The organism is Paenibacillus sp. V4I9, assembly GCF_030817295.1.
GTDB lineage: Bacteria > Bacillota > Bacilli > Paenibacillales > NBRC-103111 > Paenibacillus_E.
Genome location: NZ_JAUSZE010000001.1, coordinates 5,072,893 through 5,130,563, shown reverse-complemented (window position 1 = coordinate 5,130,563; position 57,671 = coordinate 5,072,893). Strand labels below are relative to the sequence as shown.

Here is a 57,671-nt window from a genome sequence, read left to right as displayed (position 1 = left end):
AACTAGGCGCCGACTGATTCGTCTGTTAGCAGAGGCAGAGGAGATACCGCTTCATGAGTTAACGGCACAGTTTGAAATGGGCCGCACAGCGGTATCCAAGCATTTGACAATCCTTAAAGATGCCGGACTGGTACTTGACCGAAAAGTCGGCAGAGAAACGCGATTTAGGCTAAACGCCTCTCCACTCAGAGAAATTCAAGATTGGGTGGCTTTCTACAGCAAGTTCTGGAGTATGAATTTATTGCGCTTGAACCAACTATTAGAGGAGGAAGAAGAATGAGTTTAACATTATCCTTGGATTTTCAGTACACGACATCGATCGAGAAGCTTTGGTCCGCCTTAACCGATTCAAGCAAGCTTGCCAAGTGGGTGGCCAACATCCACACAGGTGAGGCGATGGATAATGATTTTAAGCCCGTCGTAGGACACCGTTTTCAGTTTCGCACTCAGCCGTCCGAATATTGGGATGGCATTATTGACGGAGAAGTGCTTATCGTGGACGCACCAAACCGGGTGTCCTATACTTGGGCCAGCGGAGGGGAGAAGCACACGGTCAACTGGACGCTGCAGGATTTAGGGGACGGAAAGGTTAACCTTCATCTCGAACAAACCGGATTCGCCAATGCTCAAGGTCTCGAAGGTGCTAGGTATGGCTGGGGTAAATGGTGCGGCGAGCTTGAAAAGGTATTGGCCTAGTTGTAAAAGGAAGGAGAGCCTGATGAATATCATTTTTGTTATTTTACAAAGTTTTCTGCTCGTCTCCATGGCCTTTGGCGGCGGAAGCAAGCTGGCTGGTGCGAAAAATTTTGTTGAAATGTTCGAGTCGATTAAACTGCCGCAATGGTTTCGAGTTGTTACTGGACTCGTTCAACTAGCCGGGGCAGCCGGACTTGTTATCGGATACTGGCATCCGGCAGCAGCCGTATGGGCAGGCATTTGGATTGGCATTACGATGCTGGTGGCATGCCTTTCACATTTCAGAGTCAAGCATCCTGTTGGAAGTGCGATACCGGCCTTTGTGATTACTTTGATTGCAGCGACTCTGGTTGTCGTGCACCAGGTAGCATGAAGAAGAGCGGGTCAATGAAACTCGAGTCGCCATCAGAGCTGATAGACGCGAAAATCGAGGAGCTAGGCGACTGGAGGGGCGAGATGCTCTCCCGGCTACGCGCACTGATCAAGCAGGCGGACCCCGAAGTTGCCGAGGAGTGGAAGTGGAGAGGGACACCAGTCTGGTCGCACGACGGGGGAATCTGCACCGGTGAAACGTACAAGAACGTCGTGAAGATGACCTTCTACAAGGGTGCCTCGCTGAAGGATCCTTCAGGGCTCTTCAACTCAAGTCTCGAAGGCAACACCAGGCGGGCCATCGACTTCCACAAAGGCGACCAGATTGACGAGGAGGCTCTAATGGCTCTCGTCCGCGCCGCCGTTGCACTGAACACGTCAAAACCCTCCAAACGCAAATATGACCATGAGTGACTGGAAAGTATTCACATTCCTTTCCCGAGAGCCTATTTTCCACCAAAGGTGAGTATGCATATCGATTATAGCAAAATGTAGGAGAGTCCACTATGCAGGGCTCTTTTTCATTTAACATGGCGAGTGCAATGCAAAACCAGTTCTTTCGATGAAATGAACACGACCTGCTGCAATGCTGTTCAGGACAAAATTTGGGTGACCGATCCAGAGGAGGACCTGTGGGAGGTGTTTTATACCCATAGAGACAGTTGTGGAATTTTTTACTTCGTTCGTTCAATTGACGGAGAACTATAGTTGAATAACAAAAGGTCAGTTTGCTCTAGCAAACTGACCTTTTGTTGATTGTTATCTTATGAATGGTAGCTAAATTAAAAAGACCGATTTATCTTCTTCTAAGAAATTTACAATTTGCCTTAACGTATCGTTCTCCAATCGTGCTTAATACAAATTCGTCATCATGAAATTGAATTAGTACATTCTCGCCTAAAAGTTCACCTCGAAAATAGACTGAGATGGCTGCTGAGATACACTCATCCTTTCAAACTCGGAAGCCTCTATTAGTTGACGTTCTTTTGGCATGGTTATCTCCATTTTATGTAATAACTTTTCTTAATAATAAACGTCAAAAAGGTTGGAATCGCAACCTTAAAAAGGATTAATGGCATGATTGATGCTAACGGCTTTGAAGGTTTGGCTGGTCATTGAAGTGTAGGGGGGTTGCACGCTCCGTTTCTTTTAGGAGATCTGCACCGAATGGATGATCCACAATATATTGCCAACTTTCATCAAGCTGCTTTCTTACAATTTCTGAGGTATGGCCTTGGATTTGTAACGGGCTTCCATCTTCACCAACGGTTTCGAGGATAAAGTGTGCTCGAAGCAAAGCGATGTTTTCAAATGGTATGCAGTAAATATTTTTGGACACCATTTTGCCTTTAAATCGTAATAGTTCCTCAAGGGTTTTACGAATCGGTTCAAGTCCTTCATCCTTATTACCGATCAGATTAATCAGAATGCCACCTGGTTCATATAAAGCAAGTAGGTTGTCTATGTCGCCGGAATTGTAAGCTTGAGCAAATGCAGCATTCATATCTTCCGGATTCATGACTGAGTTTCTTGAAATGGGGGATTTCATAAGATCACTTCTTTCTGTATGATGAATACAGTTGTTAGCATATCTGAATTCTCACAATAATTTAAGTACGCAGAAAATAGTTACATAGTCATAAAAACTTAACCAATGGAGGTAAATATGCCCTATCAAGATGAATCATTTGGTTGCCCTGTAGAGGTGGGGCTTCAAATAATTAGCGGAAAATGGAAGCCGAAAATCATGTATGAATTGCTTCAACAAACCAGGAGATTTGGTGAACTCTTGCGACTAATTCCTGGTGTATCAAGACATGTTATGACGATACAGCTTCGTTTGCTAGAAGAGGATGGTATCGTTAAACGCACCGCATACTTAATGATACCACCGAAAGTTGAATACGAATTGACCGAATTTGGTAGAAGCTTGGAACCCATTCTGATTCAATTGGTAAAGGTAGGAGAGCATTCCATCTCACTCCGTAAAAATGAACGCAATGAGAGTTGAAGTTTATCGTTAATTGACGCAATATAGAATGAAAAATTATGCATTAATAATCACAAAGGGTGCTAATAATGCTATTTATGTAACCATAGGTAGAAGAGCATTCAGATATGCGTCACTCCGATATTGGGTAGATTGCGTGATGATTCAAGGTAGTAAAGAATTCAACTAACGGAAAAGATAGTTGAACAAATGTTGGAGCGAGGCTGCAGGCGTGAATCGGCAGCTTCGTTACGAACGGGTAGGATAACGGGGGAGGGGATTATCATATGCATTTCACCAAAAAATCAGTAACCGTCTATCTTATCTCTGGTCCACTTGGTGTAGGGAAATCAACCGTCTCCAAGACTCTGGCCAACGCGATGAACCAATGTGCGTTGATTGAAGGTGATCTCCTTCTCCATGTCTACCGAGGGGAGACCGAGCCGCCCTGGGAGGAACGACTCCGACTGGCTTGGCTTAATATTGCTGCGGTGACGCGGAATTTTCTCCTGGACGGGCTAGACGTCGTTATCGATTTCGTCGTCGAAGATGAACTGCAATGGTTCTTTGACCAACTATCGGACTTCGAGGCGACGCTACACTATGTTGTGCTGCACGCGGAACCGAACACTCTTACCGCTCGACTCCATCAGCGAGGAGATGCACAATACATCCACCGTTCGCTCTTCCTTCGGAACAAGTTGATGACGTCGCCAACCAATGAGACATTCCTGCTGGATACCGATCGTAGGCAGCCGGATGAACTTGCTGAGGAAATCATTAATAATTCCAGATTTCGGATACACTTGAAGTGAGAAAATTATTTTGTGACAATTGAGGTAACGGATTACGGTTGCTCATTACTGATGAACGACATAATTTTTATTGTAGGAGGGAACAACATTGAAGTTTTTGCAGAATATTTAGCTCATATTGATAACCCGCAACATCGGGCCCGAACCGAAGAAGTTTTGACTTGGGTAACTAAGAAATTCCCGGATTTAATGCCAAAAATTGCGTGGAATCAGCCTATGTTTACCGATCACGGCACATTTATTATTGGCTTTAGCGTAGCCAAACATCATTTGGCTGTTGCCCCTGAAAGGGCAGGGATTAATCATTTTTCTGATGACATTGTGCAGGCTAACTATGATCACAGCAAGGAGTTGGTACGTATCCAGTGGGATAGTCCGGTTGATTTCTCATTACTTGAGAAAATGATCGAGTTTAATATTTTGGATAAGGCAGATTGTTCAACTTTTTGGCGGAAATAAAATAAATAGGATAGTTCTTAGAGGCTCATATTTGCGTTTTAAGGCCTTTTGATGCTCGGACGATCGGTTGCCGTTGTCGTTTCTGTTGAAGTAAGAGGCAGTTTAGTTCAATAGTGCGCCTAGCAAAGCTAGGCACAACTAGTTGGTGAAAGTCCAACCGAGGTAGGGACCAAGCCGCCTCGTAGCTAGCAGGCATCTGGTGGTGAGAACCTAAGGATGAAGCCCTGTGAAAAACCCCAACTGGGGTGAAGCAAAATTGCAGGCTGTAACATGAAGTGAATCCTGCCGCATCGTCATAAACAACCCGAAAGGGACAAGAGGGAGCCGAACCCCGTGTTGTACGGTGAAGGCCATGGAACGCGCGAAGAACTTGGATAAGCAACGCGGAAGAATCCTCCGGTGTATGGGGAACAGCATGTAATAACAGTTGTGTCTGGAACTAGGGAGACCCTACCTCGCACGACAGGTTCGTAAAGCGCAAACCTATAAGCCTGGAGGGTGAAGTGGCAAGCGGCGAGAAGGGAGTCGGAGAGGGTGGTAGTACCTGAGAACGTAGGACAACATAACCTGCGGGAGGAAAGCACCCTTACTTTGTTTACGGGTAGCGATGGAGGTAAGAGCGAGTGAATGCAGTGAAATCTGCTAACTACACCAAAGTAAAAGTTCAAGAACTCCAAAGGACCCTCTACCTTGCGGCTAAGGCAAATAACAAGCGCAGGTTTCACGCTCTGTACGACAAAGTATACAGCACAGATGTCATGTGGGAAGCATGGAAACGGGTCAAAGCAAATGGAGGTAGCGCCGGTATCGACGGCGTGACAATTACGCACATTGTTCAGGAGTATGGAGAAGAGCAATTCGTGAAGGACACGCAACGGCAGTTGGTGGAAAACGCCTACCGCCCCAAGCCCGTTCGGAGGAAGGATATACCGAAGGGTGATGGCAAAACACGCCCGCTCGGCATACCCGTAATCCAGGACAGATTGGTGCAAATGGCAGCGAAAATCGTTCTTGAGGCAATATACGAGGCGGATTTCAAAGATTGCTCATTTGGGTTCCGACCTAAGCGAAGCGCGAAACAGGCAATAGAGCGGATACACAAGACGGTGAATTACGGGAGAGTGTATTGGGTGGTGGATGTAGACATCGCCGGATACTTTAACAACATCCCGCATGACAAATTGCTCAAACTCGTGGAACAACGGGTGAGTGATCGAAGAGTGTTGAAACTTATTCGACTGTGGCTGAAAGCCGATGTCATGGAAGATGGAAAGGTTCATAATACCGTGATCGGGAGTCCCCAGGGTGGAGTCATCTCACCGCTCCTTGCAAACATCTACCTGAACTATCTCGATACCCTATGGGAAAAGCAATTTTCCCATATTGGCACATTGGTGCGATATGCTGATGACCTGGTTATTTTATGTGAAAATAAACCCCACGCTATGGAAGCCATTCAGGTGCTTAAGGCAGTTTTCAGGAAATTGGAATTGACAATGAACACGGACAAGTCTAAGCTTGTGAACCTGTGGTTGGATAAAGAGGGATTCGACTTTCTCGGATTCCATCACCGCCGCATGCCGAAATTGTTTAAGTCGGGGAAATTTTATGACTTGCGAAGTATTCCATCCAAAAAGGCGATGAAAAAGATGCGTGCCAAGGTAAAGGAAGTAACAGCGCCTCGCGCGCGACTTTACTGGTCACCAAAGCAAATGGTGGACAAGCTCAATCCCATCATACAGGGATGGAAGAACTATTATGGGAGCGTAGACCCCGGCATGTCGAACAAATTTCTGTCAAAAGTGGACTGGCATATTATTCGAAGACTGACACTGTACTGGAACAAGAAGCACAAGCGAAACCAACTGGACCCGAGGAGGGTCGCGGAGGTATTCGGTCGTATGGGACTGAAACGAGTCAGTGCTTGGGGCAGCTATACTGCGCTAGGTGAAGAACATCGGAAAGCCGTATGCGGGAAAACCGCTCGTACGGTTTGATGAGGGAGGACTGGGAAACCAGTCCCCTACTCTACAACCAACCAAAAGACGTTTAGTTCATTCCGCCATTAAGCTCTAACGGTGAACTATAGCGTGAGAGCTGTCATGACTCGGCCTCCGATTTCTTCCGCTGAAACCGCGGCTTTTTGTCTTTATGGGATCAGTTTTGGCACCGTGAAATGGAACATTTGTCATCACTTATTTTCGCTTGACCCTAACACAGACGTCAGGGTTTATAATGAGATTATCTCGAGCATAAGGAGAGGATGCAACTGAATATTTAGGGAATTAGTGGAGCTGATCGGGAGCAGCAGTCCAGTGTCCCGAGATAACTTACTCCGAGCATGCAAATGCTGGGATAACAGGATTTCCATTCGTGGTACGTGATAATGGCCTAAGAGTGTGAAGTTTAATGTGTATAATCTAACTGGAAAGGAAGAGAATGCTTTATGGATATTACACCACAAGAAGAATCAATGATTAAGGCTTTCCGTGAGACTGACTTACCACCTTTATTTGTGCTCATACGGGTCAGAAATGATATTGCAAATGACATTGGAAATGTCAAAGAGAGCCAAAGAGATGTTATTGTTAAAACATTAGAAAAATACATCAGCCTATTATGGGAAGACTATCATGATGGGAAAAAATAACAAGTTAAAGAAAGCCCCTAACGAATTAATCTTAACAATGCGGTGCCTGCAAACCTTGGTTGTGTTCGGATTTACCTTGAGGCGGCCGCTTAGAATTCTAAATGAATAAGTTCGTTAAACATAAAACATCGTCAGGTTTTTAGGCGATGTTTTATGTTTAATATTGCTGCATCGCTGAGGGCTACAGGAATGGAATTTGACAAGAACATTATCTCATTCCCGACGGAGTTATTCTGTATGTAAATCCTTAGTCCCTAGTCCTCAATACGTTACTCATAATACGAACGGGCAGGATACTTCCAATATGTGTTAATAAAGAAATGGTAGACTTCTGCGAAGAAAGAGGTAGGCTCGGTTGAAATATATCGAATTAGGTGTAGGAAATACCTGGATACTCCGAACGGAATCAGAATTTGATGATGGGTCTGAGATTGAGCATAAGGGTATTATTAAGCCGATTATATTTCACTCCATCTATTTAAGAATATGGATTGGGAAGATAGAGGTGGCCAGATTCTGCTTGTTACCGGGGGAAAAGGATATTATCAGGAAAAAGGCAAAACGGTACAGGAGCTGCATGAAGGGGATGTAGTAAAGATCCGTCCAGATGTGAAACATTGGCATGGTGCTACACCGGATAGTTGGTTTACACATATCGCGATAAGTACTAATGTCCAAAAGGGAGACACCGAATGGTTGGAACCCGTAACGGATGAAGAATATAACAATTTAAATAACAAGTAGGATTCCAAAACGGTTTAATCGGTAATACCCGCAAGTTAAAGATATCTGTTTTATCCTTTGGAGTGATAGTAATAGAACATATTTTAATTTACAGCTCGGAAGCGTCGCTCTATGAGGGTATTCTAATCGAAACAGACGCCGCCGCAGTAAAAAATTGTTTTTAAAAGGTTCCACTTTTGGCAATCCTATACCAAAAGGTGGTGTTTTATATTGTGGATTATAAAAACAGAACATAAAAGAGATGAAGATGGTGGGACGGTAGCTCTAGAATTGGAAACCGAAGATAAGCGTCTTGATGTTAATGTTAGATGGGATGGTTGTACAGAAATTCACGTATATTCAGTTACAGAAGAAAATCGTGAACTTAAAGATACTTTTCATACGTGTGATTTAAAAGGATTTATTGATACGTTGAAGACCCTTGATAACGTTTGTCAGGATTACTTTGGTGAGGGAAGTTATTGGGAACGAAAAAAAGATGAAGAGGAATAGCGTACGCGAAGCAATACAATGAATATTCCGATAATGACCCGCATAATGCGGGTTTTCGTTTTTTATTCGGATAAGTAAGGTGTTCAACTACAGGGCAGTAATGTTCAACTAAAGCTGGACTCTTACCTAGATTGACAAAAGCAGATGTCATTGAAAAATGTGAAATGGATCATCATCCCTTTTACTTATGTCGCGCATTAAATTTTGCCTTTATTCAAGCGGTTTTGGTTCCTCTAGGTAGTGAAGTGAAAGATGAGAGCGTATTAAAATGGGGGTTTTGGGGGAGGCATATATATGGGTATGATTCTTCTTATATTTTAGTAGAAAGACGTATACCCGGTAAGTAAATAAATGACGAAGGTACCGATAAATAATAACCCTTTTCAATAAGGAGGTCTTTAAAGCCAAAATACTACTATTGTTGAATTTTGAGCAGTTTGACTGCGGTTCCGGAAGCCCGCGATGAATCATCGTTGTGAAAAGAATCAGGTCAGCCTGAGGAAGAGCTAAAAAATGCGCCCCACCCGTTGCAGCAAGCGCATTTCTATATGTTCATATGTATTGGACTATGCTTTTGCTAGTTTCTCTCTGTCAGCTGCTTGTGGCGGCTGTTCCAACCAACCATTTTGTATCAAAATATCTGTTCCATCTTTTGCAAAATTCAGTAAGTCGAATGTAAATTTCTCCTAAATCAGTCCTAGGACTTTGACCAAGACTTCTACCATAATGTGCAATTCCAGCCGAATTTAATGTGGCAGCATGGAATAACATTAGTTTATCTGAAAACGGGGCAACAGTTGATTCTGTTGGTAATGTATCCCATGCACTGGCAGAAGGAAGATATTCTTTACTTAGTAATGATCCGAATATTTCAACATGTTTATCCGCAATGTTCCTGCCCCTTATGAAATAATCGCGAACTTTCTCATTCTTTGCAACTTGACTATATCCAATTAGTAGTGATCGACCCAGTTGATTTTGTATTAGGTTAAAATAAATATGGTTTATTTCAATTGCATTTAACGGTCTGCCATGTCCAAACAAGCCCGCGAGATAACTTTGATTTTGAACGTACTCAACTTCTTTGGGAATCGGAATAAAGGGAGATCTTATGAACGTTCCTTTTTTAACATGATTTGCTTTATTGAGCAATCTAGCCGACTCATTTAATCATTCGGTAAAGTATTCACATAAATCCAAGCGAGCAGCATTGGCCAAAGCCATTGTATAAAATTCAAGACCAACTTTACCAATATTCTGAAGGTAAAAAAGATAAAAATTATCTAGAAACAAGCGTGGAGTTTCTTTATTAACATCTAATTTTTCTGAAAATCCGTCTGGAACAGGGTACTGCTCCTCAATGAAAAAAGATTTTAATTTTTGTACGTGTGCTCGTGATAATTGTATCGCAAATTCAAGGACGGAACGAATTTCTGTATCTTCAACATGTGACAAGTAATCCCCTAGTATAATATTATCACGGTTGACATTACTATTCAGTCGTGCGGAGATCGAGGAAATGTATATTTATAAAATAGTTGGTTAATTTAATATTTGTTGTAAATTGAAATCATGGTAGGGGGAAATATATGAGCATTGAAATAAAACCTAGGCAACCTAAGAAGTGCCGAGGATGCATATGGGGCAATTGGGATGGATTGAAACAGTATTGTAGTAAAATACAATGTATTAAGTAATGAATGTTATTCGGTAATAAAAAGTAAAAAGTATTTACCACTCCAGATTTTTTTGTTTCTCGTAAATTGAATTATATGAGGTACTAAAAAAATGAGCAAGACCATAAATAGAGTGCTATTAAAAGCCAAGCCACTTCGAATAGGAAGTGGCTTTTACTTGATTGTTGGGGTAAGTGCTGGTGCAATATTAATTGGACCAAATATTAAAATTATATTTTCCCTCATTACGATAGAGAAGACTTGTTCAAAGATGATACAAAGAAAATAAATAGAATGCTAAGGATTTAAAGAAATGATTTTTCTAGACTATGTGGAGTAACCCAAAATAAGAAATATTAAACGAGAAAATTTCTCTTTTTAAATAGGGATTTCGCCTTTATTCTTGATTTAAGACAAAAGAGCAAAAAAAATAATAAGTAACCAGTATATCATATACTCGCTCTACATCACGATTTCTCTACTAATGGATAGGATAATATCGATGACTAGAATTTAAATTGATGAATCGTACGATTAAATGGACATGGGGAGGAGATAAGCATATTTGAAACCAATCATTCAACTATTGCATTTTGGCTATCATCAGACGATGAGCTGCATATTTCCTGTTGCGATCTTTGGAACTTTAGCTCTCTCTAGCGTAATAGCGGTACCTTTCATTCATCGTTATGATGCCATTCTACTTATACTGCTTGGAGTGCAATACTTCATGTACCGCAGCGGATTAGAGACACGTGATGAAATCAAAGTAATCTGTATATTTCACTTTATTGGATTGTTGCTGGAGTTATATAAGGTATGGATGGGATCATGGTCATATCCTGAGCCTGGGTATACGAAGTTGCTCGGTGTCCCGCTCTATAGCGGATTTATGTATGCAAGTGTAGCAAGCTTTATGTGTCAGGTGTGGCGGAGACTGCGGATGGACATGACTGGCTGGCCTGGGCTTAGGTCTTCGGTGCTGTTAGGAGGAGCCATCTATTTCAACTTTTTCACACATCATTTTATTCCCGATTTTCGTTGGTGGTTGACGGCACTTGTGTTTATTATCTTCTGGAAAACACGGATCATATATCGGGTACGGACTATAACTTATCGAATGCCCTTAACTCTCGCTTTTTTCATTGTAGGTTTTTTCATTTGGTTAGCAGAAAATATAGCAACATTTTTTGATGCTTGGAAATATCCTGATCAGCACCAAACTTGGCAACTGGTTAGTTTCAGCAAGATCAACTCATGGTTTCTTCTGGTAATCATTAGCGTCATCATCGTTGCCCAACTTAAAAATGTTAAAGCTAGTCGAACAAGGAACGATTTATTTTCCTGCTAAGATTACGACGAAGAACGTTAGTGTAGGAGCTGTTTTGTAGCAATGCAACATGATTCATTCATGAGTATTAAAAGTGGTATTCACTCCATACACATAATCAATGAGACTCTGTATGGAAGGATCAAAAAATGAAAATCGTACTTTACGCCATAATCGCAATTAGCTTCGTTATACTAACAGCTTGCAGTAACTCATTTAGCGAATCTGATGCTGTGAAAATTACTTTATTAAAGATTCATAAATTAAACGAACCTCATTTAAATGTGGATTTCCCCAAACGAACTGGATCTAAGACAATGAAGGTTCCGATAGGTGGAATGTACGGAAATAAAACCATTTTAAAGTTAACCACCCATGTTGAAATGATTGATAAACAAACATATGAAGTTACGCTTATCAAAGATTGGAATTACAAGGTGAATGATATAATAGTTCTTAGTTATTGGAAGTTTAGGGTTAATGAAAGATGATAAGGATGATTTAATGGCGATAATTGGATAATATTAAACTATTTTAGAATCCATTTTATCACCAATATGATTTAAATAACCGGAAACTTAATTGAAGGAGCTGGCTTCGCGGCAGCTCTTCTTTGTGTATTAAAGTAAACGGGCAGAATACTCCAAACTACTATATAAATAAATTTGTAGATAACAGGATTTTAGTCAAAACAGTAAAGAAGAACTCATTCGAACTCATTAGTATCTGAAGCCAGTAGTTATTCAACTATCGGGAAACGCTAGCACGGTGAAAAACCAAATAGATTAAAACCCCCCAATTCAAGTAAAGGACTAATAGATGAATTCGGAGGTTTTTGTATGAAATTTAAAAGATTAATGGATGATGTATGATGCGGATAAACGTATATTAGGATTCAGCTCGCACACTTAATTTGTTGTCGGAATACGTACAGTTGTGATAGGATGAAAAACAGACTCTCTGCTTCTAAACGTACAAGCCGGCTTCCGGATCTTGTGCAAATTCGAAAGCAACCAAATAGAGATTAAGAGTCTTGGATATGGAATGAAGAATAGGAGATTCTCTGTATTATGACCTACAAGAACAATCAGCATGTGTTTAGACTAGCATTACTGCTCGGTTTATTTTCGACACTCGGGCCTTTTACTATCGATATGTATTTACCGGCGTTCCCGGAGATTGTAAAGCAATTCGATACGACGGCTTCGCTGGTACAGCTCAGCCTGACCGCTTGTTTACTCGGACTCGGCATCGGCCAGGTAATCATGGGTTCGCTGAGCGACGTCTACGGTAGACGCAATCCGCTGCTTATCTCCATGGCCGTTTATGTCGTCGCCTCGTTAGCTTGCGCATTCTCGCCAAATATCGGGCTGTTGATCGCATTCCGGTTCGTGCAGGGTTTTGTCGCTTCGGCGGGCATTGTCATTTCCCGCGCGATCGCACGCGACCTGTACAGCGGTCACGAGCTCACAAAATTTTTCTCACTGCTCTTGCTTGTCGGTAATTTGGGTCCGCTCGTGGCACCGGTTACCGGTAGTGGGATTCTATCTTTCACTACTTGGATCGGCGTATTTATAGCGCTGGCACTGCTGGGGATCTACCTATTGACGATGACAAAATGGAGGCTACAGGAGACTCTACCATCAGATCGCCGCAGGCCCAGCAATATCGTGCAGCAGCTGCGGAACTACGGATCGCTCATGCGAGATCGCCAGTTTGTCGGCTACATGCTTGCACAGGGTATTATGATCGCGGGGGTCTTCGCGTATGTTTCGGGAACGCCCTTTATTTATCAAAATATTTACGGAGCTTCGCCGACCGTATTCGCTCTTTTGTTCGGATCAAACGGCATCAGCCTGATCATCGGCTCCCAACTGGTCGGGCGGATGGCGCATCGCGTATCCGAACACGCCTTTCTGTTGTTCGGCCTATGGCTTGCCTGCTTGGCAAGCGTCGTTGTCTTAGTGGTGGCCATCGTCCATGGACCGCTTTTCGCATTGGTGATTCCGCTGTTTTTCTTCGTAGCGGCAATCGGCATTACATCAACGGCAGCATTCCCGCTTGCAATGGAGAGCCAGGGTCATATGGCGGGCAGTGCTGCTGCGCTACTTGGTGTCATTCCCTTCTTGCTCGGAGCAGTCGTCTCTCCGCTAGTCGGCATCGCAGGTGAAGACACTGCCGTTCCGCTAGGCGTAATTATTTTATTGACGAGCACCGCAGCGATGCTGGCTTACTTCTTTCTGGTAAGAAGAAGCCTGCGTGGAGCAGCTTAAGTTAGTAGCATGTGGTAAATGGAAAACCAGTCTGGCACTGTAACTTAGTGATGGACTGGTTTTGATTTTTTAACAATAGTATTATTTTCATGAATAATTTTAATCAGGTAAAATTAAAGTGGCTATTTTTTATATATAATGTTTTTAAACTAATGGGTTCGATTGCATAATATGAATCACACTAGGCTACCAATAAACTATAGCCATTCCACACAAAATGAGGAAAATATTATATGATTGAATGAGAATAGCTTCTAAATTCTATGAGGAGGTTGGTTGATTTGAAAAGAGTAGGGATTATTGTTGGTAGTTTAAGGGAAAATTCGTTTAATCAAATGATTGCGAATACGATCCCTGAACTCGTAGATTCCGCAAAATATGAATACATATCGATTGAGAATCTTCCCTTGTATAACGCGGATTTGGATCATGGAGAAGGGCCAGACCCAGTTATGCATTATCGTGAGGCGATTCAAAAGACGGATGGCATCATCATCGTTAGTCCAGAGTATAACTCAGGAATACCGGGTGTACTGAAAAATGCGCTGGACTGGGCATCGACACCAACCAAAACAGCCGTTCTAATTCATAAGCCTGCAGGTGTGATAGGTTCAACACCTGGCGCAAAAGGAACGATTCTATCGCAGCAGCAAATTAGGCAAACGTTGGATGCCACCCAGTCATATGTTATGCCGTCTCAAAAAATGTATATATCTCAAGTTTTGGATAAGATTGATTCAGATACTCGCAAGCTCATAGATGAAACGACCCGCAAATATCTGCAGCGCTATGTACAATCGTTTATGCAATGGATAGACCAGGTACAACGGCTGAATGAGTAGTACAGGTTCTACACATTCAGATTTCATCGTTGATCGAATATTAGAAGAAGTTAAAAGCAGGTTTTCCTGACTTAACAAACAGAGACGAATTGGAGGAGCTTGCAGCGAAGCAGCTCCTCTTTCTCATTGAAGTAATGGGCATCACGGAGGAGAGTATTATCGACAGAACGAAAGATATGCTTTCGAGCTCTTTGGATGAAAAGATAACTTCAATCTCTTATCTATCCCCGCTTTTGGACAAGAATATATCCGTTGATATTGATCATGGATACGCATCTGGCACTAAAATTGTTGACGAGAATAAAGCAGTAAATGCATTTGATATTCCTATTATGAACGGAAGAGATGCTTTTGATTTGAATTTCTATAACGAGAACCATGAAGAGTATTTAAAGATCGATGGACAATCCTATATCAGTGAAGATGCTATTCAACCCATTTATGAAGGGAACGACTCATTTTGCATCATACCATCCAATGGTCAGGCTGTATGGTATAAAATTGATGGAAAATCAGCCAATCGAGTTATGAACGTTGAGACTCCGGTAAGTGGGGGATTTGCCGTTTATGACGCGAAGGGAATGGTTATGAACTTTTCAAAGGCAAGCAACAATCATTCAGTAGTGCTGCCTGAAAGTGGGATGATCGTTTTTGGTGGAAATGAGGGGGATGTATTTAAAATTAATTTGAAGAATAAATAGACTACTCAACTTTCCCACCTACGAAAAACTAGTTAAGCCTAATGACGCATCCATGGTTACACCCGAATAGAGGCACTGGGTCGCAAACCCGATGCCCAGCCTTTTTCTGCTTTTTCATTATTTATCTATATCCTTAGATATAAAGCCCGGCAATACGCCGAGCTTTATATCTTACTATTGAAGTATGCAATTCTTTAGCTTGTATTTCCGTCGCTTTATGCCCAGTTTGGCGGTTATTAAAATATGCTATCAGGCACGTAATAAACTTTCTGCGTATTTGTTTTATTTACTGGGTCTGTAACTATAGTAAAATAAACGTTACCGTTTTTTGTCTGTACTCCCTCGATTTCATGGGTTCCCACATTTGTAATATTCACAAGGGTTTTGTATGCTCCTGTGTTTGACATCATAGCAATCTGCGGAGTATCACCTTCCGCGCCGCCTGACGTATATATTTCCGTATTATCGAGCATATCAGCACCCTGGAAAGATCCGTTCGGTCTGACTATAGCACTGCCCGACTGCGTAAAGCTGGTAACGCAGGCGCTTTCCGCCGCCGCACTGTCCATTCGTACCTGTTCATTGCTGTCAAGAAGCTGGTTCAATGCTACCGTGTCATAAATTGACCAAGTTACAGTTCCTTCTGCAGTTTGTATGCGGAAAATAGTATAGGTACTGTTGCCGCCGGCATCAACACGGTAAGTCTCACCTAAACTTGTACCGGTCTCATTGGCATAATTCATATAGGTGAAGCGATGAAGATCCGTATAATCATATGTCGCGCTGGGCGAGTATTGAAGTCTTGCTACCTGGAGCGACCAGTAATACGATGTTGAAGGATCCGCTTTCGAACTGAAATAAAAGTAATTTATACCATTGTATGTGTACATATCAAGTGTTTGGCAATGACCGGCATTGGTGACAGTCATTTCATCAACGTATGTTGCGTCACTTCCGTTTATGAGCAATCTTGAAAGATAGCATGTTCCCCCAGACCGCTGAGTTACGTAAAGATACGTTGAAGCGATGTAAGCTTTCTGAACAGCAACGTTGTGATTAAGTCCTTTGAGATTGTATGCGAGTGTTGCCGAAGCGTTTACAGTTTTCTGAGGAGTTGCCGCAAATACGGGCAAAACAGACATTCCCGAAATAAGAATTGAGAGAACAACAGATGTGAGTAGTTTTAATTGCCTTTTAATAAGGCTCAATGCTTGAACTTGAAACATACTGATACCTCCTTTGTTGTCCAATCCTTTCCATCTTGATCCAATGCTCCATGCTACTTGGCCGTAAGCAGCGAGCGGCACCTCCTCCTTGTCGGATGAGCCCGGTCAACAAAATAAAAACCCGAACAATAAGACAGGCTCGCAGGCGAGCGAATCAAATTGTTCGGGTTTTCTCATGGACTCCAACCGTCACATTAGTATTCATATAAAGAGTGAATAGTAAGCGCTTTCAATGTTCATGCTATCAGCTTGTTTCCAGAAAGTCAAGCGATATTTAGCAGTCGGCTTTGCTCAAACAGAAACGATAGCTGAATACCAGATAGATCGGCAGCCTCTTCTAAACTACAGGATAGAATAGCGCAACAAGACGTAACCTGCAATGGAGAATACTTGTTACGATACAGGCAATAATACCCTTAACTGAGAATTATAAGGAGAAATGTTTTGTATGGACATACCGTTCATTATATTTATTACTTTGGTGGCATGTTTAATAGGAAGCATTGATCTCAAAGTCGAGGCCCCGGAAGGGATGAAGTATGTGATTTGATCACGGAAAGTCAAGCTGTTAACAAAGCGAAAGAAGATCACTAATTAGTTGGCTTACATTTTGCTATTACGAAATTGATATATTGGAGCAGTTTGTTAAAAGCAACTGCTCCTTATTTCGTTGACGAGTATCAGATTGTTGGGGAACACAATGAGAAGGACACTCACTATGAAGCCGCTGTTTCTCTTGTTGGGGGCTGTTGTACTTTGCGTCAGCGGCTTCAGTTTGAGCGGATTCCTTCAAATGCGTTCATTACCAAATGCTGCACATAGGAATCGTCTAACTTTCCACCGATCACCAGCAAGCGATAGAAAATCGGCCCGTAAATGAGATCGGTGCTTAATTCAATATCGAGATTTTTTTTTAATTCCCCGCGCTGAACCCCCTGCTCCAGAAGACTCCTGGCCTCAAGCCGACGTGGATGGAAATATCGGGTCCGATAGGCCTCCGCTAATCCTGAGTCAAACTGCCCCTCGCCTATTAACTCCGTAATGATTGTACCCTCCCGACTTGTCAAAAACCGGGCTAAATTCGTGGCGTGAATAAGAACATCATTGAATGCCGAGCCCGTGTTAGGCACGGGCAATCTTGCCGATGCGGCAGATAGAAAACCATCAATCACCACGGCAGACTTATTAGGCCACCATTTATAAATGGTGGCTTTGCTAACCTTGGCGCGATCAGCAATTTTTTCAACTGTGACCGATCCAAAGCCATCTTCCAGCAATAAATCATAGGAAGCGGAAAGGATAGCTTTTTGCGTTTCAACATTACGCGGCCGCCCTCTTTTGACCTGCACCGGAATCATCCCTTTCGAATCAAAACTAGATAAATATAAACTATACGTTCAGTATATCAAATATGAAACAAAAAGTAAAAATAAAACTGGCTATTTACAAAACGATACGTTCAGTATATGATTTAATCAATAATTAATGAACTATACGTTCAGTATTTAATTTGTGATGGGAATCAAAAGTGATTTATGCTTCCGTAACTTGAAAAATAACCACGAGGAGGAGGAGCTACAAAAGAACAAGTAATGAAAGAGAGCTGCATCTCAAGTTGGATTATGATTTCTGTTGACAGCGACTTTCATTTTCTTCTTTTTATTGAATAAATTCAAAATGTCGTGAAATAATGGATTCATTCACTACAAAGCAATTTCTGATAAATAAAATTATTTCCAAATAAGGAGTGGTACCTATGATTGCTTCAAAAAAACAAGTAATCGAGAAAAATATTCCAACATGGTTAACCATGCTTCTTGCGACTGCGTGCGGTATCATTGTAGCTAATCTTTATTATGCACAGCCTTTGGTGGGGTTAATTAGCTCTTCAATCGGGCTGTCTGCTAGCAGTACTGGCTTGATCGTAACATTAACCCAGATTGGATACGTTGTCGGCTTGCTATTTATTGTACCTTTGGGTGATATTGTTGAAAACCGAAGGCTAGTAGTATTATCGTTACTTCTCACAGCAGTTGCCTTAATCGTAACAGCAATGACGAAAAATCCTATGCTTTTCTTAGCGGCTTCCCTTTTTATCGGATTGGGGTCGGTCGCAACGCAAGTGCTCGTACCTTTTGCATCATACCTTGCATCAGAATCTACACGCGGCCGCGTTGTTGGCAATGTCATGAGTGGTCTGTTACTTGGCATCATGCTTTCACGTCCGTTATCGAGTCTGGTGGCTGACTTCTTTAGCTGGCAAGCAATATTCGCCTTATCAGCCACAGCTGTCATTGTCTTGGCGATCTTACTGTCAAAAGTGTTGCCAGCAAGAAGGCCAACGGCAAGCACGAACTATGTAGCGCTGCTTGTCTCAATGTGGCATCTGCTGCGAACTACCCCGATCTTACGCCGTCGCGCTGCTTATCATGCGTGTGTGTTTGCGACTTTCAGCTTATTCTGGACAACTGTTCCGTTATTATTATCTGGCCCCGTTTTTCATTTTTCTCAGAAGGAGATTGCTTTGTACGCACTTGTTGGAGTCGCAGGTGCAATAGCTGCGCCTGCGGCTGGCCGCTTAGCTGATCGGGGCTGGACTAGACCCGCCACAGGAATAGCTCTCGGTATTGTCATCGTTTCAGTGTTGTTGCCGCTGATGATCCAAACCAATTCCCCTATCGGAATAACAGTTTTAGTTATATCAGCTATTCTGTTGGACGCTGGAGTATCCGCAAATCTTGTACTGGGACAACGTGCGATCTTCTCGTTGGGACCGGAAATTCGAAGCAGATTGAACGGGCTATTCATGGCTATTTTCTTTTTTGGTGGCGCTTTGGGATCTGCTTTGAGTGGATGGGCATACACATCAGGGGGGTGGAGTGCAGCACTATGGATTGGAATAATTTTTCCGATCATTGCCCTGCTTTATTACGCCACAGAGAAGAAGTAATTCTTTGAAGAGAAGTTCTTTAAGTTAAACTTTAGCAGTCAGCAAATTTGACTGCTAATTTTTTTGAAAATCCTAAGAAAACGCAAGTTAACGTGCCCGATGATCTATGGCGACTATTACTTCGCTGAAGCGGTATGCAAGCTGCGCGGCTTACAGGAAACATTCTGGTAAGAAAAGGCAATTAATGATATGAATTAACAGATCCAATTCTATAACCGGTACAATAGAAGAAGCGGCCTTCTCGAATAAGAGAAAAGGCCGCTTCTTTTTACTACCTACTGCGATTTCCCAACTAACTTTTTCGATAATCTCATCTACAATCCATGGGGCTTATCTACAGAAAATCGTAGTAGGGGATACTTTTCCGCAACAAGGATTGAATGATGCCGCGAAAGAAGTCACAACTATGAAGAAGGAGAGTAAGAATTAAAATATCTATTTATTTCGTTTAATAAATCGTGTATGATATATCATGTGAAACATAATGAAAACTACTTAACATAAATCCCATTAAGAAGGTGAGGTGATTGAAATGAAAAAGAGCCTAAGCCGCTATGTACTAACCGATGAAATCTATACATTGTTAAAGGAACGAATCCTTAACCATGAAATTGCTTCTGGTGGAAAAATCAATATTGATCAGCTAGCCCGCGACCTTGAAGTCAGTAACATTCCTATTCGAGAAGCTCTCACTAGATTAACAGCAGAAGGCTTGGTGAATACAGTGCCTTTTAAAGGTATGTATGTGGCTGAAATGTCGCTGCAAGAGCTGGATGAGATGTTTGAAATTCGGATGGAACTGGAAGGCTTGGCTATAAAGAAAGCCGCCCCCCAAATACCGGGTGTTTCCATTGCGGAACTGGAGCGGGCCATGCAAAGCTGGTCTAGCAGAAAACCGGCGGAATGCGAAGAAAAAATTCGTTTCATTGCCGAAATGAACGAAAGCTTGCATGGTTTAATTCTGGATCACTGTGACAACCATTCTTTAAACCAACTTATCCATTTATATATAGAAAAAATTCAGAGATACTTAACATTCATCCATAAAGGGATAGATCAGCAAGTGATTGAAGAAGAGTGGAATGAACATATGCTTGTCGTAAAAGAGTTGGCTGTTGGCAATTTTGAAGCTGCAGAAGAAGCTTTGCTTCAGCATTTAAAACATTCTCATATTCGGACTAGAAGTTTCTTTCTTTAATTTCTCAGAAAAAATCATACATGATATATGATATCGAAGAATGGAGGTAACTCTAATGAATCTAGCAGGAAAAACAGCCATTGTAACGGGGGGCGGATCGGGTATCGGCGAAGCGATTGTCCGCTTGTTTGCTGCCCAAGGCGCTGCTGTCATCATAGCCGACTGGAATGAGCAGGGAGCATCACGGCTAGCAGAGGAATTAACATCGTCCGGACATCAAGTTGTGGAGGTAAAAGTCGATGTTTCAAGAGATTCGGATGTCCGGGAGCTTATTCAAGAAACCCTACATAGATTTGGACAGTTAGATGTACTAGTCAATAATGCAGCGGTTATTTTACCTAAGTTTCTGGAAGAAGTGGAGGAAGAGGAGTGGGACCGACTTTTTAATATTAATTTGAAAAGTGTGTTCCTGATGGTCAAGCACGCCATTGCTGAGTTAAGAAAAACGCGTGGTGCGATCGTCAACATGGCTTCCCTCAACGGTTTGATTGGGCAAAAGATGAATCCCGTTTATGCTGCAACGAAAGGCGGAGTTGTCGCCATGACCAAGGCATTGGCATTGGATTACGCACCGGATGGTGTCAGAGTGAATTGTATATGTCCGGCCGGTGTCTCTACACCCCTCCTGCAGCACTGGATTCAAGAGCAGGATGATCCGATGGCTACGATAAAGATATTGAATGATATGCATCCAATTGGCCGACCGGCAACCTCGGAAGAAGTTGCACAAGCTGCGTTGTTCCTAGCAAGCACACAATCCGGTTTCATTACAGGTGTTGCTCTTCCGGTCGATGGCGGAGCTTCACTTGGCTACTAATAGATTTTACTCATAAAAACTAGGGAGATGTATCCGATGAAAATTACAAAAGTAGAAAGCTTTGTTTTGCATGTACCGATTACACCGCCAATTACAGATGCCATCAACGTCGCCACACACTGGGGATTAGCCGGTGTTCGCATCTATACAGATGAAGGCTTTGTTGGATACGGTTACACAGGTACGTGTGCCCAGGGTGATGATATGATCGTCGATACCATTGATAAATACTATGCTCCACTTTTGGTTGGGAAAGATCCGTATATGGTAAGAGAATTATGGGATGACATGCGTTTTGGCAAAATGCACTGGATCGGCAGATCCGGTGTAACGCACATGGCGCTTGCAGCTGTGGATATTGCGATATGGGACATCATGGCGAAAGCCTCGGATAAACCTCTTTGGCAGTACCTCGGCGGGGCTAAGTCCAAACCGATTAAAGCCTATAATACGAACGGCGGCTGGCTCAACTGGTCAAAAGAGCGTTTGCTGAAGGATGTAACGGAGATTGTAGAGTCAGGCTTCACAGGCGTCAAAATCAAAGTCGGTAAGCCGGATCCGCGTGAGGATTATGATCGCTGCAAGGCGGTAAGGAAGGCGATTGGTAACGATGTCATCTTTATGATTGACGTCAATCAACAGTGGAATATTAATACAGCTATGACTTGGGGCAAAAAGCTTGAAGAATTCGATTTGTTCTGGTTGGAGGAGCCACTTAATCCTGATGACATTATGGGTCACAAAAAGCTCGCTGACGAGTTAAACGTTCCGATTGCTTTAGGGGAGCATGTTTATAACAAATATGCGTTCAGAGATTATATTCACCAAGGCGCAATCGAATATTGCCAAGTTGACGTAACTCGTGTCGGCGGTATAACGGAATGGCTGCAAGTGGCAGGTTTAGCAGCTTCCTATGATGTGCCGATCTGTCCGCACGTGGGCGATATGGGTCAAATCCATCAGCATCTTGTAGCATCTACACAAAATGCAATCATGCTGGAGTACATTCCATGGATTCGTCATATTTTTGAAGAGCCGGCTACGGTGAAAGAAGGGCATTATGTACTGCCTCAAATGCCAGGTGCTTCCACGACGATTCTTCCTAAATATTTTGAAGAATATCGGATTAGATAGGGCTTCGATATACACAAACAGGATGGTGGTCGTTTTTGAAGCGATATGGAAGCGTAATCGTTGATATACAGCCGATAAAGCATTTAAATTATGATATTAAATTTTAAGAAAACTTCAAGGAAGTACATTCACTTATAGAACAAAAGTCGATTGGCAGATGCATTGCGGAAGCTGGTCGGCGTAAGATTCGTCATCTGTTTGAACGATTTCATAAAATGCTGGCTGTCATGATAGCCGAGCTCCAGCGCAATTTCATTGATGGTCATATTCGTGTCAGTCAACAGGAAGGAAGCGGCTTCAATCTTCTGCTGCAAAATAAACCTTTTGAGCGGCACCCCGGCAATCTTGGAGAAAAGGTGCGATAAATATTTTGCATTGTAGCCGAAGTGCTCCGCAATATGTGAGGCCTGAAGCTGTTCACCTCGGTTCCACTTAATATAGTCAACAATGTCGTTAAATAGCTGCAGCTGTTTCAACTTTGGCTGAGAGGCATTCCTGCTTCTAAAAGTTTGATTGTATAGCTCACACAGAATACTCGTTGCCAAATAGTTATTCAACGTTGGATCTTGATAACTTCGAATAGAATCTTGCAATTGCTTCATCATGACAATGATCCTATCCGCACTTCTTAACGTGCCTTTGCTTGGAATCGCGATGGATCCTGCCGGGCACTCAAAAGCTTCTTCTTGATAAGACCCGGTCAGTTGATCATCTGATGTGAAATGCAGCCAATAAAAACTGCAGTCGGAGGCCTGGTAACCGTATTGTTTGGTCCGAGGAGGCATGAGCAGATAATCGCCTTCGTGCAAGACGTGCATCTCCTGTTCATCCGCGATATACAAAATACCCTTGGTCTGCACGAAAAGTTCGTACTCCATCAGCGTTCTTCTCATGTGCATCCAATCAGGTGAGGGAGCAACGAACTTACCCGTCATGACCAGCTGCAGCGGTTTCTCTACTTGAAAAGTATGGATCATCATAGGGGCTCGCCGCCAATCTAACCTTTTGACACCTGGATGAGGTGCGCTTGTTCTAAGCATAACAAGGTATTCGAACGATGACAACCTTGGTGATGTGCCTTTTCCATTATCATATATCTGACTTTTTTACACGAATTCGATCGTTTTGCCACTTACCCTTTCGCTCGTTTAACGGTAATCTGAAGAAGATTAGAGCACTAATAAATAGGGTCAGTTGAAAGGGCGGGAATTAGAATGATGGAAGCTACGCTGATGCGGGACGCATTGCAAGATTTTGGATTGGATCAAGTAAAGCTTGTCGGCGAGTATCATGTCAATGCGGTTGAAAAAGAACTTCTTTACTTACGCAGCTACGATGTCGATCGCTTGCTGGCCGGATTCCGGGAGACCAGGGGGCTGGTACCCAAGGCCGAGAAATACCCCGGTTGGGAAAATACAGAGATTCGGGGCCATACGCTAGGTCATTATATGACGGCGTTAGCGCAGGCATACTCCCATACGAAAGATCCGGCATTCCTAGAGAGGTTATCATACATCGTTTCTGAATTGTCACAATGCCAATTTAGTAGCGGTTATCTTTCAGCGTTTCCAGAGACACTCATTGATAATATTGAGAACAAGAAGCCGGCATGGGTTCCCTGGTATACGATGCATAAAATCATTGCGGGACTGGTCGCTATCTTCCACGCGACGCAATCCCAAGCGGCACTCGACGTTGTCGTGCAATTAGGCGACTGGGTCGCGTCTCGAACATCGCGATGGTCGGATGAGCTTCAAGCTACCGTACTGGCTGTGGAATATGGCGGGATGAATGACTGTCTCTACGAGTTGTACAAGATTTCCGGCAGCTGGAAGCATCTGGAGGCGGCTCATCAATTTGACGAGCTTCCATTGTTTGAAGCGATCCATCAAGGCAGGGATATTCTGGCGGGGAAGCATGCCAATACGACGATTCCTAAATTTATCGGAGCCTTGAATCGTTATTTGGTATTGGGTGAGAGCGAAAGCTTCTACCTTGATGCCGCTAAGAAGTTTTGGGATATCGTTGTCCATCATCACAGCTATATGACCGGCGGCAACAGCGAGTCGGAGCATTTCGGAGAACCGGATATCCTCGATAGGAAACGTACGGACATCACATGCGAAACCTGCAACAGCTACAACATGCTGAAGCTGACCCGTGAATTATTCAAGCTCACAAAGGATAAAAAATACGAGGACTTCTACGAGACAACGTATATCAACGCAATTCTCTCCTCGCAGCATCCGGAAACTGGAATGACGATGTATTTCCAACCGATGGCGACAGGTTACTTCAAAATCTACAGTTCGCCCTTCGAGCATTTCTGGTGCTGCACAGGCACGGGGATGGAGAGCTTTACGAAGCTGAATGACAGTGTCTACTATCATAAAGATGATGAGCTTTATGTGACTCAATTCGTCAGCTCGAGCGTCGACTGGCGCCAGAAGCAAGTAAAGCTTACACAAAGCTCCGGCATCCCTGATTCCGATCAAGTGACGCTTAGGATTGAGACCGAAGATCAGCAAGCCAAAGCTTTCAAGCTCTATATTCGCGTTCCGCATTGGGTCACAGGGAATATCGAGGCCAGATTGAACGGCGGGCTGATTGCTTTGGACATACTTGATCACCGCATCGTGATTGAACGGAAATGGCAGCATGGCGATATGCTTGTATTGACGCTGCCCAATGAACGTATTCGTCTCGCGGCTGCCGGATAATCCGAATGCGGTTGGTTTTCAATACGGACCCGTTGTGCTGAGTGCAGCACTGGGCACGGAGGATTTGAACCAAGCCCAAACGGGCATTATGGTAAAGGTGCCTACCCGCAGAATGCTGATCAAAGATTTCTTGATACCGACCGGGATGCTGCCTGACCAATGGCTGGAAGGGATTGATCGGCATCTTGTGAAGGAAGGCAGTGAGCTTGTATTCAAGCTGCGAAATACGGACGAGGATGATCGGCTCATCTTTACCCCCCATTTCAAGCAGCATGAAGAGCGATACGGCATCTATTGGAACATCGTCGAATCGGATTCCAAGGAATTGAAGCGGCACTTGGAGCAAGCCAGCATGGAACAGCTCGTTAAAGAAGCTACGATCGACAGTGTTCAAGTAGGCAACGATCAGTATGAACTGCAGCATGCAGTTAAGGGAGAAGGAACCGTCAGCGGGGCATGGGAAGGTCAAAATGGACGGAATGCGAATCCCGGCGGGTGGTTTAGCTATGAGCTGAAGGTAATTCCGGGCATGGAGAACCTGCTGCAGGTGACTTACTTATCCATTCACAATGACCGTGTGATGCATATTTATGCAAATGGCGAGCTGTTGACTAGCGAGCGGTCGGCGCCGGTGTCCAGACGCGAATTCGTAACTAAGTACTATTCCATTCCGGAAGCAATGATTAACGGGAGAGATCAAGTGGAGTTTAAGTTTGTTCCGGAAGATAAGCGTAATGGGATTTACGGCGTCCTGCGAACGATGAGATCAGACTACAAAGAATAGAGCCTTAAAAGAAGAGAGGTCGGTGGGAACTCCGAACTTCGGCATAGCTAATCGAACACCGACACAAAAACGCCACCGCATAATACGGTGGCGTTTTTGTGTGCTTGGCACCACATCGTTCTAACGGGTGAAAGAGGGAAACAAGAAGGTTTTCCTTCTTGCTTCTTTTTTTTATTGTCTATTTACATATTTAAAGTCTTAGTGTACTATTGCACTAATACAATAATTCAATTTTTCAGTTTCATTAAGAAGGAGAGATTTGGATGAAGGCGTGGGTAGCTTTATTTAAAAAAGATTTTAAATTAACAAGAACCGTATTTTTCGTAGGACTTGTCATTAATTTATTGATTGTCATGTTGACGTTATATATGGGGATGAAATCAGATCATACCTTACTTATTTTCTTACCCTTAGTAGTTGCTATTGTTTTGCATATTTTATATTTTCCGATAATGGTATTTATTAGTTTGAAAATAGAGGCAAATCAACTGCATCTATGGCTGCATAATCCTAGGCCGGCTTCTTCATTGTTAATTAGTAAGCTGGTGAATGGGCTAGTGATGCTCGTTATTTCATTATTGATGTTATATGTGATGTCTGGATTGCTAATCATACCCAAGTTCAACTTAATTGAAGCGTATTGGACGGATACTTGGAAATCGGGATTATTCATATTTCCTCATATTTTATTGTAATTTCTATAATGATTGGTGTTTGGGTGTTATTTCTTTGGGCGCTATACCAATCCCTTAAATTTGCAATCGGGCGTTGGAGCTGGTTAGTCGTTATTGGGGCAGTTATCATACTTACTTGGATAACTGCCCTATTCGAATCCACTAAACTGTATAGTTTAGTAACGAAATGGGGAAGTATTACCTATGATTTTCCTTCTTTTTCAATACAACCTATACAAACATATGCAGGAGAATATTTGTATACCTTCATTTTTATCATTGGATTATTCTTTCTGAGCGCATGGATTGTTGACAATAAAGTTGAGGTGTAAGAATGGAAGAATTTAATGCTTCAAAGCCAATTTATCTGCAATTAGCGGATCGAATCAATCGACAGATTGTAAGCAAAGAACTGAAAGCAGGTGAGAAGCTTCCTTCAGTCCGAGAAATGGGGATCAAATACAGTGTAAATCCAAACACAATTCAGCGTACTTACAGTGAGTTGGAGCGTGAGGGTATCCTGGAAACGAAAAGAGGTCAAGGTACATTTGTCACGGAACAAGAGGATCGCTTGGTACATCAACGTGAAAATTTAAAAAATGAGCAGATCCAATCGTTTGTCCAGGTCATGCAGGAAATGGGGTTCACCTCTCATGAAATCATATCAGGGCTACAGAACCACTTAAGCAAATTTGATAAAGGAGATGAGTAATTTGATTCAATTGACGAATGTTTCTAAAAAATATGTTAAACAGCCCGCACTCACTAACATTTCATTCACTTTGCCCATAGGTAAAATCGTTGGCATTGTGGGCGAGAATGGCAGCGGGAAGTCAACGCTATTGAGACTTATTTCCGGACTATCGCTTCCTACGAGCGGGAGGGTAACCGTAAATGGAGAGACTGCCAATCGAAGAATCAGCAAAGTGGTTTCTTATTTATCGGAGCTTGGTTCTTTTTATTCTATATTCACAGTACGTGAAGCAATGGATTTTCAGGCTTCCCAATATACGGACTTTAACATGGCTAAAGCGGAAGAAATCATGAAGTTTACGCAGTTGGAGCCTCATATGAAAATCAAAGATCTCTCGAAAGGAAATCGTGGTCGATTAAAAATCATGCTTACTTTGGCCAGAGAAGTACCCTACATTCTAATGGATGAACCACTGTCCGGACTTGACCCCATGGTGCGAGAATCTATCGTTAAAGGAATGATTTCTTATGTTGACTTGGAATTTCAGACACTCATCATGACAAGCCATGAGATTGTGGAAATTGAATCATTACTGGACTGCTTCATTGCGATCAAAGACGGATCATTACTAAGAATGGCTGGTGTGGATGAATTACATGAATCAGAGGGTCTTGGTATCACGGATTGGATGAAGAAGAATTATGTCTAATCCGGGAATATCTGGGTTAATCTGCTCATTGCAATTGGTAATCATTAGGAGGGGAAGATATGAGAGCAATTGTATACGCGAAATACGGACCGCCCGATGTTCTTCATTTGAAAGAGTTAGAAAAACCTACACCCAAGGACAATGAAATACTGGTGAAAAACTATGCGACAACGGTAACAGCAGGGGACTGGCGTATGCGAAAGGCTGACCCGTTCGTTGCAAGACTTTACAATGGAATCCTAAGACCAAAAAGAGTAACGATATTAGGGTTTGAGTTAGCCGGGGAAGTTGAAGCAGTAGGCAAAGATGTAAAACGGTTTAAGAAAGGTGACCAAGTTTTTGCGTTCTGTGGTATTGGCTTCGGTGCATATGCCGAGTACAAATGTCTGCCTGAAGATGGCATGGTGGCTATAAAACCGACCAATCTGACGTATGACAAGGCCGCCGCTGTTCCTATTGGGGGCTTAACGGCGCTAAATGCTCTTAGAAAAGGAAATATTGAAAGTGGAATGAAGGTTCTTGTTTATGGAGCTTCTGGAAGTGTAGGTACTTATGCGGTACAGCTTGCCAAATATTTTGGGGCGGATGTAACAGGAGTATGCAGTACCACGAATATTGAAATGGTGCAATCGATAGGAGCCGATAGGGTAATTGATTATACGATTCAGGATTTTACAGCGAGTGGAGAACGTTTTGATTTAGTCTTTGATGCTGTTGGGAAAAAAATATCGAAAGTCACAAAATCAACATGCAAGAAAGCGCTTCGGTCGAATGGAAAGTATGTGAGTGTAGATATGTCACGAAAGGATCGTGTTGAAGATCTAGTCTTCCTGAAGGAGCTTATTGAAGGAGGAAAGATAAAACCGGTCATCGATAGACACTATCTGTTAGAACAAATTCCTGAGGCTCATAGGTATGTCGAGAAAAGACACAAAAAGGGGAACGTGGTCATAACTGTTAGGCAATAAATTGCTTGGGTATGTTTACATCACATCCGAAAAAAAGGAGCTAATAGAATGAACGAGGTCTCGTTGTTTCGACTTTATTTTCTGAGGGCGCTGTATCTTCTTATCGTCGTGGGGCTCGGTATCGTGGTATGGCCTGGAGTCATCCACCACGAAAAGCCATGGGAACTTATGGAAGGAGTGGTCCAGTGCATGTTAGCCGCCTTTTCGGCTCTGTCAGTTCTGGGGTTGCGGTATCCGCTGCAGATGCTGCCTTTGCTTCTGTGGGAATTGGTGTGGAAGTCGATCTGGCTGATCGTCGTTGCGTTCCCACTGTGGTACTCCGGTCAAATGGACGAGTCAACCTTGGCGACGGCCTCATCCTGCTTGATAGTCGTGATTTTTCCTTTCGGCATCCCGTGGCGCTTTGTGTTTGAACACTACGTGAAGAAGCGCGGAGATCGGTGGCACTGAGGGAAGATAGACAGCGCAGCCCACGGCCGACTCTGATCAGCCGAATGTGGGGGGAATAAATTCAAAATAAGGAGATAAACTAATGAATACGAATAAAAAGAGTGCATTAATTGTTGGAATATTGTTTATACTTGCAGCGGTTACGGCGATAATAGGTCTTATATTATACGATCCTATCCTAAATGGTCCGGTTTACCTGATGGAAGGTTCCAAACATGCCAACCAGGTGATACTGGGAGCGCTTATGGAGTTAATGCTTGTCGTTTCAGCGGTTGGTACTGCAACTACCATGTTTCCAATTTTAAGAAAATATAATGAAACTATTGCTCTTTGGCATCTTTGCTTCAGGTTTCTTGAAGCCATTATTATTACGATTGGTATAATCAGCGTACTGTCCCTGTTGACCTTAAGCCGGGAATTTGCTGCAGCAGCGGCTCCGGATACCGCCTCTTTTCAAGCTTCAGGTATATTATTAAAAGCCGTACATGACTGGACCTTTCTGCTTGGGCCTCTTTTCATGCTGGGCATCAACACGATGTTGTACAGTTATATCTTTTATAAATCTAAGCTTGTACCCAGGTTTATACCTATCTTGGGTATGACAGGGGCAACACTTGTTTTTATTTGTGCCTTGTTAGTCATGTTCGGTGTCATTCAACAAGTTTCTTTTTGGGGTGCTATTTTGGCGCTGCCAGTAGCAGCTAATGAAATGACCCTCGCGGTGTGGCTCATCGTTAAAGGATTCAATTTATCTGCACTCTCTTCCGAGTCTGCAAAAACGGATCGAGCGAGCTAAGCGCTTTCTCTCCTGGTATCGGGATTAGGTCATTCACATAGTAGATTGGAGATATATGGCTCTTATGGACTTTGATACGATTTATCGCACGTATAAGCATCTACTATTCTCTGTAGGTTATCGGATGCTAGGCTCCGTGTCTGACGCGGAAGATATGATGCAGGATCTGTTTACATCCCTAAAAACGTTAGACACGGATAACATCAGCAACCTGAAATCTTATCTAGTCAAAATGATGACCAACCGCTGCCTGAATTACTTGAAATCGGCTAGCAAGCAAAGAGAAATTTACGTTGGTGCTTGGCTGCCTGAACCACTGATTAAGGTAAACGACGATGATCCCTCGGGGCAGGTTGTTCAAGACGAAACCATTTCCTATGCTTTCCTTGTACTGTTGCAAGAGTTATCATCTGTGGAGAGAGCTGTATTCGTGCTAAGAGAAGTGCTTGGTTATGAGTACGGCGAGGTCGCAGAAATGCTAAATAAAACGGAAACCAATTGCCGTAAAATCTATAGTCGAGCAAAAGTGAAAGTTAACGAAGGAAAGGAGCGGAATTTTGAGGAACTCGGGGAATCAGAACCACTTGTAAAGAAGTTTTTGCATGCTGTCCATACGGGGAACTTTAAAGATTTTGTCTCCTTGCTGACCGATGATGCTGTGCTGATTTCAGATGGCGGTGGAAAAAGACGAACAGCACTCAAAACCATATTCGGCAAGCAACGTATTCAAGCCCTCTTTGAAGGTATTGCAGCAAAAGGCTCGCTGCAGGGGAAATGGCTTCCAATTCTCATAAACGGTCAAACCGGTCTAGTACTCGTAAAAGATCAAATCGCTGATATGGTCATTTGTTTTGATATGGATGAGAATCAATTGCATGCCAATCAGGTTTTTCAGATTTTGAATCCAGATAAACTTCAACACATTTCTTCCATGCTGGATTGTCACAAATCCCCGGACTTATTTGTCTTATAGAGGCAAACCTAAATTAATCGTTTATGGAGGAGATTCACATGGAAGTTAGATTAACGTATAGTCAAGTAAATCCAGAAGCATTGCAAACGATGCTGAAGTTGGAAGGTTTTATTAAAACAAGCGGTTTAGATGCAAAGTTATATGAGTTTATCAAAATCAGAGCGTCACAAATCAACGGTTGCGCTTATTGCATCGACATGCATACAAGAGATTTGCGGAATATGGGAGAAACCCAGCAAAGGATTAATTTACTCACTGCATGGCGTGAAGCCCCCTTTTATTCCGACAAAGAAAGAGCAGTGCTAGAGTTGACAGAAACCGTGACCCGAATCTCGGAGAATGGTGTACCACAAGCCGTTTATGAGAAAGTGAGGGAGCATTTTGACGAAAAGGAATATGTAGTTCTTATCATGGCGATCAATACGATTAATGCTTGGAACCGTATTGCCATTTCTACTGGAATGTTCCCTGTTGAAAAGTGACCTCCTTTACCATTACTTTTTGCGAAAAGTGTCTCTTTGTTAAAGGAATTCTCTTATTGTTGACAACCACCAACCACCATGTTATATTTCATTATACAGTTCAATCGTTTAGAAATTAGTTATTTAGGAGATCGGGGCTAAAGTAATTGGGATACGCAAGTATCTATTTACTTTTAACGCGATCTTTTTTGTTTTTTTATTGTAATAAAAGCAACAGACAATCAAAGAACAAGTTTGTCATCCATGCTTAATCACCAAATGTAAGCGCTCCCTAACATTAGAAAAGTAGTGGTGTTATTTTGGGTAATTTTTAGGAGGAGTTCCAATGACGAGTCCAGAAAAGACATCTTTTCCGATCGGTAAATTGTCTATGTTATTAGCTGTTTTGAGGGATCATTCATGGAATGAAGTGGTTGAAAATGAGTTGAAAGAAAAAGGCTATCGATATGTAATAGGCAAGGTTGGAGCGATGGATTTAAACAAAGTTATTGCAGCCATAGAAACGACGGCTAAAAACAATCATATTATCAATAAAGATATTTATCACGAAGTACACGCTTTATACCACGCTATCATTGAAGCTCTTCAGGGAGTTGGCAGAGGTATGGTACAGTTCGGTGATATATTACGGACCGTAGGGCTGACATTCTCCATTGTTCGCGGTAAGTTAGGAGAATCTTCTGAGCAAAGCGGTGAGTGGATCGCTGTATCCATTTACGGAACCATTGGGGCACCAAAAAAAGGTTTTGAGCATGAAGCCTTTGGATATGGATTTAATCATATTTAGATATTTAGTGACTAATGACTATTTTTTGCACATGAAACGATGTAAGTGAATTTGATAATAAAACAGGCTATTAGTAATTTTAGTGATTTAGGAGCCGATACCATTATTTGGTATTGGCTCCTTTTATTTTTTCATACGAGGAGAGACCATGATGCAGACATTAAAGACAGAAATCTTAATAGGTAGTGGAATAACTCTAACATTAAAAGATGTCATTGAAGTCTCTCGAAACAAGGCCAAGGTGGCTTTGAATCATACGAGCGTGGAAAAAATTAATCGTAGCAGAAGTTATGTGGAAAAGCTCCTTCGAGAGAAAAAAACGGTTTATGGACTTACTACAGGATTCGGTAAATTCAGTGATACTTATATTTCAAGTGAAGATACAAAAGAGCTTCAGGCGAATCTCATTCGCAGTCATGCTTGCGGAATAGGGCTTGCATTGCCAGAAGAAGTCGTTAGGGCGATTATGCTGCTTCGAATCAAATCGCTTTCGTTAGGTTACTCGGGCATCCGGCTTGAGGTTGTCCAAACGATGATCGAGATGCTGAATAAAGATGTCGTTCCGATCGTTCCGGAGAAAGGCTCGCTAGGTGCCAGTGGCGATTTGGCTCCTTTGTCGCATGTGGCGTTAGTTATATTTGGAGAAGGTGAGGCGGTTTATGAAGGTCGGCGTATGGATGGCGGAATGGCTATGATATTGGCGGGTATTCAACCGGTATCTTTAGAAGCTAAAGAGGGGTTGGCGTTAATTAATGGAACCCAAGTCATGACCGCTGTCGGGGCAATAGCATGTTATGACGCTTTGAATTTGGCGAATTGGGCGGATGCGACGGGAGCTCTGAGTTGCGAGGCCTTATTGGGTATTAGGGACGTTTTCGATGCGCAAACGCATGAAATTAGACCGCACAAAGGCCAACTGCACGTTGCCGAAAATATAAAAAGATTGACGATGGGAAGCCAGTTGATGACAAATCAAGGGGAATTAAGAGTTCAAGATGCCTACTCTCTTCGCTGTATCCCGCAGGTGCATGGAGCGAGTCGTGATGCACTTTCGTATGTAGTGGAAAAAATTGAGGTGGAGATAAATTCAGTCACTGATAATCCACTTATATTCGAGGAACAAGAGAGGGTAATCTCTGGCGGCAATTTTCATGGGCAACCGATCGCATTGGCTATGGACTTTTTATCCATTTGTATGTCAGAATTGGCCAACATATCCGAGAGAAGGATCGAGCGCTTAGTAAATCCGCAGTTAAATGGTGATCTACCTCCCTTTTTGACGAAACATGGGGGTCTTCAATCCGGGTTTATGATTGCCCAATATGCTGCCGCTTCGGTGGTGTCCGAAAATAAATCTTTAGCTCATCCAGCTAGTGTCGATTCAATTCCATCTTCAGGCAATCAAGAGGATCACGTGAGCATGGGAACGATCGGAGCTCGAAAAGCGAAGCAAATTGTAGAAAATGCTTACTCAGTTATCGCTATTGAGCTTTTATGTGCTTCTCAAGCTATCGATTATCGTAATCCCGAGCTTCTGGGCAATGGGACAAAGTGGATTTATGCCAAGTGCCGCGAACAGGTACCGTTTTTGGAAAAAGATAGAGTGCTGTCTTACGACATCAAAAAAATAACTTCCATGTTACAAGAGACAGATGTTGCGGCTGAATTGGCACCAATTACAACTATTCAATAATTTTATTGGGTGCCGAGGCCCTACGGACTATCGCTCATCCACTCAGTGTTAACTTTCAATAATAAAGCAAGAAATCCAACCCGTTTTAGGGCTGGATTTCTTGCTTTTCAAGACTTCGTTATATCTCTGATTGAACCGTAAATCATTATATGTGGTAAACTTTTCTTTAAAAAGTGCGGTTTGAAAACCTAAGTGCAAGGCATCATGCAATCATGGTACAATATATGTTATAAAATGAAAACGCATACGTATGAACCGGACGAATGGTCCGAGAAAGTTAAAGGGGGCTTGTTATGAGAGTAATGCCCAAGTACAGAGATACCTATTTTACCCGTCTTATCTTATCTTATACGATTTTGGCTGTCGTCCTGATTGGGCTTACGGGAGGTTACCTATATTCTCAAGCCAATCGATTGATGGTTGGCGAAATCGCCAAGGACAGCCAAAACCGGCTTGTTACCGCAAAGGATTATGTCGAACAGACGCTGCTTAGAAGATTCGAAGATAATCTACAGAATAAGGCTTTATCAACCATTTTCATTCAGAATAATTCCAATTTGAATTATTTGTTGGATAGCGGCTGGGAAGGCAATCTCAGCCGCATTGCGTCGTTTCGCCAGGATCTCGATAATTATAAATTGGCTATTGAAGGTGCTTCTAAAATGACGGCCTATTTTCGTACGGGAAATTATGTCGTTGACAACAATTCCTTTTTTATGAAGCCGGATAACTCTACAGACGCCGCTTTCATCGGTCAGCTAAATCAAACTGTTCCCAACCGATGGATAACCCGAACATTGCCGGACACAAGCCCTAGTATCGCCGAAGGGAAGCAGGTTATGACTTATGTCGTTAAGCTTCCGTATGACATCCCAAGCGCCATGCCTAAAGGATACTTGTTTGTTGATGTCGAGCAGGAGTACGTCAAACAGGCTGCTGCCAAAATTATGAACTCCCAGAACGAAAGGCTTTATATATTTGATGCGGTCGGGAATTTGATCGTTCAAACAACGGATTCGAATCCGGACGAAATTCACCTTCTTCAGAACGTAATTGGATCCGGTCAGACCGTTCGGGAAATCGCTGACGACAAGAGCGGCACAATTGTGATGTCGTACCTTGACAAATCGAAGTCGGGGAACGGTTGGACCTATGCGATGGTTCGTCCTATGAATACGTTTGTATTAGCTTCCGAACAAATCAAAACAAAAATATTTATAGGCTGCAGTTTGGTACTCTTGTTGGGGTTTGTCATTTCCTACATGATTTCAAAACGATTTTATATTCCAATGAAAAAGCTTGTCCAGCATATCCGCAGCCTGCATCAACCTAATTCGGCACAGTCCCAAATGAACGAATACGCAATCATCAGAAATGCGTTGAATAGCTTGGGACAAAAAATCGAGACCTTGGAATCCCTGGCGAAAACGAACGAAATGAAAAATCTTGTTTTGGGCGCCAGCCTTGGTTTGGAGAATATGGACGACTTGCCTCAGGACCGCCAATTTCTAGTCGCGTATATTCCGCTCATGGAAGGCCATAGTAAGGAGTTCAAGCAGCGTTATGAGCAGATCGACCACTCCATACGCAATGAGGTTGTCTGCTTGAATTTGAGGGAAGCAGCTATCATCTTCTTCTTTGATTCCCTCGACATGGTTGATGATGAAGCGATTGCTGAGGATTTAGTTCGAGTAAAAGAGGTAATTAGAGACGAGATTCGTTTCGGGGCTGCGATCGGCTCTTTAGTTCAATCGCTCGAAGAAATCCCACTCTCTTATCAATTGGCGCAGCAAGCTTATCGCTATTGCTTTTTTTATGGTCAGGAAGCGATTGTTCAGCACTCGAAGATTTCTGCATTGAACCCGACGCCGTACATGTTTTCGTTCGATCTCTATAAAAATGCATTGAAGGTCGGGAATGTAAACGGATCGAATCAGTTTATCGATGATTTCACCAATATCCTGGAGGAACAGAGCCTGCAGCTCGAAGTGGTGGAATTAGCGCTGCTTCAACTGGTTTCCACGCTTTATCAGGTCGTGATCGAGCTGGATTTACAACAGTTGATTCCTTCCTCCAATCTATTTGACGAACTGAAAAAAGCAACGCTATCGGGCACGATGGACGCGATTCGCAGCCTCTCGGGGCAGATTGCTTTACATGTAAGCGAATCGGGCAATCATGCTCATGCGGACGTCATATTAAAATTGAAAGCATATATCGACGAACATTTGCACGAAGATCTTTCGTTGAATCTTCTTTCTGAAATGGCCTCGCTCGCTCCGGCCTATGTTTCAACCTTGTTCGGCGAAGTCATGAGGGAATCATTTACCGAATATGTCACTCGGGCAAGGCTGGACAAAGCAGCAGCTCTGTTGCGTGAAGACGTTCGCTTATCCGTCACGGAAATCGCGTCTCTCGTCGGATATCGTAACCCGCAATATTTTCATAATAAATTTAAAGCCCGCTTCGGCATCACACCGGTTCAATATCGGCAGGCGAAACACGCAGACGCGAAAGCAATCTAGTGGGATTACTCATCAATCAGCCTATACAGGCTGATTTTTTTTTGCGGAACCCGATTACCGCGGTTCATTAAAGAAAATGCAATCCGAACTGAAAGAATTCTTAGGAAATTGAACAATATTACAATAGGAAAAACGCTTTCAACTGTATAGAGTAAAGGTATGAATCGAGGTACTAGCCTCATCTATGAAAGGAGTTTATGAGCATGAATCCGGCAAACACCTCTGAAATCAGTGTAAGCAAAAAGATTGATAAAAAAACGGAATCGAGATTGTCACACACATGGAGAGAATATAAGAAGAACAAGTATTTGTTCCTGTTGCTGGCTCCTGTGCTGATCTGGTATGCCATTTTTCATTACGGTCCCATGTATGGCATTCAATTGGCATTTAAAGATTTTTATGTCATGAAAGGAATAGGGGAAAGCCCTTGGGTGGGTTTCAAGCACTTTCATTATTTGTTTGTCATGTCCCCCGACTTTTGGAAGATCATGAAGAATACGGTTGTGATCAGCTTTTACCACATCCTATTCGGCTTTCCGGCCCCGATTATAATGGCTTTGCTGTTTAACGAAATTCGGCTTTCGATATTTAAGAAGATCGCTCAAACGATTTCGTATTTGCCTCACTTTCTATCATGGATCGTACTCGGGGGCATTATGATTACGATGCTGTCTCCGAATAGCGGGGTCATCAATTATTTTATCCAGTTGCTCGGGTTTGAACCGGTCTATTTTCTGGGATCCGAAACCTATTTTAGGTTTACGCTGGTCGTATCTGCCATTTGGAAAGAAGTCGGCTGGGGAATGATCATCTATTTGGCCGCATTGGCCGGTGTGGATCAGCAAATGTACGAAGCTGCTGTCCTTGACGGAGCTAACCGCTGGAAGCAAACCTTGCATATTACGCTTCCCTCTATTCTTCCGGTCATCAGCATCTTATTTATCTTGCGGGTCGGCGGCGTTCTGGACGCAGGTTTCGACCAAATCCTCAATTTGTATTCACCTGCCGTATATGGCGTATCCGATATTTTGGACACGTATGTGTACCGTGTGGGGCTGCAAAACGCTCAGTTCAGCTTGACGACGGCTGTCGGATTATTCAAGAATGTGATCGCGCTGACGTTGGTTCTGCTCACCAATTATATTGTGAAAAAAATGGGCCAAGAAGGAATTACCTAACGTAATGGCCGGAAAGGAATGAACAAACATGAAGATTAGCTACGGAGAAAAGGTGTTTCAGGTTTTCTTGATCGGATTTATCACTCTGCTCAGCATTTGTATGATCTATCCGTTTATCCACATCCTCTCGATTTCCTTCAGTACGTCTGCGGAGGCGCTTCGGCCTGGTATGCATTGGTACCCGCAGAAGATATCGCTATTCGCCTGGAATCGGGTGTTGACAGATAATCACATATGGCTTGCTTTAGGGAACACGGTTTTTCGTACCGTTGTCGGGACGTTTCTAACGCTCCTTATTATGTCGATGGGAGCTTATCCGCTCGCGAAGAAACATCTTCCGCATCGCAGTTTTTACATGATGTTTATCGTCATTACGATGTTTTTTAGCGGAGGGCTCATTCCTTCCTATCTCTTGATCAAATCGCTCGGAATGATCGATTCGCGATGGGCCTTGATTGTCCCGGGCTTGATCAGCACATATTCGTTGCTTATTCTCCGCAATTTCTTTATGAACATTCCGGAGGAGCTGGAGGACTCGGCCAAAATCGACGGGGCAAGCGACTTGCGAATTTTGTTCACCCTTGTACTTCCGCTATCGAAGCCGGTTTTGGCTACCCTTGGGCTTTGGTCTGCCGTCGGTCACTGGAACGCGTGGTTCGATGCGCTTATATATCTTCAGGACCCAAAGCTGTACGTGCTTCAAACTTTCTTGAGACGGCTCGTGATTACCACCGAGGGCGACCCGCTTCTTCCCGTTCCAACACTGTTTGATACGCAGGAAACCGTCAAAGCTGCAGCCATTATGTTTACTGCATTGCCAATCCTGATTATTTATCCATTTCTGCAGAAGTATTTTGTTAAGGGAACCTTAGTCGGTTCGCTTAAGGGATAACGTATTTCACCTGATTTAAACGGATCGCTTTTAGCGTGTTTCGTCTAAATATAACTTGCTTTTTAAAAAAAGGGAGGAAAAAAAGAATGAAAAAATGGTTGGGAATGACTTCTATCGTCTTGTCGATGTCACTTATTGCTGCTGGATGCGGCGGAGAAAAATCCGCGACACAAACGCCAGCTGGATCCGCGAAACCGGGAGAGACAGAGAAACCGATTGAGATTACGTGGGCCAATAACTTTAATGCTCCGGAAGTTGACGGCAACTACGTGCAGAAGCAAATAGAAGCCAAATTCAACGTCAAGATTACGAACGTTAAAATGGAACGCACGTCCTGGAAAGATAAATTCAACGTTCTGCTTGCCTCAGGTCAAATTCCCGATATTTTCCCGGTCGATGCAAACGAAACCGATATGGCTGGGTGGGCTGATCAAGGTGTCATAGCCAGTCTTAACCAAGATGAAATCAAAAAATCGATGCCGAATTATATCAAAGCACTGGATTCGGTTGATTCCAGCGCATGGGGAGTCGGCAACTACAAAGGCAAGAACTGGGGGATTCCAAAGGTATGGCCGGCCGGAAATGAAGGCTTCATACCTGGTTATAACGAGACTTGGCTGAAAAAGGTTGGTTACAACGAGCCTCCGAAGACGCTCGCGGAGCTGGAGGATGTACTTACCAAATTCGTTAATAACGATCCGGACGGCAATGGGAAGAAGGATACGTTCGGGCTGTCGGGCCGAGGCAAGCTCCCGATCCAAATGTTCACCTCCGTATTTTCGGCTTATGGCGTATCGCCATATCAGTTCAAGCTAGACGCAAGCGGCAAAGTTGTATATGGCGGGGTAACAGAAGAAACCCGTTCAGCACTTAAGCTGCTAAACAAGTGGTACAAGGGCGGACTAATCGATCCGGAGTTTATTACGACAGACAACAATCAGCTCAATGAAAAATTCGCCGCCCAAAAGATCGGGATGGTCGACAACATGAAGTGGGGTAACTTCTACAAGACTTCCGGATTTATTACGAAACCCGGATTGGATAAGGGCCAACAGATCATTGCCGGAAAGCCGGTAATCGGATCGGCCGGCAAATCGTACGGCTTCTCTTACGGAGCGCTTCAAGCCCCCGTCCTGTTAGGCGCTCAGCTCGAGAAGGATGAGAAGAAGCGGACCAAGATTATGCAAATTCTGGATTACGTTGCAACAAATCCAGAATTCTGGCTGCTGACTGTTTACGGTCAAAAGGACGTTAACTATGATATGGACGGCGACTTTGTAACTGCGCGGACGACACCGGAAGCTATTGCACCAAAAGCCGGCGCCGGCAGCTTCTACAATCCGCTCAACGCCGTAGATACTTCCATGACGAAATATACAACTAACAAGGAATTGCTGGATCTTAAGGCGAAACTTAATGTCGGTTATGAGCCGTTGAAGGACATTTTGGGAGTGGCCATTTTGAGCACCAAAGCGAAATATTGGGCGAATCTGCAGACGCTCGAGGACGCCTATTTGATTAAAGCGGTCACTGGCGAAGCGGATACAGATAAAGCCTTTGACGATTTCAAGGCGAATTGGCTGAAATCCGGCGGTCAAGAAATGACGGATGAAGTCACTAAGGTGTATGCAGAGCGGAATAAGAAGTAATCAACAGTAATTAGAACTGCTTTAACTCTAGGCCGGTCGGTTGGAACATGCCATTCATGTTCCAGCCTTTCCGGCTTTGATTTTCAACAAATAGAAAAAGTTCTTGGAGGCGGAGTCTATTGAAGATGGTTCAAAATGATTTGATCACATATCCTGCACCGGCAGAAGCGGCGGGGAATTCCGATTTCACAGTACGGGTTCGCACGTTACACGGAGAGTGGCAGGAGTTATTTTGTTATAACGTGAAGGTCGATATGCATGACGTGCGGAATGCCTCCATGGTTTATTTCGATTGCTCCGGACCCGTCGAAGTAGAGGTGTTAAAGAACATAGGGGTTGTAAAGGAAGCGGTGATTCGCCCCTTATCTTCTGGGCTCGATTGTGCCTATAACGGTAACCGGGTGGCGTTCATACTTGATCGTCCGCGTAAATTATCATTGGAAGTGAATGGAGATCGGTTCCATAATCTTCACATTTTTGCAAATCCATTGGAAGAGAACGTTCCCGATCTGGCAGATCCCGATGTGATTTACTTTGGACCGGGTATACATATTTTGGAGGAGCCCCAATTTCACATTCCCTCCGGGAAAACGGTTTATATCGCTGGAGGTGCCGTTGTTGTAGGGGCGTTAGTGTGCGAGCATGTACATGATGTGACGATAAGGGGCAGGGGGCTGCTCTATATGTCGGATTTTGAAAAAACCACTTATTATCGTGGAGTTCAGATTACCTTCTCAAAGAACATCACGATAGAAGGAATTATCACGGTTGATCCACCACACTATACCGTACTGATCGGACAATCCGAACATATCTCAATCCGTAACCTTAAGACGTTCAGTACCCGAGGTTGGTCGGACGGCATCGACATGATGTCCTGTTCTCATATTGACATCGACGACGTCTTTCTGCGAACTTCCGATGATTGTATTGCCATATACGGACACCGCGGGGAGTTTGACGGAGACAGCCGGCACGTTACGGTTCGAAACTCGATCCTTTGGGCGGATGTTGCCCATCCCATGAATATCGGAACCCATGGGGATTCCGAAAACGGTGGAAATGTCATTGAAAACATCGTGTTTGAGAACATCGATATTTTGGAGCATCACGAACCACAGCGCGATTATTGGGGATGTATGGCCATCAATCCAGGGGACAATAATACAATCCGAAACATCAGGTATGAAAATATCCGGGTCGAGCAATTTGAGCTCGGAGAGCTTTTTAACATCCGGGTCGTTCATAATCCGAAATATAATCCACATCCGGGAAAACGGGTAGAGAATATCCACTTTAAAGATATCGTCTTTAATGGTATCTGCGAAAATCCGTCCCGCATTGAGGGGTTCGATGAAACCCGGGTTGTGGACGGCGTAACCTTTGAGAATGTTATTGTAAACGGCCGACCGTTGAAATTAGATTCGGAGGATATCCTCATAGGGTCCTATGTTCATAATGTGAACATCATTCAAAATAAAGATTCGATATAATGTTTGGCTCACTAATTTCAATTCAATAGTAGAAGGCTATCCCGGTATCAAGATCACGGGATAGCCCTGAAATATTGCGCCCCTTTTAGCATGCGATCGGTCAAATTGAAAGAAATCTGATGAAATTGAATAATTTTGCAATGGATAGAGCGCTTTCATTTTGATAGGATTCATTGTGAAAGTGCTGAAAGATGCTTATATGATTGTTGTAAAAAAAGGTGTTTTGTGGAGGTGTTGTTTGAGCACTGTCCTTATCTAGGGGCCGTACTAGTTGTAAGCTAAGAGGTTGAGGTTTTTGAATTTGAAGGGGGATAGAAATAGTAAGCGCAATCAATCTACTGCTGATTACCTCGATAAAATTGTATTGGCAATACGAGACTTCACGTTGAAGTTTTGGGGCGATGATTTTATGAATGTTAACACCAAGGCATAGCAGAATGAATGGGGGAGTACAAATGAAAGGGCTTACTTTCAGAAATGCGTTTAAGCGCATTTTGTCTATCGTTGTTTCCATTACTTTTATGGCCACACTCCTTCCTTTATCGGCAGGAGTAGCTGCAGCAGCAGAGACAACAGCACAATCGATGATGACGGATTATCAACCAACGATTACTGAGACCATCGATGCGAGTGGTTTCAAACATCCCGGTGTCGGACTTACCAAGGATGTTCTTGAAAATATGAGGACCGAGGTACGGGCGCAAAAAGAACCTTGGAATACCTATTTTAACGCGATGCTTACCTCTTCATCCGCTTCTAAGACCGTCACGTCCAGCAATCAGAGCGGCACCGATTCTACGAAACCGGGCACTTATACATTTAATAGTCAGGGCGTTGAATCCAAATTTATTGCAGATGCTTTGAAAGCGTATACCCAGGCGATTTTGTATGTTGTAACCGGTGATGAGACTTACCGGGCCAATGCGATGCATATTATCCGGATATGGTCCCAGATGGATCCTGGGCAATACGCGTATTATAACGATGCGCATATTCACTCGGGAATCCCGCTCAACCGTATGGTTACCGCAGCGGAAATCTTGAGATATTCCAGCTATCAAACTGCATCACTTGCGTGGACGGATCAAGATACGGCTAATTTTACGACCAATCTGATTACGCCGGTCATCGAAACCTTACAGCATAATAACAATTATTTTATGAACCAGCATCTTTATCCGCTAATTGGTGCTATGGCGGGTTATATCTTTACCGGCAACAGAGACCGATATTATGAGGGCGTAGAGTGGTTTACCGTTAACAAGACGGCTGTAGACCAGGGGCAAAACGGCTCCATTAAGCAATTATTCAGATTGGTGACTAAAAATGACTTGACAGGTGAGACGGTTGATCCACCGGTAGTTCAACACGTCGAAATGGGCCGCGACCAAGCGCACGGCGCCGGAGACGTCACCAATATGGAACTTTTGGCGCGTTTATTGCTTGCCCAGGGAACCAAGGTAGATCCGGTGGAAGGGACGCTTTCCACAGCGCCGAATGCTGTAGGTCCTTACGAATTTCTGAATGACCGAATCCTGGACGCTTCTGAGTTTTTTGCCAACTACATGTTGGGTAACGATACACCGTGGGTTCCTACTGCGGCACATACCGATGCCAACGGCAATCCAACCATCATTTATAAACAACTGGCAGGTGGTTATAGAGGAAGGCTGACACAAAATACGTGGGAGCTGTTCTATTACTATAAGTATGTCAGAGGAATCAATATGGAAGAAAGAGCTCCTTACTTTACCAAAATGTTCTCTGATCGGGTGATTTACAATTGGGACGGAGTAGATGGAGGCGGAGATTTCTGGCTCTTTATCCCCCCGGCAGCCGAGGCTGAGGGTACCAAGTATCTTGTGAAGCCTATAGTAGATCCATATCGGGAAATTGAAGACCGGTACTCGGCGCTCGACAGCAACTCTGCTACTATGCAAGATGGAGCGACTTCTTACGTTAAGATCAACGCAACGGAAGCGGGGAGCAGAATTGCGCTTGTTGGTTCCGGTAACGGGACGAGAAACATTGGATTCAGGATTCGGACCAATGGCGTAGCTAAAATGGAAGCGTTCGGTGATACATTAACGCTGCCGGATACCAAGGGGCAGTGGAGATATGTGACCTATGCGTTTAATGCTTACCAAGGCTTGGGCGATCTCCTTTATATCACTATTAAAGGCACTGGCACGACGGTTGATATCGACCACATTAATGTGCAAGCAGGAACACTGCTGACACCACCGGTATTTACGGCGGGAAGTGCAGATTTGAATGTATTTACCTATGTAGGGTCTACTACCACGATCAATTATGATTTCTCCGCAACGGACACAGGTGCAACCGATGTAGTCACTTATCAGATCGATAATAAGCCTGAGGGTGCCGTGTTCGATGAGAGCACTGGAGCATTTTCGTGGAAGCCGACACAAGTGGGGACCTATTCCTTCGTAGTTGAGGCGTCAGACGGAACTACGGTTACAACGAAGGACGTAAAAGTAGTAGCAACCAATGACCGGCAATCAGCAGTAATCGCAGTAATCGCTCCGTATAATGCCAATACACTTTATATTAGTTCGACTGTTAGTAATTATAATCAAGCGAATGCTGACGTGATGAATGTGATCTCAAGTGCGTCTGATGATGTGTTCTATCAGAAACTGGCGAACTTGAGCAGTGCAGTTAAAGGGCTTCAAATATTGACGCCGTCGTTAAGCGACGAAAGCATGAATTATTCTAATATGTTTGTTTCTTCAACCTTCGGCACTGCAGTGCCAAACCTTTTGGATAATACTCCTGACAGCTTTGTATGTTATTGTGTAGCTCAGAATTTGAGTCATATCATGGACTTTGGGCCTAGCTTTAAAGTTTCGGCAACTGCTTTCCAGCTTCAGGTAAGAGCCAGTTTTCCGGAACGTATCGGCGGTGTTGCCATGTTTGGATCCAATGATAAAGAGACTTGGACACGGTTAACACCCGGCCTGACAACGGTTACGGAAGATATGCAAACTCTTCAGGTGCAAGATGACCTCAAGAATCAGCAATTCCGCTTCTTGAAAATGCAAATGATTCAACCATCGAGTTCCATGCTTGAAGTGGCTGAATTCAGAATCTTTGGAGAACGTCATGAGGCGGTAAACAAGCTTTCGTCGGTTTCCATCAGCTCGGATCAGAGCTTGAAAAACCGAATTGTTGCAGGCAATACAGTGAAATTGTCCTTCCAGTCGACAGAACCGATTAATAATGTGAATGTAACGATTCAAGGGCAACCTGCAACGGTTACTACTGCCGACAATTTGAACTGGACTGCTGCGTGGGTAGTCGATAGCAGTGTTGCAACAGGTACAGTTAAATTTAACCTCAACTACAAAACGGCTGCAGGTATTGATGCCGAACCAGCCATTTTCACAACTGACGGCTCTTCCTTATTCATTGCCGACCAGACAGGGCTGATCAGCAATCTGCTGGATATTACCACATTAATAGATTCCAGTGGAAGAAACCAGACAGATCTGCTGGCAACGGCAAGTACATTGTTTGACAACAATTTAGGCACTATAACGGATTTTCGGCTAAATGGCAGCGGATACGGAGCCTATATCACCTTCGACTTTAAGGAAGGTGGCCAGGCAACGCTTTCGAAGGTCGACGTAATCTCAAGGCAAGATAGTAACTACACCAGAATCAGCGGTACCGTGGTTCAGGGCTCCAACGATAATACGAATTGGACCACCATTTCTAACGCAGCAGGTAAGACAGATGTTTGGCAGACCTTAACGATCAACAGCACACAATCGTACCGCTATATCCGCATCACCAACGGGAACAATTGGTATGGGAATATGGCTGAACTGAGATTGTATGGCGTGAAGGAATCCATTAACAAAATCCAGTCGGCTTCAATTAGCTCGAGTCAGAACCTTAATAAGAGGATTGTTCCGGGGAACACAGTCAAATTAGCCTTCACAGCAAAAGAAGCGATCAATACCGTCAATGTCACGATTCAAGGCCAGGCTGCAACGGTCAGCACGACAGATAATATCAACTTTACGGCCGCGGCGACCATACCTCAAGGCGCAGCAGCGGGAACCGTGAAATTCGCCATTAATTACAAGCAGCAAAATGGAAAGGACGGATACCCGGCCTCTTCTACAAGTGACGGCACTTCGCTATACCTTGTTGACGAGTCGGATGCGATTAAAAATGTGACCAGCATCACGAATTTAATCGATTCTACTTCAGGCAGATCTGCAGCAACAACCTTATCACAGGTGAATAGTCTGTTTGACAGCAATTTAGGTACGATATCCGATTTCCGTATTGGCAGCAACAATTCCGGAACGGGAAGTTACATTATCTTTGACTTTAAGGCAGGCAATCAAGCTACGCTGACGAATGTGGAGTTGATTGCAAGACAAGATACCAATTATACGAGAATTAGTGGTACCGTGATCCAAGGCTCCAACGATAATACGACATGGACGACGCTCACAGCAGCAGCGGGAAAAACGATGGATTGGCAAACCTTAGCGGTTGCCAGTAAAGTACCGTACCGTTATATCCGGATTTTCAATGGAAACACTTGGTACGGGAATATGACTGAAGTGAGATTCCATGGGGTTGTGAAAGCAGCGGACGTGACGCCTCCGGTAACAACCGATAATGCATCGCAGGGATCGGTCAACAATAATTCGACGGTAAGCCTCAATGCCGTTGATGCAAGCTCCGGTATTGCGGCAACCTACTTCAAAGTAGACGGCGGCGCGCAGCAAACCGGGAACACGGTTACGTTGACCACCGAGGGAACGCATACGATCGTGTATTGGAGCGTGGACTGGGCAGGCAATGTGGAGCAGCAGCATACGGTCACTGTAAATATCGCCGATACTACTCCGCCTGTTGTGGCCGGCTTGTATGCAGATATTACAGTGCCGACCAACAAAGATGTTCATGTGACCATCTACTATCCGCTTGACGCGGCGGTGATGGAGTACAAAGTGGGGGATAACGGCGTATGGACCGTGTACACTGCTCCTGTAACTGTTTCCGACAACGTAACGGTGTATGCAAGAAGTGCGGATGCTGCAGGCAATGTCTCGGACGTGGCGAGCTACACGGTCAGCAACATTTACAAGACAGCACCTTCGGACGCAATCTTCACAGCTGACATGACAGATCCGACCAATGGCAATGTCACCTTGACGATCAGCTATCCGGACAACGTGGTGGTCAAGGAGTACAAAGTAGGAGATAACGGCACATGGACAGCTTATGCTTCGCCTGTGACCACATCCGTCAATGTTAGCGTCTATGCACAAAGCAAAGACATTGTGGGCAATGTATCGAATGTGACCCACTATACCGTAAGCAACATCGACAGGATGCCGCCTGCGGACGCCGTATTGTCCGCCGACGTTACAGCGCCGACTAACCAGGATGTGACTGTAACGGTCACCTATCCGGACGATGCTGCGGTGAAGGAGTACAAGGTAGGCGATAACGGCGTTTGGACCGCGTACGGCGCTCCTGTGCTTATCTCCGAAAATAGCACGGTGTATGCAAAAGCTACGGATGCTGCGGGCAACGTCTCAAACGTCTCCCAATATGTGGTCGGCAATATCGACCGTATTGCACCATCTGAAGCGACTTTGGTCATAGATACCACAGCTCCGACCAATCAAGGTGTTACCGTAACGGCCACCTATCCGTCCGATGCAGCGATGAAGGAGTACAAAGTGGGTGAAAGCGGCCCGTGGACGGCCTATACGGATCCCGTTGTTGTCTCAGACAATGACACCGTTTATGCAAGAGGAATGGATGCTGTAGGCAATGTATCGAATGTAACCAGCATAATTGTAAGCAACATTTATAAGATTGCTCCTATTACCACCGCAACTTTAAGCCCTGCTTCGCCAAACGGCAAGAACAGCTGGTACACATCGGATGTTACCGTTAGCTTATCGGTATACGCCAGTGTATATGGAGGAGCTGTGACAACGGAGTACCAGATCAATGACGGTGACTGGGTGGTATACACCGGATCCATTCCTGCCTTTGGTGAAGGAGCTTATAAGGTGGGTTACCGCAGTACGGATGAAGCCAGCAATGTAGAACAACTCAAAACGATTGAGTTCAAAGTGGACAAGACAGCCCCTGTATTATCTGTCCAGTTGGACAAGACGTCGATTTGGCCGCCGAATCATACCATGGTGCCTATCAATGCCACTCTACTTTCGAACGACGACGGTTCAGGAGTTGAATCTGTGGTGTTAACCTCCATCACAAGCAATCGACCGGATAGCGGTAAAGGCGATATTCTTGCCAATTTCGGTACAGCCGCCACTTCATTCAGCGTGCGTGCGGAAAGAGGGAATATCTACACCATCACGTACACGGCAACTGATAAAGCGGGCAACAAAACGGCTGTATCTGTAACCGTCACCGTGCCTCACGATCAATCCAGCAATTAATAAGTAGAATCACATGAAACCGGAAGGAAAGCATTCATGTCTTCCTCCCGGTTTCAATAAATCTTCTCTTTCTGTGCGCATCTATTACCATGAAGCCTCCATAATCGAGAGGTGCTAATGTCGGCACAACGCAACTGAATTTCTGTTTCTGGTTGATTTTTTAATTAAATGGAGGAATGCATAATGAAGGTTCGGAAACGGCTTAGATATGGAAATAGTCTTAAAAGTATGTTGTCTTTACTTGTTTCCATTTGTGTAATGGCAATGATTCTGCCTTTAGCGGCGGGAGTAGCTGCTGCGGAAACAACAACTCAATCGATGATTACGGATTATCAACCAACGATTAATGAGGTCATCGATGCAAGCGGTTTCAAACATCCCGGTGTCGGACTTACCAAGGATATCCTTGAAAATTTGAGGACACAGGTAAGGGCGCAAAAGGAACCTTGGAATACTTATTTTAATCAAATGCTATTATCTTCTGCCGCTGCAAAGACCGTCACGTCCAGCAATCAGAGCGGTACTGATCCTACGAAACCAGCTAGTGATGCTTTTAATAGCCAGGGTTTTGATTCTAAATTTATAGCCGATGCTTTGAAGGCTTATACCCAGGCTATTTTATATGTTGTAACCGGTGATGAGACTTATCGAGCAAATGCCATGCATATGATCCGCATTTGGTCGCAGATGGACCCTGCGAAATACGTATATTTTACAGATGCGCATATTCACACGGGAATCCCTCTCAACCGTATGGTTACCGCTGCGGAAATCTTAAGGTATACAAGCACTCAAACAGAAGAACTGAAGTGGACGGATAAAGATACGACCGATTTCACGACTAATCTGATCACTCCGGTAATCGAAACCTTTCAGCATACGAATTACCGCTTTATGAACCAGCATCTTTATCCGCTGATAGGAGCTATGGCAGGTTATATTTTTACCGGCAACAAAGACAGGTATAACGAGGGAGTTGAGTGGTTTACCGTAAACAAGACCGCTGTAGACCAGGGTCAAAACGGCGCTATCAAGCAACTATTCAGATTGGTGGATAAAAATGACTTAACCGGTGAGACGGTAAATCCTCCGGTAGTTCAGCATGTCGAAATGGGCCGGGACCAGGCGCATGGCGCCGGAGACGTCACCAATGCGGAAATTTTGGCGCGTTTATTGCTTGCCCAGGGAACAAAAGTCGATCCGGTAGAGGGGACTATTTCCACAGCGCCGAATGCTGTAGGACCTTACGAATTTCTGAATGATCGAATCCTGGACGCTGCTGAATATTTTGCCAAGTTCATGATCGGTTATGATACACCATGGATTCCTGTGGCGGCACATACCGATGCCAATGGAAATCCAACTATCATTTATAAAGAACTGTCACAGCAATACAGAGGAAGATTGACTCAAAATACGTGGGAGCTATTCTATTACTATAAGTATGTCAAGGGAATCAATATGGAAGAAAGAGCTCCATACTTTACCCAAATGTTCGCTGACCGAGTGATTTACTTTTGGGATGGAGTAGATGGAGGAGGAGATTTCTGGCTCTTCATTCCTAAAGCAGCTGAGGCTGAGGGTACAAAGTATCTTGTAAAAACAATAACGGAACCATTGAGAGAAATTGAAGATCGTTACACGGCTTTTGACAGTAATTCTACCACAAAACAAGAGGGAGATACTTCCTTCGTCCAGATCAAAGCGACGGAAGCGGGAAGCAAAATTGCGCTCGTAGGTGCAGGCACCGGCGAGAAAACCATTGGATTCAGGATTCGGACCAATGGGGTAACCAAACTGGAAATGAGCTATAGTATTAACGACACGTTGACGCTGCCGGATACGAAGGGGCAGTGGAGATATGTGACCTATAAGATGAATGATTTCCAGGGCTTGGGTGACCTTGCGTATTTCAAAGTAATTGGAGCCGGCACTACGGTTGACATTGACCACCTTAATTATCAAGCAGGAACATTGCTGACGCCTCCGGTATTTTCGGCAGGAAATAAAGCTGTACACTTATTTACCTATGCCGGGTCTCAGGCAACGATCAATTACGATTTCTCTGCTACAGACGCGAGTGCTACCGATGTAGTTACTTATCAGATTGATAATAAACCTGAGGGTGTAGTGTTCAATGAAAGCACCGGCGCATTTTCGTGGAAGCCGACACAAGCCGGAACCTATTCCTTCGTAGTGGGGGCGTCGGACGGAACCACGGTTACAGCGAAAGATGTTATAGTTGTCGTAACCAATGATCGGCAATCGGCAGTAAGCGCAGTAATCGCTCCGTATAATGCCAATATTAGTTATATTTCGTCAACCCTTGATAATTATAATCGGGCGTATGCTGACGTCATGAATCTGATCTCCAGCGCATCCGATGATGTTTTCTATCAGAAATTATCGGACTTGAACAATGCAGTTGAAGGTCTTCAATTATTGACGCCATTGCTAAGCGACGGAAGCATGCACTATGCCAATATGTTTGTTAGTTCAACCTTTGGAACTCAATTACCCAACCTTCTGGATAATTATGCAGGCAGTTTTGCAGGATATTACTTAGCTCAGAATTTGAGTTATTTCATGGATTTCGGGCCTAGCTTCAAAGTGTCGGCCAATGCCTTCGGGCTCCAGGTAAGAGCCAGTTTCCCCGAACGGATCGGCGGTACTGCCATATTTGGATCCAATGATAGAGTGAATTGGACCCGGTTAACGCCCGGCCTGACAACGGTTACGGAAGATATGCAAAGACTTGAGGTACAGGATGATCTCAAAAATCAGGAGTTCCGATACTTGAAAATTCAAATGATTCAACCGTCGAGCACCATGATTGAATTGTCCGAAGTCAGAATCTTTGGAGAGCGCCATGAGATGGTTGATAAAATTCCGGGCACTATTGCCGAAGCGCTGGTGGAAGCGGCGAAGCTGCCTGTCGAAAATTACACGAAACAAAGCTATTATCTGTTCCAGAAAGAATTGGAATATGTGAAGAACGCAGTCGGCAATCCCGATTATACCGAGCAAGAGCTGATTAACGAAATTTATGATGCCCGCAGTTTGTTGGTACCGTACACAACGTCGCTGAATTCGTTCGAAGGAAACGCAAAGAATACGTTCGGGTTTTCTTCGTCCACTGACGGAACTGTCTTTGGAACCGAAGCTTACGCGGCAGGAAAGGTTGGGCAAGCGATCAGCCTGAACGGAACGGATAGTTACGTTATGCTGCCGGCCTCTCACCCTATGTCCAATTACAACGAGATCACATTGGCAACCTGGGTGTACTGGAAGGGAAGCAGCCAGTGGCAGCGGATCTTCGACTTTGGCAACAACACCAATCAATACATGTTCCTTACGCCGAGATCGGGCAGTAACAAGCTGCTTTTCGATATCAAGAACGGCAGCAACGAACAATCCGTGGAAACTGCGCAAATGCCGGCCAATCAATGGGCGCATGTGGCGGTGACACTGGGCGGCGGTACGGCGAAGCTGTATGTGAACGGCGAACTGAAGACGACCAAAAGCGGCTTCACGATCAAACCGAGCGATTTCATGCCTGGCACGAACTACATCGGCAAAAGCCAGTTTCCCGATCCGCAGTTTAACGGCATGGTCGACGAATTCCGCGTATACAATCGCGTCTTAAGTGATGCCGAGATTGGGGCCGTGTATACCCAAACAGGAGTTGGGTATGACAACAGCTTGCTCACGTTCTTGTTGGATCGAGCTGCTGCAGCAGGCAATGCCGGCATTTATACGGCTGACAGCGTGCAAGCTTTGCAGCAGGCTATCCCTGCGGCGCAAGCTGTCGCCTCAAATACTAGCGCAAGCCAGGCTCAGCTTGATGCTGCAGCCGATAGTTTACGGGCGGCCTACGAAGGTCTGATCTATCTGCCGGGCGTTCCGGCGATCGCTCCCGTAGCGGACAAAACCGTTATAGCGGGTAATCAGCTTACCTTCAAGCTGCATCCGTTGAATTCCGTTGCCGGCACTGTATTCAGTGTCAGCGGACTGCCGCAAGGAGCGGTTTTCGATGCGGATAAGCGGACCGTCGTATGGACACCGGACAGAACGCAAGGAGGCGTCTATACCGTAACCTTAACTGCTGCAGCGAACGGAGGGACAACTTCCCGTACCGTCAAGATCACCGTTAAGGGTCAACCGGTCATCGCTTCCAATGAAACTGTGGAGCTTATGTCAAAACAGGCGTTTACGTATCAGGTAAGAGCAACGGATCCGACTGGTGCCACGCTGACCTACAGCGCAGCCAAGCTGCCTTCGGGCGCGGCGCTAGACTCGGTCACGGGCGCCTTCACATGGACTCCTGCTCATGCGAATTACGGCGACAACTTTGTCACCTTTATAGTGAGCAACGGCTTGTATAAGATCAGCCAAACGGCCCAATTTAAGGTCAATCTCGGCATGTTGAAGCCGGACGGCTATACCAAGGGCAGCTACTATCTGTATCAGAAGGAATTCGAGCGGATCCAAGCTGCGCTCGCTTTGCCGGGTGCCGATAAAGCGGCGCTTGTCGCGCAGCTCGCTCAAGCCGAAGCGGCGCTGGTGTCAACAATCACACTCACTGCGCCGAAAGTTGACGTGTCGTCTTCGATGGTCGTTGCTTCCACTGTAGCCTGGCCTAACGCCAGCGCAGGGTCGGCCGCAGTGAACGGATGGCGGGCGTTTGACGGCAATACGGGCACCTATACCGATGCCACGGCCAACCCAAGCTGGATTCTCGTCGATTTGGGAGAAGGCAATGCCAAATCAATCGGCAGCGTCAGGTTCTATCCGAGAAGCAATTTTGTGCCCCGGATCAACGGCTCGATCATTCAAGGTTCGGGCGATGGAACGAACTGGACCGATCTTTATACGATTAACGGCATCGGTGCGTTGGCATGGAATTCAGGCGCGATTACGAATACGACGGCCTTCCGTTATCTGCGCTTCTATTCTCCGAGCGGGAGCTCGAACGTCGCCGAGCTTGAGTTCTTCGAGAAGCCGATCGACCGAACCCTGATTAATGTCTTGAATTCGGAAGCCAATGCGCTGAACGGCACGAAGTACCCGGCGGATCAATGGCAAGCCCTACAGAGTGCACTTGACAAAATGAATGCTGTGCCGGCTGCCGCGTCTCAGGAGATCATTGATACGGCTACCGCGGATGTGATTGCCGCGCTGAAAGCGCTGCCGCCGGTGACGACGGCTGCTGTCTCACCAGCTCAGCCGGACGGGCTGAACGGATGGTATGTACACGCTGTAACTGTTACCCTTAGCGTCCTTAGCGTTTATGACAATCTGTCGGGCGCAGCCAAAACCGAGTACAGTCTGGACGGCGGACGCACATGGCAGGCTTATGCGTCGGAGTTAACGTTCGACAAAGATGACAAATATACCATGAGCTACCGCTCGACGGACAATGCCGGCAATGCTGAAGAGGCCAAAACAATTAGCTTCAATCTGGATGCGACTCTACCTGCGATTACGGTTTCCGGCGTGGTATACGGAACGTTCAACGATTCCGGGGATATGACTCCGATCATTGAGCTGAGCGATAACTTGTCCGGAGTTGATGGCAGCAAGACAACAGTTACGCTGGATACGTATGGCATACAGCAAGGAGCGACTATTCCACTCTATACGCTGCCTCTCGGCTCGCACACGCTGGTCGTAACAGCAAGCGACCTGGCAGGGAATACAAGCAGCCAGACGATCATGTTCCAGACTACGACCAGTATCCAATCCTTGCAGGCCTTGGTCACACGCTTTAAGACTACCGGATGGATCGATAACGCTGGCATCGCAAACAGCTTGCAAAGTAAATTGGTCGCGAACAATCTGGCCGATTTCGTAAGCGAAGTACGGGCGCAAAGCAGCAAGCATATCTCTGTGCAAGCCGCAGGCTACTTGCTTCGGGATGCCAAGTATTTGCTTACTCCATAAAATGACGTATCAAATTTGCTTAGTGTAATAGCCTTTTGTTTTTCAGCTCCCTCTTGTGCAGACAGTATGGAAATAAACATTCCAATTGCACGAGAGGGAGTTTTTCATACACCCTGATTCGGCAAGGCCGGTATTAGGGCGAGGTTGATATTTTGCAAGGGAGGGATGCGATAGGAGAATTGCAGGTAAAGCAGCTGCGGCAAAAAAAAGGCTTTATGAGTGTTCAATACAAAAAGGAGATGATTTATGATGAAGAAGATTTTAGCGGTTTCAATTATTTTAAGCCTTCTGGTGAGCATGATAGGCTATGTTAATAAAGGGCAAGCAGCTACTGCCTTTGTACATCCTGGCATACTGCATACACAGGCAGATTTCGACCGTATGAAGCAGATGGTTAACGCGGGCACACAGCCGTATCTGGACGGTTATAATCAACTGGTGGGCAGCCCGCTTTCTTCATCCAATTGGACCCCGCGTGCTACGGATACGATCATTCGCGGCGGCGATGGCGACAATGTATCCTTGTTATACATCGATATTGCCCGCGCTTACCAGAATGCCTTACTATGGAAGATCAACGGCAACACGGCTAACGGAGATACGGCGCGCAACATTCTGAACGCCTGGTCGTCCACACTTACGACGATCTCCGGCAATGCCGACCGCTATTTGGCTTCCGGACTTTACGGATATCAGCTGGCTAACGTGTCAGAGATTATGCGTGGCTATTCCGGTTTCAACGTGACCCAGATGCAAAACATGCTATTGAATGTATTTTACAAGCCTCTTAACGAGCGCTTCCTTATCGGTAATGAATACGGCGGGGATCACAACGACTCGTTCATCCAAAATTACTTTGCGAACTGGGATCTGAGTAATATGGCTGCGACAGTTGCGATTGGGATTTTTTGTGACCGCCGGGATATCTACGATATAGGAGTCGAATATTTTAAAAACGGCGCTGGAAACGGTTCCATCTATAATGCGATTCCATTCCTGCACCCGGGTGGGCTCGCACAGTGGCAGGAATCTGGACGCGACCAGGCGCACACACAGCTGGGGATCGGATTAATGGCTTCGATAAATGAAATGGCTTGGAATCAAGGCGACGACTTGTATGGGTGGGCCAATAACCGCTTCATGCGCGCTGCCGAATACGTGGCCAAATATAACAACGGCAATGAGGTACCGTTTGCGACCTATGAATGGGGCTCCGGCACCAACGGCGCCATTCAAACACAAACCGTGATTTCCGATGCCAGCCGTAATGAATTACGTCCGATATGGGAAATGATATACAACCATTACGCCAACCGCAAAGGGCTGTCGGTGCCCAATATTGCCGCCCGCGCCCAACTCGTGAGACCTGAAGGCGGTCCAAACACTTCCTATGGCTCGACATTTGACCAGCCCGGATTCGGTACACTTCTCTATACCCGGCCGTCCGGCAGCGGCGGAACTGCAACTCTTCCCGGTGGTAATATTCCTGACGGCACTTATCGGATCATCGTGCGCAGTACCAGCAAAGCTCTGGATGCAGCCGGAACAGCAAATGGTTCAGCAGTACAGCAATGGACACCTAATGGAGGAACTAATCAACAATGGGTGGTTACCCATCTTGGCGGCGGCCAATATAGTGTTAAAGATGTGCGGAGCGGTAAAAATCTGGATATAACCAGTGGGTCTCTGGATCATGGCGCCAAATTTGAGTTGTGGAGCAGCACTGGCGGAGACAATCAGAAATTTGCTTTTCTCCCTGTAGGCAGCGGCTATCACCGCCTCACCCCCGTGCATAGCAACAAACCAGCAGACGTGGAAGGCAATTCCACCTCAGATGGAGCCCTTATCCAGCAATGGCGATATGTTCTTGGCAATAACGAGCAGTGGAGGCTCGAGCCGATATCCGTAAACGTTCGCTTGCAATCGTATAACTTTCCGGACCGTTACATTCGTCACAGTAACTATCGTGCACAGATAGATGCCAATGTTTCTCCGGTTCAAGACTCTCAGTTCAAGATGGTTACCGGATTGGCTGATTCGACGGGAGTTTCGTTCGAGTCCATCAACTTCCCTGGGAGCTACCTGCGAGTCCGATCCAATGGAGAAGTTTGGCTGGATTCGAACGATAGCACGACAACTTTCAAAAATGATGCAACCTTCCGTCGCGTGGCAGGATTGGCGGACGCTCAAAAATCGTCCTACCAAATGTGGACGGATTCGACCAAATATCTGCGCCACTCCAATTATCTGATGTATGCTCAGGCCGGATCAGGATCGACGTTTGATGCCGATGCGACATTCACTGAAGTCGCTCCTTAGATACGGTTGCTTCCGTAACAGTGCCTCAGTATCAATCAGGAATTCATTAAGACAAGAAACCTCTCTGGAAGAAATATGGATATCGGAGGACGGCAAATCTGCCATCCTCCCTTTTTTTGCGGATATTGCAGGCGGATTTAAAGAAATCTGATGAAATCGAATAATATTGCAATAGATAGAGCGTTTTCATTTTGATAGAGTTAACTGTGAAAATACTAAAAGATATAATAGGCAAATTAACCGTACATGGCTATTCCATCGTTAGAGCAAGGGATAGTCTCTTTGTCTATCTCGAAGAATATCAGTAAGCTAATTGTAGCAAAGTGGGGAATGAGACTCATGGGCCGATTTGGAAAACTTAGCCTTATCCGGCAAGTCCTTTATTTGATCTTGATCATGCTGATCATACTTCTGATTTCATTTGTCATTTCGAACAATATTGCAGGGCGCATTATCGAGAGGAAGGTCACGGACTCCGTTAGCAAAATACTTCTTCAGGTTGAAGAAAAAACGTTGAGCTTTTATTCGGACATGGAGGGAATCTCAACATCTCTGCTATACAGTCCGACGGTTCAAACCTACATGAGTTCGACGGATACCTTATCGATGATCCTAATGAACAGTGAAATCATTTCGGTGTTCAGCAACACCATTACTCTGAAAGAAAATATTAGAGGCATCCAGCTTTTCAACAAGGAAGGGACGTTGATCGCCAATATCGGAGCAGGAACCGGCGAATCCGTTAAATATCAGGTGGAAAGCATAGAGTATTCAGGGGTTTTGACAAATCCCGATTTAGCCTACATGGGACCCTACTACACCATTTCCGTTCCGGTTTATAATCTGAAAAGTAACATTCCCAGAGATTACAGAGGTACAAGTGTTTTTGTTATGGATGTAAATAACTATAATAATATATTGAAAAGCGGAAAAATCACAAAAAATTCTCGGCTGTTGCTTCTCGATCAACAAAACAAAATCGTGGCCAGCGAAGGGAATTCGCCAGATTTCGATATATTCCATATAGAGGATTGGAAAAATGATAAACGATATATCGTACAGACGATGATGCTGTCCCGTACCGGATGGAAGCTGATCAGCGTGATT

The 57,671-nt window shown here is 44.4% G+C and carries 45 protein-coding genes and 3 pseudogenes (2 of these 48 only partly in view); 42 read left to right on the top strand and 6 right to left on the bottom strand.

What is annotated here, in order from left to right; genetic code table 11:
* The 4 genes in view from QFZ81_RS23860 to QFZ81_RS23845 are tightly spaced (at most 22 nt apart) and all read left to right on the top strand, a layout consistent with a single transcriptional unit that may run on beyond the window.
* A protein-coding gene (locus tag QFZ81_RS23860) for an ArsR/SmtB family transcription factor (RefSeq protein WP_307440939.1) crosses the window boundary here: on the top strand, window positions 1-280 show its 3' portion. The gene continues 50 nt to the left of window position 1, outside the view; the window shows 280 of its 330 coding nt (coding positions 51-330); its start codon lies off the left edge, out of view; it ends in the stop codon at window positions 278-280.
* Window positions 277-696: an SRPBCC family protein gene (locus QFZ81_RS23855; RefSeq protein WP_307440940.1), complete on the top strand. Its 420-nt coding sequence runs from the start codon at window positions 277-279 to the stop codon at window positions 694-696. The genes QFZ81_RS23860 and QFZ81_RS23855 overlap by 4 nt, the downstream gene beginning before the upstream one ends.
* 22 nt (window positions 697-718) lie before the next feature.
* Complete coding sequence (locus QFZ81_RS23850; protein WP_307440941.1) at window positions 719-1,069, top strand: DoxX family protein; 351 nt, start codon at window positions 719-721, stop codon at window positions 1,067-1,069.
* 14 nt (window positions 1,070-1,083) lie between these two features.
* On the top strand, window positions 1,084-1,482 hold the full coding sequence (locus QFZ81_RS23845; protein ID WP_307440942.1) for a DUF1801 domain-containing protein: 399 nt from the start codon (window positions 1,084-1,086) through the stop codon (window positions 1,480-1,482).
* A gap of 673 nt (window positions 1,483-2,155) precedes the next feature.
* Here the strand turns inward: QFZ81_RS23845 and QFZ81_RS23840 are convergent.
* A complete protein-coding gene (locus QFZ81_RS23840) occupies window positions 2,156-2,587 on the bottom strand; it encodes a YybH family protein (protein WP_307440943.1) in 432 nt (143 codons plus the stop codon).
* Window positions 2,588-2,734: 147 nt separating this feature from the next.
* On the opposite strand from QFZ81_RS23840, the gene QFZ81_RS23835 reads away from it, so the two are divergent.
* The 8 genes and pseudogenes from QFZ81_RS23835 to QFZ81_RS23800 all read left to right on the top strand — a co-directional run bounded on the left by QFZ81_RS23835 (window position 2,735) and on the right by QFZ81_RS23800 (window position 8,218).
* Window positions 2,735-3,079 carry a winged helix-turn-helix transcriptional regulator gene (locus tag QFZ81_RS23835; protein WP_307605057.1) on the top strand — a complete coding sequence of 115 codons (345 nt, stop codon included), beginning with the start codon at window positions 2,735-2,737 and terminating at the stop codon, window positions 3,077-3,079.
* 266 nt (window positions 3,080-3,345) lie between these two features.
* Window positions 3,346-3,873, top strand: a complete 528-nt coding sequence (locus tag QFZ81_RS23830) for a P-loop nucleotide/nucleoside kinase family protein (RefSeq protein WP_307605056.1) — start codon at window positions 3,346-3,348, stop codon at window positions 3,871-3,873.
* Window positions 3,874-3,960: 87 nt separating this feature from the next.
* Window positions 3,961-4,332 (top strand): iron chaperone, encoded by a 372-nt coding sequence (locus tag QFZ81_RS23825; protein ID WP_307449556.1) that lies wholly within the window; start codon window positions 3,961-3,963, stop codon window positions 4,330-4,332.
* Window positions 4,333-4,955: 623 nt separating this feature from the next.
* Window positions 4,956-6,329: a group II intron reverse transcriptase/maturase gene (ltrA, locus tag QFZ81_RS23820; protein WP_307602389.1), complete on the top strand. Its 1,374-nt coding sequence runs from the start codon at window positions 4,956-4,958 to the stop codon at window positions 6,327-6,329.
* 449 nt (window positions 6,330-6,778) lie between these two features.
* Window positions 6,779-6,982, top strand: a complete 204-nt coding sequence (locus QFZ81_RS23815) for a hypothetical protein (RefSeq protein WP_307440946.1) — start codon at window positions 6,779-6,781, stop codon at window positions 6,980-6,982.
* A gap of 355 nt (window positions 6,983-7,337) precedes the next feature.
* The gene (locus QFZ81_RS37480; protein ID WP_373462608.1) at window positions 7,338-7,574 is read left to right on the top strand and encodes a DUF3977 family protein; all 237 of its coding nucleotides are present in this window, start codon (window positions 7,338-7,340) and stop codon (window positions 7,572-7,574) included.
* Window positions 7,487-7,726: pseudogene (locus QFZ81_RS23805) on the top strand (cupin domain-containing protein); the annotation flags it as partial. The gene QFZ81_RS37480 and the pseudogene QFZ81_RS23805, both read left to right, overlap by 88 nt.
* A gap of 210 nt (window positions 7,727-7,936) precedes the next feature.
* On the top strand, window positions 7,937-8,218 hold the full coding sequence (locus QFZ81_RS23800) for a hypothetical protein (protein WP_307440947.1): 282 nt from the start codon (window positions 7,937-7,939) through the stop codon (window positions 8,216-8,218).
* A gap of 566 nt (window positions 8,219-8,784) precedes the next feature.
* Here QFZ81_RS23800 and QFZ81_RS23795 read toward each other — a convergent pair.
* Window positions 8,785-9,262: pseudogene (locus QFZ81_RS23795) on the bottom strand (DUF3231 family protein).
* A gap of 126 nt (window positions 9,263-9,388) precedes the next feature.
* Complete coding sequence (locus QFZ81_RS23790) at window positions 9,389-9,688, bottom strand: DUF3231 family protein (RefSeq protein WP_307607013.1); 300 nt, start codon at window positions 9,686-9,688, stop codon at window positions 9,389-9,391.
* A gap of 771 nt (window positions 9,689-10,459) precedes the next feature.
* Here QFZ81_RS23790 and QFZ81_RS23785 point away from each other — a divergent pair.
* The 5 genes and pseudogenes from QFZ81_RS23785 to QFZ81_RS23765 form a co-directional block, all read left to right on the top strand.
* Window positions 10,460-11,245 (top strand): DUF817 domain-containing protein, encoded by a 786-nt coding sequence (locus tag QFZ81_RS23785; RefSeq protein WP_307440949.1) that lies wholly within the window; start codon window positions 10,460-10,462, stop codon window positions 11,243-11,245.
* Window positions 11,246-11,373: 128 nt separating this feature from the next.
* Window positions 11,374-11,715 (top strand): hypothetical protein, encoded by a 342-nt coding sequence (locus tag QFZ81_RS23780; RefSeq protein ID WP_307440950.1) that lies wholly within the window; start codon window positions 11,374-11,376, stop codon window positions 11,713-11,715.
* Window positions 11,716-12,294: 579 nt separating this feature from the next.
* Window positions 12,295-13,497, top strand: coding sequence for a multidrug effflux MFS transporter (locus tag QFZ81_RS23775; protein WP_307440951.1), 1,203 nt, complete (start codon window positions 12,295-12,297; stop codon window positions 13,495-13,497).
* 281 nt (window positions 13,498-13,778) lie between these two features.
* Window positions 13,779-14,339 carry an NADPH-dependent FMN reductase gene (locus QFZ81_RS23770; RefSeq protein ID WP_307440952.1) on the top strand — a complete coding sequence of 187 codons (561 nt, stop codon included), beginning with the start codon at window positions 13,779-13,781 and terminating at the stop codon, window positions 14,337-14,339.
* Window positions 14,340-14,527: 188 nt separating this feature from the next.
* A pseudogene (locus QFZ81_RS23765) lies at window positions 14,528-15,040 on the top strand (serine hydrolase); the annotation flags it as partial.
* Window positions 15,041-15,276: 236 nt separating this feature from the next.
* Here QFZ81_RS23765 and QFZ81_RS23760 read toward each other — a convergent pair.
* A complete protein-coding gene (locus QFZ81_RS23760; protein WP_307440953.1) occupies window positions 15,277-16,266 on the bottom strand; it encodes a helveticin J family class III bacteriocin in 990 nt (329 codons plus the stop codon).
* 770 nt (window positions 16,267-17,036) lie between these two features.
* A complete protein-coding gene (locus QFZ81_RS23755; protein ID WP_307440954.1) occupies window positions 17,037-17,624 on the bottom strand; it encodes a TetR/AcrR family transcriptional regulator in 588 nt (195 codons plus the stop codon).
* 398 nt (window positions 17,625-18,022) lie between these two features.
* Here QFZ81_RS23755 and QFZ81_RS23750 point away from each other — a divergent pair, with 398 nt between their 5' ends.
* The 4 genes from QFZ81_RS23750 (at window position 18,023) to QFZ81_RS23735 (ending at window position 22,365) form a co-directional block, all read left to right on the top strand.
* Window positions 18,023-19,216, top strand: a complete 1,194-nt coding sequence (locus QFZ81_RS23750) for an MFS transporter (RefSeq protein WP_307605054.1) — start codon at window positions 18,023-18,025, stop codon at window positions 19,214-19,216.
* Between the two features lie 532 nt (window positions 19,217-19,748).
* The gene (locus QFZ81_RS23745; RefSeq protein WP_307440956.1) at window positions 19,749-20,414 is read left to right on the top strand and encodes a GntR family transcriptional regulator; all 666 of its coding nucleotides are present in this window, start codon (window positions 19,749-19,751) and stop codon (window positions 20,412-20,414) included.
* Window positions 20,415-20,469: 55 nt separating this feature from the next.
* The gene (locus tag QFZ81_RS23740; RefSeq protein WP_307440957.1) at window positions 20,470-21,231 is read left to right on the top strand and encodes an SDR family NAD(P)-dependent oxidoreductase; all 762 of its coding nucleotides are present in this window, start codon (window positions 20,470-20,472) and stop codon (window positions 21,229-21,231) included.
* 36 nt (window positions 21,232-21,267) lie between these two features.
* Window positions 21,268-22,365 carry a mandelate racemase/muconate lactonizing enzyme family protein gene (locus QFZ81_RS23735; protein ID WP_307440958.1) on the top strand — a complete coding sequence of 366 codons (1,098 nt, stop codon included), beginning with the start codon at window positions 21,268-21,270 and terminating at the stop codon, window positions 22,363-22,365.
* A gap of 128 nt (window positions 22,366-22,493) precedes the next feature.
* Here the strand turns inward: QFZ81_RS23735 and QFZ81_RS23730 are convergent, their stop codons facing one another.
* Window positions 22,494-23,345 carry an AraC family transcriptional regulator gene (locus tag QFZ81_RS23730; protein WP_307440959.1) on the bottom strand — a complete coding sequence of 284 codons (852 nt, stop codon included), beginning with the start codon at window positions 23,343-23,345 and terminating at the stop codon, window positions 22,494-22,496.
* A gap of 234 nt (window positions 23,346-23,579) precedes the next feature.
* Here QFZ81_RS23730 and QFZ81_RS23725 point away from each other — a divergent pair, with 234 nt between their 5' ends.
* The 21 genes from QFZ81_RS23725 to QFZ81_RS23625 all read left to right on the top strand — a co-directional run.
* Entirely contained in the window at window positions 23,580-25,085 is a 1,506-nt protein-coding gene (locus QFZ81_RS23725; RefSeq protein WP_307605052.1) for a beta-L-arabinofuranosidase domain-containing protein, read from the top strand.
* Window positions 25,054-25,869, top strand: coding sequence for a DUF6805 domain-containing protein (locus QFZ81_RS23720; RefSeq protein ID WP_307605050.1), 816 nt, complete (start codon window positions 25,054-25,056; stop codon window positions 25,867-25,869). The genes QFZ81_RS23725 and QFZ81_RS23720 overlap by 32 nt, the downstream gene beginning before the upstream one ends.
* Window positions 25,870-26,132: 263 nt before the next feature.
* The gene (locus tag QFZ81_RS23715; protein ID WP_307605048.1) at window positions 26,133-26,564 is read left to right on the top strand and encodes a hypothetical protein; all 432 of its coding nucleotides are present in this window, start codon (window positions 26,133-26,135) and stop codon (window positions 26,562-26,564) included.
* 313 nt (window positions 26,565-26,877) lie between these two features.
* Window positions 26,878-27,255 carry a GntR family transcriptional regulator gene (locus QFZ81_RS23710; RefSeq protein WP_307440962.1) on the top strand — a complete coding sequence of 126 codons (378 nt, stop codon included), beginning with the start codon at window positions 26,878-26,880 and terminating at the stop codon, window positions 27,253-27,255.
* A gap of 1 nt (window position 27,256) precedes the next feature.
* Entirely contained in the window at window positions 27,257-27,946 is a 690-nt protein-coding gene (locus QFZ81_RS23705) for an ATP-binding cassette domain-containing protein (protein ID WP_307605046.1), read from the top strand.
* A gap of 59 nt (window positions 27,947-28,005) precedes the next feature.
* Window positions 28,006-28,914, top strand: coding sequence for an NAD(P)-dependent alcohol dehydrogenase (locus QFZ81_RS23700; protein ID WP_307440964.1), 909 nt, complete (start codon window positions 28,006-28,008; stop codon window positions 28,912-28,914).
* Window positions 28,915-28,962: 48 nt separating this feature from the next.
* Window positions 28,963-29,364, top strand: coding sequence for a hypothetical protein (locus QFZ81_RS23695; RefSeq protein WP_307440965.1), 402 nt, complete (start codon window positions 28,963-28,965; stop codon window positions 29,362-29,364).
* An 82-nt stretch (window positions 29,365-29,446) separates the two neighbouring features.
* Window positions 29,447-30,160 (top strand): DUF4386 domain-containing protein, encoded by a 714-nt coding sequence (locus tag QFZ81_RS23690; protein ID WP_307605044.1) that lies wholly within the window; start codon window positions 29,447-29,449, stop codon window positions 30,158-30,160.
* 64 nt (window positions 30,161-30,224) lie between these two features.
* Entirely contained in the window at window positions 30,225-31,133 is a 909-nt protein-coding gene (locus QFZ81_RS23685) for an RNA polymerase sigma-70 factor (protein ID WP_307440967.1), read from the top strand.
* Window positions 31,134-31,171: 38 nt separating this feature from the next.
* A complete protein-coding gene (locus QFZ81_RS23680; protein WP_307440968.1) occupies window positions 31,172-31,615 on the top strand; it encodes a carboxymuconolactone decarboxylase family protein in 444 nt (147 codons plus the stop codon).
* A 325-nt stretch (window positions 31,616-31,940) separates the two neighbouring features.
* Window positions 31,941-32,402 carry a histidine utilization transcription antiterminator HutP gene (gene hutP / locus QFZ81_RS23675; protein WP_307440969.1) on the top strand — a complete coding sequence of 154 codons (462 nt, stop codon included), beginning with the start codon at window positions 31,941-31,943 and terminating at the stop codon, window positions 32,400-32,402.
* A 151-nt stretch (window positions 32,403-32,553) separates the two neighbouring features.
* Complete coding sequence (hutH, locus tag QFZ81_RS23670) at window positions 32,554-34,095, top strand: histidine ammonia-lyase (RefSeq protein ID WP_307607011.1); 1,542 nt, start codon at window positions 32,554-32,556, stop codon at window positions 34,093-34,095.
* Between the two features lie 293 nt (window positions 34,096-34,388).
* Window positions 34,389-36,620: a helix-turn-helix domain-containing protein gene (locus QFZ81_RS23665; RefSeq protein ID WP_307605042.1), complete on the top strand. Its 2,232-nt coding sequence runs from the start codon at window positions 34,389-34,391 to the stop codon at window positions 36,618-36,620.
* A gap of 203 nt (window positions 36,621-36,823) precedes the next feature.
* Window positions 36,824-37,798: an ABC transporter permease gene (locus QFZ81_RS23660; protein ID WP_307440971.1), complete on the top strand. Its 975-nt coding sequence runs from the start codon at window positions 36,824-36,826 to the stop codon at window positions 37,796-37,798.
* 28 nt (window positions 37,799-37,826) lie between these two features.
* On the top strand, window positions 37,827-38,690 hold the full coding sequence (locus tag QFZ81_RS23655) for a carbohydrate ABC transporter permease (protein ID WP_307440972.1): 864 nt from the start codon (window positions 37,827-37,829) through the stop codon (window positions 38,688-38,690).
* Window positions 38,691-38,776: 86 nt separating this feature from the next.
* Window positions 38,777-40,339, top strand: a complete 1,563-nt coding sequence (locus tag QFZ81_RS23650) for an extracellular solute-binding protein (RefSeq protein WP_307605040.1) — start codon at window positions 38,777-38,779, stop codon at window positions 40,337-40,339.
* A gap of 125 nt (window positions 40,340-40,464) precedes the next feature.
* Window positions 40,465-41,832, top strand: coding sequence for a glycosyl hydrolase family 28 protein (locus tag QFZ81_RS23645; RefSeq protein WP_307607009.1), 1,368 nt, complete (start codon window positions 40,465-40,467; stop codon window positions 41,830-41,832).
* A 455-nt stretch (window positions 41,833-42,287) separates the two neighbouring features.
* Complete coding sequence (locus tag QFZ81_RS23640; protein WP_307605038.1) at window positions 42,288-48,302, top strand: OmpL47-type beta-barrel domain-containing protein; 6,015 nt, start codon at window positions 42,288-42,290, stop codon at window positions 48,300-48,302.
* A gap of 183 nt (window positions 48,303-48,485) precedes the next feature.
* On the top strand, window positions 48,486-54,245 hold the full coding sequence (locus tag QFZ81_RS23635) for a LamG-like jellyroll fold domain-containing protein (RefSeq protein ID WP_307605036.1): 5,760 nt from the start codon (window positions 48,486-48,488) through the stop codon (window positions 54,243-54,245).
* Window positions 54,246-54,491: 246 nt separating this feature from the next.
* Window positions 54,492-56,564 (top strand): AbfB domain-containing protein, encoded by a 2,073-nt coding sequence (locus QFZ81_RS23630; RefSeq protein ID WP_307605034.1) that lies wholly within the window; start codon window positions 54,492-54,494, stop codon window positions 56,562-56,564.
* Window positions 56,565-56,903: 339 nt separating this feature from the next.
* Window positions 56,904-57,671, top strand: partial view of a sensor histidine kinase gene (locus QFZ81_RS23625; RefSeq protein ID WP_307605032.1) — the 5' end (the start) only. 978 nt of this gene lie beyond the right edge of the window; the window shows 768 of its 1,746 coding nt (coding positions 1-768); the start codon lies at window positions 56,904-56,906; the stop codon falls past the right edge of the window.

What these genes read in the sequence shown, in the direction of transcription:
- QFZ81_RS23855 (WP_307440940.1), top strand. Translation starts at nt 277, where the DNA reads ATGAGTTTAACATTATCCTTGGATTTTCAGTACACGACATCGATCGAG.
- QFZ81_RS23850 (WP_307440941.1), top strand. Translation starts at nt 719, where the DNA reads ATGAATATCATTTTTGTTATTTTACAAAGTTTTCTGCTCGTCTCCATG.
- QFZ81_RS23845 (WP_307440942.1), top strand. Translation starts at nt 1,084, where the DNA reads ATGAAACTCGAGTCGCCATCAGAGCTGATAGACGCGAAAATCGAGGAG.
- QFZ81_RS23840 (WP_307440943.1), bottom strand. Translation starts at nt 2,587, where the DNA reads ATGAATCCGGAAGATATGAATGCTGCATTTGCTCAAGCTTACAATTCC.
- QFZ81_RS23835 (WP_307605057.1), top strand. Translation starts at nt 2,735, where the DNA reads ATGCCCTATCAAGATGAATCATTTGGTTGCCCTGTAGAGGTGGGGCTT.
- QFZ81_RS23830 (WP_307605056.1), top strand. Translation starts at nt 3,346, where the DNA reads ATGCATTTCACCAAAAAATCAGTAACCGTCTATCTTATCTCTGGTCCA.
- QFZ81_RS23815 (WP_307440946.1), top strand. Translation starts at nt 6,779, where the DNA reads ATGGATATTACACCACAAGAAGAATCAATGATTAAGGCTTTCCGTGAG.
- QFZ81_RS23780 (WP_307440950.1), top strand. Translation starts at nt 11,374, where the DNA reads ATGAAAATCGTACTTTACGCCATAATCGCAATTAGCTTCGTTATACTA.
- QFZ81_RS23775 (WP_307440951.1), top strand. Translation starts at nt 12,295, where the DNA reads ATGACCTACAAGAACAATCAGCATGTGTTTAGACTAGCATTACTGCTC.
- QFZ81_RS23760 (WP_307440953.1), bottom strand. Translation starts at nt 16,266, where the DNA reads ATGTTTCAAGTTCAAGCATTGAGCCTTATTAAAAGGCAATTAAAACTA.
- QFZ81_RS23755 (WP_307440954.1), bottom strand. Translation starts at nt 17,624, where the DNA reads ATGATTCCGGTGCAGGTCAAAAGAGGGCGGCCGCGTAATGTTGAAACG.
- QFZ81_RS23750 (WP_307605054.1), top strand. Translation starts at nt 18,023, where the DNA reads ATGATTGCTTCAAAAAAACAAGTAATCGAGAAAAATATTCCAACATGG.
- QFZ81_RS23745 (WP_307440956.1), top strand. Translation starts at nt 19,749, where the DNA reads ATGAAAAAGAGCCTAAGCCGCTATGTACTAACCGATGAAATCTATACA.
- QFZ81_RS23740 (WP_307440957.1), top strand. Translation starts at nt 20,470, where the DNA reads ATGAATCTAGCAGGAAAAACAGCCATTGTAACGGGGGGCGGATCGGGT.
- QFZ81_RS23735 (WP_307440958.1), top strand. Translation starts at nt 21,268, where the DNA reads ATGAAAATTACAAAAGTAGAAAGCTTTGTTTTGCATGTACCGATTACA.
- QFZ81_RS23730 (WP_307440959.1), bottom strand. Translation starts at nt 23,345, where the DNA reads ATGATGATCCATACTTTTCAAGTAGAGAAACCGCTGCAGCTGGTCATG.
- QFZ81_RS23725 (WP_307605052.1), top strand. Translation starts at nt 23,580, where the DNA reads ATGATGGAAGCTACGCTGATGCGGGACGCATTGCAAGATTTTGGATTG.
- QFZ81_RS23720 (WP_307605050.1), top strand. Translation starts at nt 25,054, where the DNA reads ATGAACGTATTCGTCTCGCGGCTGCCGGATAATCCGAATGCGGTTGGT.
- QFZ81_RS23715 (WP_307605048.1), top strand. Translation starts at nt 26,133, where the DNA reads ATGAAGGCGTGGGTAGCTTTATTTAAAAAAGATTTTAAATTAACAAGA.
- QFZ81_RS23710 (WP_307440962.1), top strand. Translation starts at nt 26,878, where the DNA reads ATGGAAGAATTTAATGCTTCAAAGCCAATTTATCTGCAATTAGCGGAT.
- QFZ81_RS23700 (WP_307440964.1), top strand. Translation starts at nt 28,006, where the DNA reads ATGAGAGCAATTGTATACGCGAAATACGGACCGCCCGATGTTCTTCAT.
- QFZ81_RS23695 (WP_307440965.1), top strand. Translation starts at nt 28,963, where the DNA reads ATGAACGAGGTCTCGTTGTTTCGACTTTATTTTCTGAGGGCGCTGTAT.
- QFZ81_RS23690 (WP_307605044.1), top strand. Translation starts at nt 29,447, where the DNA reads ATGAATACGAATAAAAAGAGTGCATTAATTGTTGGAATATTGTTTATA.
- QFZ81_RS23685 (WP_307440967.1), top strand. Translation starts at nt 30,225, where the DNA reads ATGGACTTTGATACGATTTATCGCACGTATAAGCATCTACTATTCTCT.
- QFZ81_RS23680 (WP_307440968.1), top strand. Translation starts at nt 31,172, where the DNA reads ATGGAAGTTAGATTAACGTATAGTCAAGTAAATCCAGAAGCATTGCAA.
- hutP (WP_307440969.1), top strand. Translation starts at nt 31,941, where the DNA reads ATGACGAGTCCAGAAAAGACATCTTTTCCGATCGGTAAATTGTCTATG.
- hutH (WP_307607011.1), top strand. Translation starts at nt 32,554, where the DNA reads ATGCAGACATTAAAGACAGAAATCTTAATAGGTAGTGGAATAACTCTA.
- QFZ81_RS23665 (WP_307605042.1), top strand. Translation starts at nt 34,389, where the DNA reads ATGAGAGTAATGCCCAAGTACAGAGATACCTATTTTACCCGTCTTATC.
- QFZ81_RS23660 (WP_307440971.1), top strand. Translation starts at nt 36,824, where the DNA reads ATGAATCCGGCAAACACCTCTGAAATCAGTGTAAGCAAAAAGATTGAT.
- QFZ81_RS23655 (WP_307440972.1), top strand. Translation starts at nt 37,827, where the DNA reads ATGAAGATTAGCTACGGAGAAAAGGTGTTTCAGGTTTTCTTGATCGGA.
- QFZ81_RS23650 (WP_307605040.1), top strand. Translation starts at nt 38,777, where the DNA reads ATGAAAAAATGGTTGGGAATGACTTCTATCGTCTTGTCGATGTCACTT.
- QFZ81_RS23645 (WP_307607009.1), top strand. Translation starts at nt 40,465, where the DNA reads ATGGTTCAAAATGATTTGATCACATATCCTGCACCGGCAGAAGCGGCG.
- QFZ81_RS23640 (WP_307605038.1), top strand. Translation starts at nt 42,288, where the DNA reads ATGAAAGGGCTTACTTTCAGAAATGCGTTTAAGCGCATTTTGTCTATC.
- QFZ81_RS23635 (WP_307605036.1), top strand. Translation starts at nt 48,486, where the DNA reads ATGAAGGTTCGGAAACGGCTTAGATATGGAAATAGTCTTAAAAGTATG.
- QFZ81_RS23630 (WP_307605034.1), top strand. Translation starts at nt 54,492, where the DNA reads ATGATGAAGAAGATTTTAGCGGTTTCAATTATTTTAAGCCTTCTGGTG.